Origin of the sequence: Halioglobus sp. HI00S01, from assembly GCF_001635445.1 — a bacterium.
Classification (GTDB): Bacteria; Pseudomonadota; Gammaproteobacteria; order Pseudomonadales; family Halieaceae; genus Halioglobus; species Halioglobus japonicus.
On the sequence record NZ_LWEE01000265.1, the window covers coordinates 173,014 to 230,684 of the forward strand.

Below are 57,671 nucleotides of genomic sequence, written 5' to 3' on the forward strand. Positions count from 1 at the left end.
ACCATATTCTACTGGGCATGGTGGATTGCCTACGCACCTTTCGTGGGTATCTTTGTGACGCGTATTTCCTACGGCCGCACAATTCGCGAAGTCATTGGTGGCATGCTCGCGTTCGGTAGTGCAGGGGCCTGGCTGTTCTTTATCGTATTCGGCAACTACGCCATGCATCTGGACCTGAACAATCTGGTGCCGGTCACCACATTGATGAGTGAGGAAAGCGCTGCAGTGGCCATTGTTGCGGTATTCAGCAGTCTGCCGCTGGGCACCCTGGCCCTGGCCGTTTTTGTTGTCGTGGCGGTGGTGTTTCTGGCCACTACTTATGACTCGGCGTCCTATACGTTGGCGTCCGTGTCCACCATGGAACTGCACGCGGGCGAAAACCCCGCGCGTGGCTTGCGGATGTTCTGGGCCTGCGCCCTGGGTGTGCTCCCCATAACACTGATGTTTGTCGATGGCGGGCTCAAGGTGATTCTCTCCACCACCATTGTAGTGTCGGTGCCGTTACTGGCAGTGGGATACATGATGGCGCGCTCCCTGATGGTGCAACTGCATCAGGATCATCCCGCTTAGCGGAGCATGAGCTGACCCTGGCTCACCAGGGCTTGTTGGCCATCGGGAAGTTGTGCGAGCACATCGGTGTTCGCAATCAGCGCCACGGGAATCGCCGGCAGATCGATCATGCTGGCCGCGAGCACGGCGGCAACGGCGGTGGGGTCGCTGTAGGCGAGCACAATGGCGGCGGGGCCCCTTCCGGCAGCGAGACATTCCAGCAGTGCGCCGGGAGCCGCAGTACTGCCGCGCGGCGCGGGTAGCACCAGAATGCGCGAACCCACACAGGCGCCACGCTGTGGGTGTTGGTTATCGACGATCATGCCTGACGCCGGTTCTAGCCCGCCCCAGAAGCTCAGTCCCTGTGAGAGCACCATGAGCCTGCCCTCAGCGCTGCCATCGACTAACATGTCCAATGCAATACCTAAAGCCATGGGCTGTCCCCCAGGCGTTGTAGGTGTCCGCTGCTGGCCGTGGCCAGGCAGTCATTCAGGTCACCCAGAACCGTGGCGATATTCAGGTTGCCTGAGCCGTAGTAAGCCCACTTGGCGGAATCGGTCAGAACTGTCCCTTGCGGGTTGGGAATCACACCGCGATAGTAACTGCAGGCATCGACCACCAGGGTTACGCCGCGCGTTGCCAGCTCACCGGCCAATAACTCACTGTGTAACTGATCGCGGTTGTAACGCGAGGTGGTAACAAATACAGGAATGGTCGCCCTGGTATCCGTTGCGATCATGCGCTTTGTCAGGGCGCGGAGCTGGTCCAGGGAATAGTGTGGTGTGCCCAGGCAAACCGCATTCACCGTTTGCGTGGGCGTACCCTGATAGGGCGCCGCTGTGGTGTGCAACTGTTCAGTCGTCAGCTGCACGCTGTGCAGGTGCGACACCGGGTATTGGTCCGCCTCGGGTGTAACGCCGGCAACGTGAAACAGGGAAATGGCCCCCGCGCTTGCGGCAGCGGCACCCAGCCCGCGCAGGTAGTCCTCGCTTGGCTTAATGCTTAGCCCCCGCAACAGCGGCACCTCGGTATCAAAGTGCTGGCCCAGCCATAAACCGATGAGTTCTCCCGCTAGCGGTGTACGCCAGGTTTCATTCGGGAGCGCACTGCAGTCGATAATGCAGGTAGGTTGACGCATGTCGTCCAGGTAGAGGCCGTACTCGGGTATGCGCCCGGTCAGTGCCGCGCAGAGATCGAGGTACTGCACGGTCTTGTTGGTGCGCGCACCCAGCACCGAATTGGCGAATACTACGGCGTTGGATTCCGCCCAGGCCAGTGTGTCGCCTAGCATTGGTCGACCCGGTAGTTGGTAGGGCGCACAGGTGAGTTGCGCATCGCAGCCCATGGCCCGATAAAGTTCAACCACACTCGCCGCTGCGTCGCGGTCACAGGGTGGGCTGGGCGAGTCGTGAGCGAGGCAGGCGGAGCTGGCATTGAGTGTTGTGGGGACTCTGACCCGGGCGCCGTCTTCAACGAGCCGCCGCAAGAATGTCAGGTCAGCCTCGCCGCTGTAGTAGGGGCCGACCAGGTGACAGTGGTTAACGTCGATAAGGCGCCTTGCCTGAAGCGCTTTGGCGGTTTGCACCACGAACTGCATGGCCCTTGCCGTTGCGCTTCCCCAGCGACCATCTAGGCAGTCGCGATCGTAACTGGAAAGCGCAATATCCTGTGTGCGTAGGGCGAGAGGCATGGCCGGATCGTTCCAAACAGATAATCTAGCCAGTCTAGCAGTGGGCGGCTGTTCTAAGCGTTATTACGCGTGCTTCTGTAGATGATGATTCCTCAGGTACGCAACAAACTGTGTCATGTATGTGGGGCCTAACCGGGTATGGCGATATCAAAGCACTGAGCCAGGTGACGCCTGAGGGTGACGTCGATCAACTGCTTGTTGGGCTGTTCATTGCCGGCGAGGGTAAGTGTGCTCTCCAGGTGGCGGAAAACCGCTGCGGTGAGCATGGCATCGGTATCTGGATCATTGGAACCCATGGCGTTGTGGATGCTGGCGAGTATATTCAGTTGCGCCTGCCACTCTTGATGGAGCATGGCGCGCAACGCCGGGTAGCGCACAGATTCATGGTAGAACGCCAACTCCAGCAGCCGGTCCTGGCGACCGCGGGTCAGTTGGTCCAACACATAGTCCACGGCAATTTCGAAGATAAATGCGGCGGCACTGGCACGCTGCTTTGGCGGTACCGAACCTTCGCCAAAAGGCGCCAGCAGCTCGCTGGTCTCCTGGTAAAAAGGGTTACTCCCGATCTGGGTGCGCTGACTCCAGGTTTGGAAGGCGCTGATGATCAGGTCTTCGATACTGCTGAAATGGTACGTGGTACTGCCAAGGGATACGCCGGCACGTTTGGCAATGGCACGATTACGTACACTGCGCATGCCTTCCTCGACGATGATGTCCAGGGCTGCCTGGAGAATTTTGCCACGGGTTTCTTCGCGCTTCTGAGCATGGCTCCGGCGCAGGGGTCTGGTGAGGGTTTCTACCACTGGGTAACCTATCGAACTCGGTGTTATCGTTATATCTGTACCATCGTACAGTAAATGCGCCGCGCGCAATAGCCCCCCGAATTGCCGGGCCTGAATGCCTGCGTTGTGCCTCTAGTCTTTGAATTCCGGGCTGCGACCCTGCTTGCGTGCGCGGATAGCCTCCTCGAAGTTTTCGGTGGTCATCCGTACAAACAATTGGGCGTGGCTCTCGTGGTTCATGTGGGTATGCAGGCTGCCGGCGTCCATACCTGCCCACAGCATTTGCTTGCTGATTTCCACGCCCAGTCGGCTGAAACCACAGATGCGCTCGGCGATGGTATAGCATTCTTCAAGGAGTGCCTCGTGGTCTACCGTGCGTGAGACCAGGCCGATGGCTGCGGCCTCTGCGGCGTCTACATCGCGGCCAGTCAGCATGATGTCGAAGGCGCGGCTGGTGCCGATAGCGCGGGGCAGCAGGTAACTCAGGCCCAGCTCTGCGGAGGTCAGGCCATTGTTAATGCCCGCGGGGCGGAAGTAAGCATTATGCGACGCAATGCGGATATCAGTGGCCATGGCGAGGCAAAANCCACCGCCGATGGCCGCGCCGTTAATGGCGCCGATAACAGGCTGGTGCATATCCTGCAGAGTGCGCACCACGTCCTCGAGAATCTTCATGGCGCGCCTTGCGATGCCCGGTACCGTCAGGCCATTGAAAATATCCAGCCAACCCGGGTCTTCCAGATCTGCCCCGGCGCAGAATCCTTCACCGGCGCCGGTCACAATGACCACCCGAAAATCGTTGTTGAAGCTCGCCGCTTCAAGCGCCTCACGAAACGGTACCATGACATCAAATGCCATGGCGTTCATGCGCTCGGGCCGGTTGAGGGTGATCTGGCAGACCCCGTCGTGGGGGTACTCTACGTTGACGAAAGACATCCGGGCTTCCTGCTTGTTGTTATTGATAGCAGTCTAGCCCGGTCCCCCGGGGCATTACAGTTTCTCGACGGCCTCCAGCTCCAGGCTGTCAAAGATAGTGTTGCGCAGTTCAAGTACTCCATCACTGTCGCCGTCCACCGACTCCTGTGTGACCTTGAAATCTTCCTTCTTGTTCTCGGTTGAGAGCGATCCTAATATGGTGATACCCAGCGTACCCGGGCCCTCTTCCTCGAGTTGCGCACCGTCATCGTTGCTATCCACAATAACGACCCGGCGCAGGTAGGCGACGAGATCTCCCTCGTCAGCCTCACTCATTTTTATGCCTTCATCTGCGTTGCCGAAAGCTGCAACCCGTTGCACCTTAATGTCAAAGCCACCCGGGCCTTCTTCATCGAAGTCCAGGCCTTCGTCCATATTAAAGCTCAGTGCGCTGTTGCCAATCTGGCCCACAATAGAGCCTGGCCCCGCTTCATCAATGTCAAACCCGTCGTCGAGGTCCAGCACGAGTTCGCCATCATCGTCCTCAACACAAGTCGGGTCTTCGGGGTTTTCCAGGTCGGTAATCGCTGCGCAGTAATGACCGTTGGCCTTGAGAGTTAGCCACTGTGCCGCAATGCTGACATCGCCATCGTCGCCTTCATCCAGTTCGATGCCATCTGCGCCAACATTTTCGAAAATGGAATGGCGTGCCCGGAAGAAAATACTGCCGTCGCCGCGTTCGTCCACCCGGACACCGTCCGCGTCGAACTGGCCGGTACCGACCGAATCGACATGGACGCGAGACAGGGTGACACTGACCGACGCGGGCGAGCCATTGCCGCCGCCGCCACTGCCGGCACCACAGTCTGCGAGGTCGCAATCGAAGACGTGAACGCCATGGTCGCCTGTATGACTGACGCTGACATTATTCAGCGTCAGTTCCACCATACCCTGGCGGGTCACGGGAACACTCACAAGAATGCCGTTGCCGCCGCCCTGCATGATTTGCCAGCCGCCTGCAGGTTGGTCTTCAAAGCTGAGATTGGAAATTTTTAAGTTCGCTCCCTGGGTAATTTCCAGCAGCGTGTTGCCTGCACCACCGCCGGAAATCGTCTGGCCATTACCCACGATAGTGAGGGCATCGCTGTGTTCATAAACCAGTGTGTCGCTGATACCGATATCCCCCACGCCTTCGGCGATCGTAATGTGCGTTGCGCCATTGGCCAGGGCGGTGCGTAGTGAACCGGGGCCGCTGTCGGCTGCACTGGTTACTACAAAGGGCGCTGAGTGAGCCGAGGCAACAAGGGCAGCGTAGCCAATGGCGGTGGCGAGGGTTTGTTTGGCGAAGGTCATGCGGTCTTTCCTTTTGTTTCCTGATGTGAACAATTGATCAGGCCAGCCTAGAGCGCGAATTTTGCAGCGGCGTGTCTATTCAGTGACGATATTGCTACGAAAATGTGTCGGTGCAGTGACGGGGTAAATTTATTAGAATGGGCGCTAGCTGTTGTTGTCCTTCCTGTGAGAGTTAATCCCTGAAATGAGTGCCCGGACCGATGTCTGGCAGGCTAAGTTTGAACGCCTGCGCAGTAATAAATTGTTTGAACTCCTGGTTATTAGCGTCATCCTGATCTCGGCCCTGGTGATCGGAGTGAAGACCTATCCGCTACCACCGCTGGCGAACCAGGCCATCGTCATCATGGACTGGGGGATTACGCTGTTTTTCGCCGTCGAAATTGTCGTCCGTTTTCTGGGGGAGAGTGATCGGCGGCAATTTTTTCGTAGTGGCTGGAACGTATTTGATACGCTGATTGTGGCGGTCAGCCTGATACCCATTGAAGATTCCGAACTCGCCCTGATCGGCCGGCTGGTGAGGATTTTCCGGGTGTTGCGCATGGTATCGATTATTCCCGAACTGCGTACCCTGTTGAATTCACTGCTCAAGGCCCTGCCACAGCTGGGCTATGTCATGCTGATGATGTTTATTATTTTCTACATCTACGCGGCCTTGGGCAGCACATTCTTTGCCGCCATTAACCCCGAACTCTGGGGCGATATTTCCATCAGTATGCTCACCCTGTTCCGGATTATGACGTTTGAGGACTGGACTGATGTCATGTATGAAACCATGGCGATTTATCCGCTCAGTTGGTCGTTCTACCTGAGCTTCATTTTCCTCTCGGCCTTCGCTTTCCTGAATATGATCATCGGTATCGTGGTGAACGTACTGGAGGAAGAGCACCAGGCTCAGGCCCGGGAAGAGGCGCTGGCCGCCGGTGAACCTACCCTGGCTGAACTGCGCGACGAAATACAGGGCCTGCGGCGCCTGCTGGAGAGTCGCCAAAGTTAGGGTGCCTCTGAAATTGCCCTGTGCCGGAGGGGCGACCATAATAGTGGTATGAGAAGCTTTCTTGCTGCGATTCTGTCACTGGCAAGTGGTGTGAGTCTGGCTCAGGAGCTCACGCCTCGTGCCTACTGGCCCGCGCCCAAGGGCACACAGGTGTTGACCATGGGGGTGCTGCACCACTCGGGCGATACGGTCCCCGATCCCTCACTGCCCCTGACGGGGGTGGACTCCCGTATTACTACGGGCTATCTCGACTACCTGCGCACGATTTCCCTGTTTGGCCGCTCCGCGAACTTTATCGTCGAGCTACCTTATTCCGATGGCAATACCCGGGTTGAGCACGAGGAGATGGGCCTGCTGGAGCAGGATTACAAGGGCGTGGGCGATATCTCCGCCACGTTCTCGATAAATCTGCTGGGGGCGCCGACCAAGTCCCGGGAAGAGTTCGCCGCGATGCGCGAAGCCCCGTCACCCATTGTTGGCGCTAGCCTCAAGGTGGTGGCGCCAACCGGTAACTATGACAACGACCAGCTCGTTAACGTGGGCGCAAACCGCTGGGCGGCGCGCGCCGAGGTGGGTTATATGTTGCCGCTGCAGCGCCAGTGGCTGATTGAGGTCGCTGCCGGTGCCTGGATGTTTGGCGATAACGACGACTTTCTCGGCCTGCGCCGCGAGCAGGATGACGTGTATACGGTGCAGGCGCACCTTGTGCATCGCTTTTCGCCGGGATTCTGGGCGTCGCTGGATTTGAACGGTTATCGCGGCGGGCGCAGCAAAATCGACGGCCGGCGCCTGGATGATTTGAAGCGGGATTCCAAGTACGGCGCCACGGTGGTGTGGCCAATGGCCCGCGGTCAGGTCCTGAAATTCAGCTATGCCGCGGGCTCAGCCAATGACGCCGAAGAAGATTTCGACGTATTCTCCCTGAGCTATCAGCGCCTGTTTTAGCACAGGCGCTGAACCCGCACCGGTATTAGCTCATCCAGCGTCCCAGAGGCGTCTTCACCCACAGGAAATTCATGAGCTTTTTCATGCCTTCGGCACTGTCAGCGCTGTAGGGGTAGCCGTTTTGCATCTTGCCGCCGAAGCGGTCGATGACAATCGGCATTTCATGGGTGTAACCGCGCAGGCCTTTCTTGCCGTTGACCTGGCCCAGGCCAGAATTCTTCTTACCGCCAAAGGGGGCGGCGGGAATGCCGTAGCTGACGGCCATATCGTTCACCGAGCAGGCGCCGGTGTCGATGGCTGCGGCGAGGCGATAGCCCTTGTCTTTGTCCTGGGTCCAGACATTGCCGTTGAGGCCGAATTCGGAATCATTGGCCAGGCGCAGAGCTTCCTCTTCAGTGTCGACTTTCTGGATGCAGAGAATCGGACCAAAGGTCTCCAGCAGCATGATATCCATGCTGTTGTCGACCTCTGTGATCACCGTGGGTTCGTAGTATAGGCCGGGAAGATCCGGATTGCGCTTGCCGCCCATGAGAATGTTGGCGCCCTTGGCCCGGGCGTCTTCGACGTGGGCTTCGATGATAGCCATTTGCCGATCCCAGAACACAGCGCCGACGTCTTCATTCCAGCCATGCTCGCTGCCCTGACGCAGGCCTTTGCCTCTCTCCAGGACCTTTTGCAGGAACTCGTCGTAGACTTCTTTAACGACATAGATGCGCTCGGTACCGCAGCAGTAGTGGCCAGTGTTCATGCATGAGCCCACCCACGCACCGTCGGCGGCACGATCAAGGTCCGCGTCAGCGCAGACAATCATGGCGTCGTTACCGCCCAGTTCCAGGGATACGGGAATCAACTGTTCGGCGCAGGCCACGGCCACTTTCTTGCCGGTGGCGACGCTGCCGGTAAAGGAAACTTTGTCGACGCCACCGCGAACAATGGCAGCACCGGTTTCCCCATCGCCCAGCAGTACCTGCAATACGCCATCAGGCAGGCCTGCCTGGCGGAAGATATCCTCAGCAAGTTTTGCAGAATAGGGGGTGACTTCTGAGCCCTTGGCTACCACGGTATTACCCGCCAGGATCGCCTGCGCTGCCTGGTTCATTACCAGTACAAACGGTCCATTCCAGGGCGTGATCAGGCCCACGACACCCAGCGGTTTATAGACGATGCGGAGTTGTTTCATGATGCCTATCAGGCCGTGGGCCTTGCGCTTGCGGGGGGCAAGGAATTTCTCGGCGTTCTTGGCGTAGTAGCAGAGCTGGTCGGCCACGGAAAAAACTTCCATGCTCATCGCATCGGTGCGCGCCTTGCCGGTTTCGCTGACCACAGTGTCGATGACTTCGTCCTGGCGCTCCAGAAGAATCTGCAGCGCCTTTTCGACGATAGCTGCGCGTGCCTTCATGCTGGTTGCTGCCCATGCCGGCTGTGCGGCGCGGGCCTTCTGGATGGCCGCGGCGACATCTTCACTATTGGCGCACACCAGTTCGCCGGTGGGCTCGAGGGTCACCGGGCTGCGCAATTGCAGGTGGCGGCGTGAGTCGTTGGATTCAATCGGTTCGTACAGAGACATGTCAGGGCCTGCTACGGATACTTGGGTTTGTTATAAACTAATGATCGTTAGTCTCGCCGTCAATGTCCTGCACCGCCCCCTCAGCTGATGAAAACGATCATATACTGCGGCGCATGACCGATTGTGGAATAATGCGCGGTTTCCACCTCGGGGCACTATTCTGGTCATGTCGGGCTCACCCGTACTGTTATTGTTGGCTTACTGCGTAGCCATTGCCTGCTTCTCCCTGGCGGGGGGGCAGTTGCCGAATTGGGTAAAGATGACCCACACGCGTACCCAGCTGATGATGAGCCTGGTGTCAGGGTTGATGCTGGGTGTGGCGTTCTATCACCTGTTGCCACACAGCATCGCGTTGGAGCAGGGCAGTGTCGATCGCTCGGTCTGGTGGTTAATGCTCGGATTGATTGGCATGTTGCTGATGTTGCGCATGTTTCACTTCCACCAGCACGATTTCAGCCTGGAGGAGGGCGTTCATTATGAGCATGGCCATGGGCACAGTCATGGCCATGTTAATGGCCAGGAGGGCGTGCACAGCCTCAGCTGGGTGGGGATTGCCCTGGGCCTGGGCGTGCACACACTCATTGACGGCGTGGCGCTGGGTGCGGTCATGGTGGGTGAGTCTCACTCGCATACCACTGTACTGGCCGGTTTCGGCGTATTCCTGGCGATTTTGCTGCACAAACCACTTGATGCGATGTCGATTACCTCGGTGATGGAAGCGGGCGGCTGGAGCCCACGCGCCCGGCTGGCAACCAACCTGGCGTTTGCGCTGTTGTGCCCTCTGGGGGCGCTGGCATTTTACTTTGGCATCGATTCGCTCACTGGCAGCCCCGAGGTACTGGTAGGTGCGGCGCTGGCGTTCTCAGCCGGCGCGTTTATCTGTATTGCCCTTAGCGACTTGCTGCCCGAGGTCCACTTTCACAGCCACGACCGTGGCAAATTGACCGCGGCATTTATGCTCGGTATCGTCCTTGCGTATGGCATCGGGGCAATCGAACCCAGCTCCATGCATCATTGATTCGGAGGGGATAACACAGTGGCCCAGGTAAAGCGCATCATCTACCCTCCCGTGTGGCTTGCCATCGGGGTGATCGTGCAGTTTGTCTGCAATGAGTACTTCCCCTTGGCGCGCTTCACCTCCACGGCGGGGCAAATGGTCGGCGGGGTGATTCTAGTTGCCGGACTGGCGCTGCTGGTGTTGGCTGGCGGGCTGTTCAAACAGGCGGATACCGACCTGATTCCTTTCAAGAATGTGTCTGCACTGGTCACTACCGGTGTGTACCGCTTCACTCGCAACCCCATGTACCTGGGAATGACGCTGGTGTTATTGGGTTGTGCGGTAACGGTGGGGGCAGCGGCGGCGTTTATCGTGCCGCCGGTGTTTATGGCGATTATCCAGCTGCGTTTTATCCTCCCGGAAGAGCAAATGCTGCGGGAGCTGTTCCCCGAAGAGTTTCCTGCCTTCTGTAAGCGGGTGCGCCGCTGGATCTAGTTCAGCGCTGCTGCTGGGCTGACAGGTCGCGGGCCTCTTCCAGGCCCCCGGCATTGATCACATTGCTGTAACCGCGCCGCTCCAGGCTTTCCTTGGCTACTTGTGCCCGGCCACCGGCGCCGCAGTACAGGTAAATCTCGCTGTCTTTATTCACGTCCAGGCCATGTATGCCAGATTCAACCTGGTCAAAGGGGATATGGTGCGCGCCGTCGACGTGACCTGCGTTAAATTCGGCCGGTGACCTTACGTCAATCCATACCGGCTCAGAGGCCCAGGTGACGGAGGTGTAAAGCCAGATGAGAACCGCTAGAAATTGACGCATGTTGTTGTCCCGTAAATGAATTGGCAGGTGTCATAGCCAGCCCGCGAGTTGATCCTCGATCAGGTGCGCCAGCGCGGCGACATGGTCCTGGCCGCTGTTCAGGCAGGGTATAAACCCGTAGCTGGTACCGCCGTTGTCTATGAAAACTTCGCGATTTTCATCGCCCATCTCTTCGATGGTTTCCAGGCAGTCTGCGGAGAACCCGGGGCAGATGACCTGCACGCTGTCGACGCCCTGGCTGGGCAGGTCGGCCAGTGTCTCATCGGCGTAGGGGCGCAGCCACTCCTCACGCCCGAAGCGCGATTGAAAGACCGTCATGTAGCTGTCCTCGGTGAGGCCCAGCAAATCGACGACCAGTTGCGTGGTGCGATGGCATTGCTGTTCGTAGGGGTCGCCCTCGTCGCAGTAGCGCTGGGGTACACCGTGGTAGGAGAACACCAACTTTTTCGGCACACCGTGTTCCGCCTGGTAGCGCTTGATGCTGAGGGCCAGGGCGGCGATATAGTCTTCGTTGTCGTGGTAACCGGAGATAAACCGCAGGTTCGGCATGGAGCGCCGGGACTCCAGGCAATCGTTAAGAGCGTCGGAGGTGGAGCCCACGGTCGCGCCACTGTACTGGGGAAAGAGCGGCAGGACCAGCAGTTTCTCAACGCCGGCGTCGAGCATTTTTTCGACCACGCTGGCCATGGAGGGATTGCCGTAGCGCATGGCGAAATCTACCACCACATCGTCGCCGTGACGTTCACTCATGATATGGCTCAGGGCATTAGTTTGCGCCTGGGTATGTATCATCAGCGGCGAACCTTGTTCGGTCCATACAGTGGCGTAGGCGGCTGCCGACTTGGCTGGACGGGTATTGAGAATAATGCCCCTGAGAATGGGCACCCATTGCCAGCGGGACAGGTCAACCACCCGGGGGTCGGACAGAAATTCTTTCAGATAGCGCTTCACCGCTGCCTTGTCGGGGGCATCGGGAGTGCCGAGGTTGGTCAGGAGAACGCCAATCCGTGGGCGTTGTGCATCATTCACTGCAGTACGGCTCTTTTCCATGGGGCGCCAATATACGTGGGGATACGTTGAGCGCCAAGGGGTGGATTGATTTTTTTGGTAAAGAAAAACGTCGCAGATCGGGCGTGAAACCGCGGCCGCGACAGTGGGGTGAGTTGGGATGACTCATTTAGATCATAAGCGTGTCCAGAATCATCCCGAGCAGGAACAGCGAGGTAAAGCGCCGCGTGTGGCGAAATGCGTTCGCTGAAAACCACAGGGGCCAGATGCCCTCGGGGTAACTGGCGGGTGCTTCTGTGGGTTTTGGTGCAGAAAATACCCCAAATAGCCGGGGCAGTTGGGGCAGGCAGGCAAACACCAGTAGCATTGGCCAGGCGAAGGTGCCTGTAGCGACCAGGCCAATGCACAGCAGGTACTGGCCCACCATCATCGCCAGGGTTGCATAGCGAGCTGCGGCCTCGCCGATCAGAACCGGCAGTGTACTCACGCCCTTGGCCTTGTCGGCGTCGAGCTTGTCGGTGTGTTTGCCGAGCAGCACCGTCGTCGGCCCTAACGCAAAGACCAGGCTGAGCCAGGTGACGTCCCAGCTCCACTGGCCAGCCGACACATAGAAGCTGCCGCCGACCATGAGCGGCCCCCACACCAGCAGCATGGCGGACTCGCCCAGCCCGTAGTATTTGAGCGGCCATGTATAGAACACCACGAAGAAGGCGCCGGCGAGCATCAGATCGAACGTCAGGCCGCTGCGCTCGTAGACCAGCCAGCCGCCAAGGGCCAGCGCGATACCGGCGGTGACGCCCACGTAGCGCCAGAACTCCGATTCATCCATGAGGCCGTCTTCCAGTACGTGCACGCCGTACTGGTTGCGGTAGGAATTGTTCTTGTCGATGCCCCGCTGTGAATCGGTGTAGTCATTGAGCAGGTTATTGGTGGCGTGGGCAAACAGCAGCCCCAGCACGCTGGCCAGCCATAAATCCCACTGGAACACACCGGCGCGCCAAGCCATCAGGCCCCCCAGGGCCGCAGCGGTAAAGGTCATGAACAACACCGAAGCCCGACAGGCAATCAGCCACTTGGCCAACGGGTCCAGGGCCTGCCACTCCTGTTCGGAAAGTTTTGGCATGCGGTCGAGGGCACGGCCCCACATTTTCACGTCGATCATCGGCGCAGGTCACAGGTGTTGGAGTGGTTTTAAAGCGTACCTTATTTCGTGATCGCTGCGCACTTGCACCATCGTGATACGGGTCAATGGCGATGCACAAAAGCTGCGCTATGCTAATCCCATGCAAAATGTGGGGCCTATTGCTAATGAGATTTAGTCTCGCTATAGGTGTAGGGAGCAGACCATCGTGAAGTGAAAAAGGATTGCCCTTATACTCGCGGGACTTGGGTTGGGTGTGGCGACATGCCCACGCGGGCGTGTCCTGTATCGACCGTCACGCGGTGGTTGAGGACGCCCTCCACGCGGCCCGCCATGTCGATGTTGATCACACGCCTGTTTATGTTTACCCCCTGGTGTCACCCAAGGTGTGTGGCCGCTGCCATGTTGCGGCGAAAGAGCAGTTTGCTCCGTGTGGCCACTACCGCGCCTATCGCCAGATTATTGCCAAGGACAGCCTCCGCGCGCTCGTGAATGTGCACGAGGGGACCGGCTGGATGCAGTGCCACGGTACCGAGATCAGCTCGACGAAAACAAGCGCCCGACACCGGAAGCCTGGCCCAGCATCTGTGGCTCCATGAAGGCCGCCGCGGACTACGCCCATTGGCACGGCTTCTTCGAGCTGCAGCAAGATCTCTACAAACTGCAACTCATCCACGCCAAACGCCTAGAAACCGGCCAGATCGAACCCGACGCCCTCTCCGCCAAAAAACACTAACCCTGGGGTCAGGTCTCAGAATTCTGAAACAAGCGTTTCAGAATTTTGAGACCTGACCCCAGGGGGTTAGCATGAAATTGGGGGGATGTCGCGCTTCTCAAAGGACGAAACTGTCCGTAGTATCCGCGGTCGATAATAATGATTTGTGATGTTGCCGGTGATCCCGGTATTGAAAATGAGGTAGCCGTGGCAAAGAAAGACAAGCCCACGTTTTCCGCTGGCGCATTGCGCCGCAGTTTGAGTGTTTCCATGGCCGGCGTGCGCGCCGGTGGTGCCCTTGCGGTGGATGGTGCGGTATCGCGCCTGATGGGCAAGAGTGAGGATGATCCCCAATCGGACTTTGCCCGGTCCGAGGCGCAGCGTTTTGCTGCAGAACTTGGACGGCTAAAGGGCACCTACGTCAAAATTGGACAAATGCTGGCCCTGTTTGGCGAACACTTCCTGCCCCCGGTGCTGGTCGATGCACTGCGCGATCTGTCTGATCAGACGCAGCCTTTGCACTGGGATGCGCTGGAGTCGTTTGTGCGCGGCTCGCTCGGGACGCGTTTTGATGAACTGGACATCGACCCGGAGGCCATCGCCGCCGCTTCGCTGGCGCAGGTGCATCTGGCGCAGGTACGGGCGACGGGCGAGTGGATTTGCATCAAGGTTCAGTACCCCGGGTTGGCGAGTATGATCGACAGCGATTTCGACGCTGTGATCAAGATGCTGGTGCTGGCCCGCTGGGTGAAATCCGGGCGCGATCTCGATCACTGGATGAAGTCGCTGCGCTCACACCTGCACAACGAAATTGATTACCACCGCGAAGCCCGGCTCACCGAAGAGATGGGGCAGCGTGTTGCGGGGCTATCGGCCTCGGGGGTGAGCTACAAAGTGCCGCAACTACATCGTAACTACTGTACGGGCGTTGTTCTGGCGATGGAGTTCATCGAGGGGTACTCGGTGGTCGATACTTCCATTCAGGGGCTCTCGCAGCAACGCCGTAATGACATGGGCAAAGCGATGCTGGAGCTATTCTTCTATGAGCTGTATGACTGGGGCACGCTGCAGACCGACCCCAATTTTGGCAACTATCTGTTGCAGCTCGACGACCGGCGCAAAAGCGAGGGCAACGACCAGCTGGCCCTGCTCGATTTCGGTTCTGTGCTCGATTGCGGCGACGAATTTCTCTTTCATCTGCGCCACACGATAGCCGCGAGCCAGCGCCAGGATGAGCCTGCGATCATAGAGGGTCTCATCGGTCTGGGTTGCCTGCAGCCCGATGCCAGCGATGAGGCACGGCACATGTTTGCAGACTTCTGCGTACATTTGCTGGAGCCACTGCGCCCGGTGGCGGAGTTGCCGGCTGAGTATCTCAATGCGGATGGCGAGTACTGCTGGGGAAGATCGCGGTTGATGCGGCGCGCCGGCAAACAGGCGGCGGTGTCGGCGGCCAGTCGGCACTTCACCACGCCCTCTCGGGACTTTGCATTGATCGCCCGCAAGCTGACCGGCGTATTTAACTTTATCGCCGTACTGGATGCCCAGTTTAATGCCTGTGACATGATTGAATCCCATATTGCCGCCTGGCAGGAGCGTGAATCGCGTGGCCGGACGTAAACCAGATGATGACCAGAAAGCGATTCCCACCAGCCGGGTAGGGCGCTTTGCGCGTGTCGCTAAAATGGCCGGCGGCGTGGCCGGTGGCATGATTGCCGAGGGTACGCGCCAGTTGAAGGCCGGCAAGCGGCCGCGGGCACGTGACATGCTGCTCACCCCAGGCAATGCCCGGCGGGTGGCAGACCAGCTTGCGACCATGCGCGGCGCCGCCATGAAAGTGGGCCAGATTCTGTCGATGGATACCGGCGATTTTCTGCCCCGGGAACTGGCAGACATTCTCGCTCGGCTGCGCTCTGACGCTCGCTACATGCCGCCAAACCAGCTCAATGCGGTCATGACCGAAGCCTATGGCGAAGAGTGGGAAGCGATGTTCTACGGCTTTGAGCACAAGCCCCTGGCCGCTGCTTCGATTGGTCAGGTCCATCGCACCGTATCGCCTGATGGGCGTGAAATCGTGCTCAAGGTGCAGTATCCGGGTATTGCAAACAGCATTGACGCGGATGTCGACAATATTGCGTCGCTGTTGAATATCTCCGGCCTGTTACCGGCAGAGCTGGAGATTCAGCCGCTGCTTGAAGACGCCAAAGCCCAGCTGCACGACGAGGCCGACTACCACAAGGAAGCTGAATTCCTCGCTGCATTCGGTGAGCTGCTGGCGGACGATGAGCGATTTGTGGTCCCGGAGGTGATTCCCGATATTACCCGCAAGACGGTACTCGCCATGACCTATGTGGAAGGCGAGCCAATAGAAACCATTGCCACCTTGCCCCAGGCAGATCGCGATGCGGTGATGGCGGCGCTGGTGGAGCTCATGTTCCGGGAGTTGTTCGAGTTACGCATGGTTCAGACCGACCCCAACTTCGCCAACTACCAGTACAACCGCCGCAGCGGCAAGATTGTGTTGCTGGATTTTGGTGCCACCCGCCGGTTTAAGGCCGGTTTCGTCAATAACTACCGCAGCCTGGCCAAGGCGGCCATCGCCGGAAACGAAAAGCGGCTGCTGGCCGCGGCTGAAAAAGTAGGATACGCCGTTGGCGATGAGGACAGCGAGTATCGCGAGATGATTCTGGCGCTGTTTCTGGTGGCTCTGGAGCCGCTGCAGCACGAAGGTCCCTATGATTTTGCCGCCTCAGACATGGCGGCACGCATGTCACAACTGGGTGAGGACGTCACCCGCTTCAAGGATTTCTGGAAGGCACCGCCCACCGATGCTGTTTACTTTCACCGCAAGCTGGGGGGGATGTTTATGCTGGCGAGCCGCCTTAAGGCGCGGGTGGATGTACAGCAACTGTTGCGGCAGTTTCTGTAGGGGCGCCCTCAGGCGCCCACAGTCTCCGCGTATAATTCGTCGAAGGATTCCTGCAGGCAATCCGTGTAAAAGCCCGGGTCCGGCAGCATGTCGCGACAACCGGTGAACGACAGCGTGATCGACCCCTTTTTGTTCTGTACCGAACTGTAAACAATGTGGAATAGCCCCACGTTGGGCAGCAGTGGTCCCAGGCTGATGGAGTCCACCAATTCCGCACCACACATATACAACTGGAAGGGGGCGCCGGGAACATTGGTGATCACGGTATTGAACATGGTGCCGGCCTCGGCCAGGCCCGTGGCTGCGGCGGTACGGATCGCCAGCGACAATACGTTGCCTGGCAGCACGTCGGCTACGTCGACTGCAAAGCGTGGTCCCAGTGCTTCAGCATAGGACTTGGCGGAGGTTGAAGCCTTGTGGATGGCGGCCAGTCGCTCGGCACCATTTTCTATGTTGGTATGCATGCTGACGTGCATAAAACCCACCATGTTGCCGCCGGCAGCGCGCTCCTCGACGGAGCGCACGTCGATAGGGCAGCCTGTGATCAGGCTGTCATTGGGGAGCTCGCCTTTCGAGTCGAGGTAGCGGCGCATGCCGCCACCGACAATGGCGAGCATGGTGTCATTAATGGTCGCCCCGGGGCTGGTGTTTTTAATCGCGCGCACATCCTCAAAATCAAAGCGTTTTGCGCCCACCACCCGGTGGCGTGAAATCTTGCCCTGGAAGCGCGTGTTCTGGCGCTCGTTCATTTCCTCAAAGTCGCCCGCTTTGCGGCCGGCACGGATACGGGTGAATGCGGGGACGCTGTCTTTAACGAACTGCCATGCCTGGGCCGGTTTTTTCCAGGCATCGACATAGGCTCGGCCGAGCATGCGGGCCTTGGAAGGGCGCTCGATGATCCACGGCGGTGCTTCACCGGGATCGCTGGTTTCAGGTGTCATGTCGTGCACAATGTTCATGAACTGGGCACCGGTGGCGCCATCCATTGCGCAGTGATGCACCTTCATCAACAGCGCGAAGCAGCCTGGAGGGTAGCCCTCTACATTGTTCAGCCCCTCAATGACATACAGTTCCCACATGGGCTTGTCGCGGCGGAGGGGTACGGCATGAATGCGGGAGGCCAGAATGCACAGCTGGCGCCAGTCGCCGGGCTTGGGCAGGGCGATATGGCGAACGTGGTACTCCATGTCGAAGTCAGGGTCTTCCACCCAATAGGGGCGGCCGACACCACCGGGAACAAACGCGAGTTTGCGGCGAAAAATGGGCGATTGATGCTTGCGGCGTTCTAGCATGTCCAGGATCTGCTTAAAGCGTACCTTGCCATTGGGCGCGGTGGACTGATCATAAATGCTGACGCCGCCAATATGCTGGGGCATGCCGTCTATTTCGGCATGCAGGAACATGGCGTCCTGACCGGAGAGTTGCTGCATGGACTTTCCAGGCTCCTGTTGTCGAATCCTCAGCATTGCGGGTTTTCCAGCCAACGTCAAACGTGTGGGCCCGGCGCAGTACCCTGTCTAGTCGACGACAATTTCATCGAGGTGAACGGGGCGGGTAATCAGCTGGCGCTGTTCGGGGCCGTAGTGCTGATCGAGGTTTTCCAGGCGCAGGCGCAGGTATCTTGCTGACGTAGTGTCTGCTTCGAGTATGACGGCGCCGTTGTTCAGTGCGTCACCTTCACATTGGCCTAGCGGCTGCCACTGCTGGCTGTCATCGGATGAATATGCCTCGATCCTGCTAGGAAAAAACAGTTCGCGATGGGCGCCTGCTTCAAAGTTCAGACTCATCCGGGTCACTGGCTGGGAGCTGCCCAGGTCGATGACCAGATCGTTGTCGACATCTGTGAACTGCGTCCACTCGAAGCCGTGGAAGATGCGCTCGTTACCCAGCTTGCCGTCGGTCAGGCGTGCGAGTTCGGGTGCCTCGTGCAGTTCGCCTGACGCTAGCCGAAAGAGTGGGCAGTGGAGAGCACGGTGGATGCTCAGGTGCTGGCGTTCGTCGCCGTAGCACCGGCCGGTGACAGAATCAACGCTCATGCAGCGCACTACGCAGCTCTGTTGAATGACCAGCGGCGCCCGATAAATTGGCGACTCAGTGGTGGGCGGGCTGCCATCGGTGGTGTAGTGAATCACCGTACCTGGCATGTCACAGGCCATGGTCACGCTGAGCCCGCCGTTCGTCGCAGGGGTGAACTCAAGGCGCGGTTTCCAGGCGCTGTCCGCCACGGTGTGGCCCTGTTGGCGCAGGGTGTCCATGAGTGCGGGCAGGCGCTGGCAAAAGCTTGTCCAATCGCGGCCGGGTCCTGTCCAGGTGACTTCGGACAGGGCTGTCATGCGCGGCAGGCAGGCATACTCCACGGTCGCGGTATCGCGTAGGTACTCCGTCCATACATTGGCCTGCGCCCCGAGGATGCGTGGGCGCAGAGCCTCACTTACCCCGTCCGGCAATGGGTCGTAGTCGAATACCTGCTTGAGGCTGGCAAGCCCGTGAATGGCCTGTGGCTCGTCCAGTGACGTGGATTGGTAGAAATCAAAGTAGGTGCATTCCACGGGCGTCATGATGGTTTCATGGCCCGCTTCGAGGGCTTGTTGGCAGGCGTCAAACCCGGTCCAGCACATAATGGTGGTGCTGGTGTCGACGTTGCCTTCCATGACCTCGTTCCAGGCGATGGCGCGTCGGCCCAGTGAGGCCAGAATGTCCTCTACCCGGGAGACAAAGTAGCCGTGTAGACGGTCGACCGAGGTCATTCCCTGATCGCGCATCAGCTGCTGGCAGCGCGGGCACTGCTGCCACTTATCTTTGATGACTTCGTCGCCGCCAATATGGACATACTCGAAGGGAAACAGCTCGGCGAGTTCTGCAAACAAGTCAGCGAGAAATGCAAAGGTTTCTTCGCTGGGGCACAACACATCCGGAAAGATGCCGTAGTGCGCCTCTACCTGATAGTCGCCGTCGTCACAGGCCAGTTGGGGGTATGCCGCCAGTAAAGCTGCCGCGTGGCCGGGGATATCGATCTCCGGCAGCACTTCAATATGACGAGCCGCGGCATAGGCGACGACTTCCTTGACCTCTTCCTGGGTGTAGTAGCCACCGTGAAGCTTATCCTCGTATCGACGCTCCCGGTTCGCGGTATGCCCGATGACGCTGCGATCGCGCCAGGCGCCCACCTGGGTAAGGCGAGGAAAACGCCGGCTTTCAAGGCGCCAGCCCTGGTCGTCACACAAATGCCAATGGAATCGGTTCATTTTGTGCAGCGCCAGCAGGTCGATGTAGCGTTTGATAAAGGCCACATCGAAGAAGTGGCGGCTGCAGTCCAGGTGCATGCCGCGCCAAGCGTATGTCGGTGCATCATCGATACGCAGGCAGGGAATTTTATGGCTGTCGGCAGTGGCAACCAGTTGCAATAGAGACTGACAGCCATAGAACGCCCCAGCGGGAGTGCCAGCTTCGAGGGTGACGCCTGCGTGAGCCACGCTCAGTCGGTAGCCTTCGGGCGTTTCGATATCGGGTGCCAGGCTCAGGGTCAGGGGGGTGCCTGACTCGGCTGTGCTCAGGGTGGCTTGCAGTAGTTCTGCACTGGCGGCGAGCTGCGAGCTGTCACAGTTCACGGTGACCGCTGAGAGGTCACAGCTGCCTTCATCCCGTTGTAGTGATTGTGGAAACGGAAGAATGGCTGGTTGCATTGCTCGCGGTCTCGCTTGAGGTTCGGGGTTTAGCCCATAGTTTGCAGGTGGCAGTTGCGGGCGTAAAGCAGGGCGCCTGCGTCAGGCTCCTGTTGCGGCGGTTTGGCGTGGTTGATCACCGCAGCGTTCAGCCATGGCTGATACTTGTCGGCCAGACCGCCCAACATGCAGAAACTGGTAGCGCCTTCTGCCAGCATTTTTTCGGCCATGGCTGACAGATAAGCGGCACCCCGGCGCACGATTTGCTCGGCGACTGCGTCGCCCTGTTCTGCCGCCTCAAAGACAAGCGGGGCTAGAGTGGCGTACTCGCGCGATGTGGCTCCCGCCATTTTGTCGGTAATGCCCAGGCCCTGCACATGCAGCTGTTGTTCGAGCATGGGGAGCAATGCTGTTGAAGGACCAATGCTGTCGAGGGTGAGGAGGGCGTCTCTGATGGCTTCCAGGCCCAACCAGGCGCCACTGGCGATATCGCCGATCGGGAAGCCGTGGCCGCCGTAGCTGCGGGTGGTGGAATCCATCGACATATAGCCAACAGAGCCGGTTCCAGCGACGATGACTGCGCCGTTTTCGCCGCCGTGGGCGGCCAGACAGGCGATGTGGATGTCGGTGGTAAGGTGCATCTCGCCGAAGGGGTGATCCCAGGCCTGCATCAGCTTCATAACGGGGGGCACATTGACCCCTGCCAGGCCAACGCCTGCAATAGTCTCGCCCATCTGGTTGGCTGAAAGTCCTGCGCTTTCGAGGGCCAGTTGGGTGGCCTCGATGATAGACGACTTTGCCTGTTCAAGGTTCTGGAAGGGATTGGCGGGGCCAGCGATACCGCAGCCCTGTGTTCCCGGGGTGCTCACGCGGGCCTTGCACTTGCTGCCGCCACCGTCGATGCCCAGGTAAATGGGTTGGGAGGGAGTGTTATTGCACGTCATTTATGTCCCCATCGAAAAATAAAAAAAGCCGGTGCACAGCAAAGTGCACCGGCCAAGCTAAGCCTGGTCTTGTCACCCGGCTCGCTGTTGGGCGTCACCGCAACGCCCGACACACAACTGTTATGTGCTCTCGCACACTTGACTGGAGGGAACTCTAGATATTTGAGACAACGTTGTCAACATAAGACTCGAAAGAAACTCGAATTTCGATATTTCGTTTTGTTTCTAATAAGTAGCAATCTCAATATATATAGTTATTTAAGGGGTTTAAGCGATTTATATGTTGTCTGGTGCTTTTCAAAAAATAGTTGACAACGTTGTCCTGTCGGCACTAGAGTCTGACTTCGCCGTCGTGGCAGGCTCATCGCCAGGCCGGTTTGAGAGACGATAATTCGATTAATTGGGGAAGCTAAATGTCCAGTAAACTGAGAGAAGCTATCCGCGCCGTAAACCGCAGCACCGTCGCCGCAGCCTCTGTGGGGGCGATTGCCCTGGCCGGTGTGAATGGTGTCGCGCTGGCGCAAGATGAAGAACAGGTGATAGAGGAAGTCATTGTAACTGGCTACCGCGGCAGCCTGCTCAAGAGCATTAATATGAAGCGCGACAGCGATGCCGTTGTCGACGCGATTACCGCCGAGGACATTGGTAAGTTCCCCGACAAAAACGTGGCTGAATCACTGCAGCGCGTCCCCGGTGTTACCATCCAGCGCCAGTTCGGCGAAGGTTCTGCCGTATCTATCCGCGGTGTGGGTAACGAGCTGACCCTGACCACTCTGAACGGTCAGAATGTTGCTTCTACCGGCTGGTTCGTATTCCAGCCCGCCAAGCGTAGCTTCAACTACGAGCTGTTGCCCTCTGAGCTGGTCGGCAACATTGAAGTTTACAAGACCTCCCAGGCGGACCTGCCTGAAGGCGGCGTAGGTGGTACCGTTACCATTAACACCCGCACGCCTCTGGAGCTGGATTCCCTCACGGTTTTCGCTTCTGCTGAAGGACAGTATCAGGAAGATTCTGAAGAAACCGATCCCATGATTTCTGGCCTGGTGAGCTGGAAGAATGACAGCGAAACCTTTGGTGCGCTGATCTCGGCTGTATCCCAAGAGCGTTCCCTGCAGCGTCAGGGCAACGAGGCGTTCTGGGAGTGGGGCGCCGGCCCTGTGGCCTTTGAGCAGGAGCGTAAGCGCACCGCGTTTACCGGCTCTTTGCAGTACAGCCCCAATGAAAACTTTGATGTCGTTGTGAACTACATCGACATGGAAATGGAAGCGGATAACACCAACTACGCACTGTGGCTGACCCAGGGCAACACGTCCTGGAGTGGTGTCGATACGCCGCCTGAATGCCTGATGGGTGGCACACCGGTCTGTGGCCCTCTGAATGTGGCGTTCTACCAGGCGCGTCCGCGTGAAGCGACCATGGAAAGTGATGTTATCGATCTGGATTTCACTTACAGCGGCGACAACTACGTCCTGGAATTCCAGGTGGGTGAGACCACATCATCAGGTGGTACTGACTTTGAAATGGTTGTCGACGACGGCACCGGTGGTACCCCGATTCCCGGTGGCACTTACGATTTCCGCGGCGGTGAGCAGACCTGGGATACGGCTGGCTTCGATATCACCAGCTACACACCCGATACGCTGGCAATGGGCACGGGTTCCGCCTTCAATGCGACACCCAAGACCGACGAAGAACAGTACGCCCAGTTCGATGCTGAGTTTGATATGAGCAATCTCGGCCCGATCTACGCAGTGAAGGCCGGTGTACGTTACTCCGACCACAACACCACCAGCCGTCGCTATGAGTTCCAGCAGGATCCCAGCTTCAACCCGGTAATTGCGACCTCTGAAGTGGCCGATGGCACTATTGATGTGGGCGCCGGCAGCTATGAAATCCTTAATGTTGACGCCGATGCGCTCAAGAGCTGGGCCAAGAGCAGCATCACTGGCCGTACCGAAGATCTCGGTGCCTACAGTGAAATCGACGAAGAGAACACGGCCCTGTACGCCATGGCCAAGTTTGAAGGTGAATCCTTCCGCGGTAACTTTGGTGTGCGCTATGTGTCGACCGATGCTACCTCCACCTACTACCTGGACGGTGTGAAGCAGGAAGCAGACGCAGATTACGCTGAGTGGCTGCCCAGCTTGAACCTTGCCGTGGATCTCAGCGATGAGCTGATCTTCCGTGTTGCAGCGGCTCGTGTCATGGCCCGTCCTCAGTACGTTGACATGTACGTTAACCCGGATAACACCGGTACTAACGACGACCTGCCCAACAACCAATTCTGGATTATCGGTAACGTCGGCCTGGATCCGTACATCGCCAATCAGTTCGACGCGGGCGTCGAGTGGTACTTTAACGACTCCTCACTGCTGTCGTTCACTTACTTCACCAAGGACGTGAAAAACTTCGTGACCTTTGTCGAGTACCCCGCCAGCGCCGGTGAAATTCCGTTCCCGCTGCCTCCTGAGGAAGCGGCGTTCGGTTGGACCGTGCAGGAAAAAGTCAACGGCAAGTCTGCCCAGATCGAAGGTTTTGAACTGCAGTACCAGCAGGATTTCGGTAACGGCTTTGGCCTGACAGCCAACTACACCTACACCGATGCAGAGGCTGACGACGGTACCTTTACTGACGGCAACACCGTCCTGAGCGACAGCTCGAAGGATTCCTACAACGTGTCAGGTTACTTCGAGAACGACCTGCTCCAGGCGCGTCTGGCTTACAACTGGCGTAGCGAGTACATGATTCGTGACGTCGGCGCCTACGCCAACCGTCTGCACGATGACTACGGTTCTCTGGACTTCTCGTCTGCATGGTTTGTCACCGACAATATCACTGTGAACTTTGACGTGATCAACATCACTGAAGAAGATGCAGAGCAGTTTGGTAACAACCAATCCTACTCTCCGAACAGCGGTTTCACCGAAGGCTTCCCTCTGTATGCCTACGAAATGCCGCGTCGCTTCGTACTGGGAGTCTCTGCGCGCTTCTAAGCGCGCAGGTCTCTGCTAAGCAATCAGGGGAAGTTCAGCTTCCCCTTTTTGTTTATACTGCCAGGCCCCTGAAATACCCATTGGAGCTATCTATGGCTAATCCTGTACCTCTGGATCCCGCGATCCACTCCAGCACACGTGTGCGTCCCTCTCCAGAACTGTCTATTGCAGCAAATCAGCAGGTGCTGCCTGTTGTCGTGCACGAGTTTGCCCAGTTGTCTGTGGAATTCCCCCTGGTGTTTTTGAAGCACGCCGAAACCGGCCAGTTTCAGGCTGTGGCACTGCTGGGCCTCGCTGAGGGTGAGAATCTCATGCTGCAAGATGGCAAGTGGCTGGGTGCGACATTGCCCGGTGCTCTGCAAATGTCGCCGTTCAAGCTGCTGATGCTCGACCCCAATGGCGAGCGGGTCACTGTGGGCATCGACCCCGAGTCACCCATGGTCAGTGAAACCGAGGGCGAGAAACTGTTTGACGAAGCTGGCGAGCTGACTGAGTTCATGCAGAATCGGCGCAAGGGACTCGAAGAGTACTACCAGAACGGCCAGGTCACTCGGGCCTTTGTCAGCCTGTTGGTGGAGAAGGATCTGCTGGTGTCGCAGACGCTCAACATGGATATCGACGGCGAAAAAATCAAAGTCGATGGCATTTACCTGGTCAGCGAAGCAAAGCTGCGCGAATTGTCGGATGAAGACATTCTCGATCTGAACCGTCGCGGTTTCCTGCAGGCCATTCATGCACACCTGATCTCCCTGCGGCAGGCCAATCGTCTGGCCCGGATCCGCGTCGACCGCAAGAGCGGTGGTCCGACCATCCTCGGACTATAGCTACGTGGACAACGGGCGGATAAACAGTGTTCTGGTCGTCGGCGGTGGTACCGCCGGCTGGCTGGCCGCCTGTCACCTGGCGCGCAAACTGCATCCGTCCGATCCTCAGGGTGTGCGCGTCACGCTGGTAGAGTCGCCCGATATTCCGACGATTGGAGTGGGTGAGGGCACGGTGCCCGCCATGCGCAATAGCCTGCAGTATCTGGGCATTAGCGAGACGGAGTTTATTCGCCACTGTGAAGCCACCTTCAAGCAAAGTATTCGCTTTGATGGCTGGATGGCTGCCCCGGACCACAGTTACCACCATGTGTTTGACTATCCGCGTCGCGACCCTGTCGATGTCACGCCTTATTGGTTACTAGGCGGCGAGGAGCAATCCTACGCCCAGTGGGTCGGCATTCAGGCGGGGATTTGCGACGCGGGGCTAGGCCCCAAGCAGATGACCCAGCCCGAGTATGCTGGCGTAGCCAACTATGCCTACCATCTGGATGCCGGGAAATTTGCCGAGCTATTAACTCGCCATGCCACCGAAAAGCTTGGTGTGGAGCACCTTAAGGCTAATGTTCGTGAGGTAAAGCTGGCGGCCAATGGCGATATTGAGGCGCTGGATACTGATCGTCTCGGCGAGTTGCGCGCCGACCTTTTTATTGACTGCACCGGCTTTAATTCCATGCTGTTGGGCAAGGCGCTGGGCGTTGAGTTTATTGATCGCAGTGATGTCCTGTTGGCCGATCACGCTCTGGCGGTGCAGGTGCCATACCCTGAGCCTGACAGCCCCATCCCCAGCCAGACCATTGCTACGGCGCGTAGCGCCGGTTGGATCTGGGATATCGGTCTGGTCACCCGGCGCGGGACTGGATACGTCTATTCCTCCAATCACATCGACCACGATGCGGCGGAACTGGAGTTGCGGGACTACCTGCGTCAGAGCCTGGGTGACTGGGTCGACGATCTTGCTTGCCGACGCATTCCCATGCAGGTGGGTTACCGCGAGCGCTTCTGGTTCCGCAATTGCGCCGCCATTGGCCTTTCCCAGGGATTTGTCGAACCACTGGAAGCCACCGGCCTGCTGATGTTTGATGCCACGGCGCGCATGCTGGCGGAACAGTTTCCTGCATCGCGCGACCTGATGCCATTGCTCAGCGAGCGTTTTAATCGCCGGGTACAGTTTGCCTGGGAACGCGTGATCGACTTTATCAAACTGCACTACTGCATCTCCGACCGGGACGACACTGCCTTCTGGCGGGACAACCGCGACCCGGCGGGTATTCCCGAGAGTCTGCAGGAAAATCTCGCCCTGTGGCGCCATCAGGTGCCCAGCGAGTACGACTTCTCCAGCAAACTGGAAATTTTCAATCTCGAAAACTATCTCTATGTGCTCTACGGCATGAACTACGGTACTGCGATTGAGCCGCTGGCCTATCGCTACCGCGATTCGGCGTTGGCGGCGAAAGCTGTGCAGCGCACTCAGGCAGTTGTGGAGGAGGCCAGGGCTAACCTGCTACCCCATCGTGAGCTCATCGAGAAAATCCACCGCTACGGACTCCAGCCTGTGTAGCGCCGGACAGGAAATACCCTATGAATAATAATGACAGCCGGACAATTACTGTTGTAGGCGGCGGATCCTCCGGGTGGATGACCGCGCTTTATCTAAACACCCTGTTCAACAAGGAACAGCTCAACTACCAGATCCGGGTGATTGAGAGCCCCGACATTGGCATCATCGGCGTGGGTGAGGCGACGGTACACAGCGTGCGGTTCTTTTTTGCCGCAATGGGGCTGGACGAAAACGAACTGCTTAGGGAAACCAACGGGTCTCTCAAGCTGGGTATTCTATTCCGTAACTGGATGAAGCCGGTCGACGGTAAGACCCACGAATATTTCCACCCCTTTGAACAGCAGCGTCTGGGGCGGGGCATGGATATCTCCAGCATGTGGCATATGTCCGGGCGCGGCACCCGCGAGCGCTATGACGAGGCGGTCAGTTTGAGCTCCGAGCTAGTCGCCCATCGCCATGTCCCAAAAACCGCCAACTCCCAGGCCTATCAGGGTGTTGTGCCCTACGGTTATCACATTGATGCCACCCTGCTGGCCCGTTTTCTCAGGCGTAAAGCCGTGGCTGAGGGCGTAGAGCATATCGAGGCGACCGTCACATCAGCGACCACCGAAGGCGAGATGATTCAATCGGTAGAGACTGATAAGGGCAGCTTCACCGCAGACTTTTTCATCGACTGCACGGGCTTTCGCGGCCTGCTGATTGATCAACTCAAGCAGGACAACTGGGAGTCATTTGCCGATGCACTGCCCTGCAACAAGGCGGTGGCTATTCAGCGTGAACTGCCCGACGACCTCGGCGCCAAGCCCTACACCACGGCAACCGCACTCAGCAATGGCTGGGCCTGGCAGATCGATTTACAGAATCGCCAGGGCACCGGCTATGTTTATGACGGTAATCGACTCAGCAAGGAAGAAGCTGAGCAGGAGTTGCGTGATTTCCTGGGGCCGGACGCGGCGGTGCTCAAGTGTGCGCACCTGAATATGAAGGTCGGTTGCCGCAAGGAATTTTGGGTGGGCAACTGTGTGGCCATCGGACTATCCGCCGGTTTCATCGAGCCACTGGAATCGACGGGGCTGCATTTGATCAACCTCGGCGCCGGCCTGCTGGCGACGCACCAGCCGAATCGCGAGGTCGATCAATCCATACGAGATTCTTACAGTCGCCTGATGCGCGGTTTCTATCAGGACCTCAAGCAGTTTATCGTGCTGCACTACTGCCTGACTGACCGCAACGACACCGATTTTTGGCGTGCTGCTCCGGCTACTGTGGAGCACACCCCCTGGCTGCAGTCGCAATTGCAGATCTGGAAACACAAAATCTGTGAGTTCCACGACCTTGCCGGAAGTTTCTCGACTACCTTCAATGACGAAAATTATCGCTATATTCTCTATGGGATGCAGCACAACCCGGCGCTGACCCAGTCGGTTGATGCTGCGGCCAGTGAGCAGTTATTTGCTCAGGCAAAGGCCAACGCCGAGCGCGCTCGTCAACTTACTAGCGCCCAGGGTGACTACCTGAGCCAACTCAATCTTTGATTCTATGCTGCGAATTTTACTCTTAAGCCTGGGGCTGGTCACAGCCCTTATCGTCGGTCCTGCTCGAGCCGCGGTGATTCCCGCACCGGTATCCATACAGCACGGTAATGGATTTACGGTGCTGCCCCTGCCATTGCAGCTACTTGGCGTGGATGCCGCTCTGGTATCTGAGCAGCAGTTGTTACAGCAATACCTGAACAGTGCCGACATTGCGTTTGGTGGCGCAGCCGGTCCCGGTATTGGTCTTTCCATAGACCAGGCGCTAACGGCCTCGGCATATCGGCTGGAGGTGGGTGGTACCGGTGTGTCTATCGTCGGGGGCGACCAGGCCGGGGTATTACACGGCCTACAAACCTTGCGCCAGCTGTTGGCCCAGGCGGATATCTCAGAGCAGGGCGTGCAACTGGCGCAGCTGGTGATTACGGATCAGCCGCGGTTCGGCTACCGCGGCATGCACCTGGATGTGAGTCGGCATTTCTTTGACGTGGATTTTATCAAGCGCTATATCGATCTCTTGGCACTGCACAAAATGAATGTCTTTCACTGGCATCTCACCGACGATCAGGGCTGGCGCCTCGAGAGCAAGGCGTTTCCCCGCCTGACGGATGTCGGTGCCTGGCGCAGTGGCACTGTGGTGGGGCACACCCACGACGCAGGCGCGATGAGTGACGGCCGTCGCTACGGGGGTTACTACAGCTGGGATGAGGTGCGTGAGGTTGTTGCGTACGCGGCCCAGCGCCACATTATGGTTGTCCCGGAGATCGATGTGCCGGGGCACGCTTCGGCGATGATTGCCGCCTACCCGGAGCTGGGGTGTGGTGAATCGCAGGCGAAGGTTCAGACTCACTTCGGTGTGTTCCCTGAGATCTTGTGTCCCAGTGATGCAACCTTCACCTTCCTGGAAACGCTGCTGACAGAAGTGGCTGAACTGTTCCCCGGGCCCTATATCCATATTGGTGGCGATGAGGTGCGCAAGGATCGCTGGGAAGACTGTGACCTGTGCGATGCGCTAATGAAGGCGCATGCGCTGGAGGATCACGGCGAGCTCCAGGCCTGGTTTGTGAATCGCACCGAAACCATCGTCAACGCCCTGGGCAAGCGCATTATTGGTTGGGATGAAATTCTCGACGGTGAAGTCAGGCCATCGGCAACGGTGATGTCCTGGCGCGGTCAGGAAGGTGGTATTCGCGCTGCGCGGGCAGGCCACGACGTGATCATGACACCGCTGCAGCATGTGTATTTCGACTTCTATCAGGGGTCGTCGGTCGATGAGCCCATGGCTATTCACGGTTTGACCCGGCTGCCAGATGTCTATGCATTTCAGCCCGTTCCGGCTGAACTCAGCGCCAAAGAGCGAGGCCACATTCTCGGTGCGCAGGCAAATTTGTGGACGGAATACGTGCCCACCGAAGCCGATGCTGAGCGTATGGTGTTGCCGCGCATGTCAGCACTCGCTGAGGTGCTCTGGACCCCTGTAGAGAAGCGCAATTTCGAAGCATTCGCCCAGCGTCTGCCGGCACTGGAAGCCCAGCTCAGGGCATTGGGATACGAGTTGGCGGACAGCCACTACAAGCCGCATATCAAGGCCAGTGAAAATGACGATGGTAGCTTTACCGTGACGCTGGAGTCGCTGGCCCAAGATATGCGCTACCGCATCGACGGTGGTGCAGAGCAGCGTTACAGCGCGCCTTTTACCGTCGCCAAATCCGGCGCGGTAAATGCATGGACAACACAACATGACGGCTCACCGCTCGGGGATGCTCGACTGACTCTGGTTGATCACGCGGCACGGGGAGCAACGATTCACGGCGCTATGCACGCCGCGGCGCTGGTGGATGGACGCTTGGCAACCGACCGAATTTTCCGTTATCCCGAGTGGGCGTCTTTCGGCCCCGAGGGTATGGATGTCGTGATTGATTTGCTGCATCCGGCTGCTGTTTCCAGTGTGAGTATTGGCTGGCAGGCGGGTGTTCACCGCAAATTATTCCGGCCAACTGCGGTCAGCGTGTTGCTGAAAAACTCGAAGGGTGAGTGGCAGTTGGCGGCCGAGCTTGACCGCGAGGCCATTGCGGCGCTGGATGGCCACCGCATTGAACTGAACTTTCCGACCGCGACGGTTGGTGAGCTGCGTATTGTTGCCGCGAGCGATCAGTTGCACTGGTCCGAAGAGCAATCAAAAGACGTGCCGTCGACGCTTAAGCTCGACGAGCTCGTCATACGATAATAACGAGAGGTAGATCTCAGTGCAGGATGCTGTATTGACTGGATTGGACTGGGCGATGATTGTTGCCCTGTTGCTGTTTTCCCTGGCCGTGGGCTTGTTGGTAAAAGACAAGGCCTCCGAGGGCGGCATGGAGGGCTTCTTTGTCGCCGGCAGGAAAATGCGCTGGTGGTTTCTGGGAACGTCGATTGTGGCAACGACCTTTGCCTCCGATACCCCGCTAGCGATTACGGGCTGGATAGCTCAATACGGTATTGCCGGCAACTGGTTCTGGTGGAGTGAAGTCATTGCCGCCGTGGCCATGACGGTGTTCTTCGCTCGTAAGTGGCGCAACAGTGGCGTGGTCACCGATGTAGAGATTGCCGAGCTGCGTTACGGTGGTGCCCAGGCGACGGTGCTGCGTACGGTCAAGGCATCGGTGTTTTCCACTTTTGTGAACTGCATTATTCTCGGCTGGGTGTTTGCAGGCATGGCCAAGATTTCCGAACCGTTCATGCATTGGGAAGCGCTGCTCGGGCCGGGTATTTATAGCTTTATCGAGGCCTGGTATCCGGAATCGTTGATGTTCCAGACCCTGGATAATTCCATCACGATCGTGCTGTTGCTGATGGTGACGCTGTTTTACTCCACGCTCGGCGGACTGCGAGCGGTCATGATTACTGACCTTGTGCAATTTATCCTGGCCATGAGTATGTCGATTCTAGTGGCCTATCTGGCGGTACAGCACGTGGGCGGTCTGGAGTCCATGTGGGGACAGTTGGACACGCTGTATCCAGCGGACGCTGACAGCGAGTTTTTGTCGGCGGAGAGAGTGGCCTCGTTTGCACCGGCCTTTGGTGAAGGTGTCACGGGATCACTGGGCATTCCCTTTACCGCGTTTGTACTAACGCTGGGAGTGATGTGGTGGACCAGCGGTAAGGTCGATGGCTCGGGATATATTGCCCAGCGTCTGTATAGCGCCGAGGATGGCGGGCAGGCCGAGAAGGGCGCGCTTTGGTATGCCTTCGCCAACTTCATGATGCGTTCCTGGCCCTGGGCAATTGCCGGTGTGGCTGCGCTGGTGATTTACCCCCGGGCAGAAGTGACTCAGGTGGCGCAGGATTTCACCAACTGCTTGCAGGACGCCAGTTACTGCACCGCGCAGATAGCGACCTGCATGGACAATCGCTATGCCTGTGAGATCTCTGAGTACGCGCTGTTGTACAAGGATGTCGATGCCAGCGGTAACACTGTCTTTCTAGAGGATCGCGAGCGGGGCTATCCGGCCATGATTCGCGATGTGATGCCGGTGGGGCTGCTGGGCCTGGCGCTGGCCTCACTGATGGCGGCATTTATGTCCACGGTATCGACGCACATTAACTGGGGTGCGTCCTATATTGCCAACGATTTTTATAAGCGCTTCTTTGACCCCAATGCCTCCGACCGGCGCATGACCTGGGTGGGGCGCCTGTCCACACTGGGTATTGCTTTGGTGAGCGCCTGGGTGGCAACGTTCATCGACAATATCGGCTCTATGTGGGAGCTGTATGGCGGCATGATGGCAGGGCTTGGCTTGCCGCACCTAATGCGCTGGTTCTGGTGGCGAGCCAATGCCTGGACTGAGATTTCCGGCATGGTCATTGGATTGAGTCTGGCGACGATTAACTTTGCGGTGGGCCAGACCTCGGGTTACGGCGAGGGGCAGATGTCGATATTCCCCGCGTTCATGGCAAGTCATGCGGTGCATGTGATCGCCTGGATTTCCCTCGCGGCAGGTATTGGCTCGTTGATCACCACCTTTTTGACGCGGCCCGTGGATGAGTCGATACTTGAAGAGTTCGCCCGCCGCGTGCGGCCAATGGGTTTCTGGAACGGCCACAACCACGGCTATTCTTCAGAGCGCGGCCTGCTGGCGTCAGTGGTTTACTGGTGTACCGGGACGGTGTCCATTTACGCCGGCATGTTCGGTATTGGCTACCTGCTTAAACTGAACTACGCACTTGGTTTTGGTCTGCTGGCGCTGTCTATTGTCGCGCTGGTGATAACGGTGCATGGGATCAATGCCGTCGACCGCGGCGCCGGGGACCAGGCGTGAGCGCAGCGGCAGGGCAGCGCTCGCTGGCCCTGGATGTCTTTCGCGGTCTCGCCATTGCCGGCATGATTCTGGTGAACACGCCGGGTTCCTGGGCTCATATTTATGCCCCCCTGCGTCACGCCGACTGGCACGGTTGTACGCCCACTGATCTGGTTTTTCCGTTCTTTTTATTTGCCACCGGCGCGGCGATGTTTTTTTCGTTTGCGCGGAGCCAGTACCAGCCGCAGCCTGATGTGTTGCGCGGCATTGCCCGGCGTAGCGCGCTGCTAATCCTGATCGGTATTCTGCTGAACGCTTATCCCTTTATGACGCCGCTTTCGGAGTGGCGTATTCCCGGCGTGTTGCAGCGCATTGGCCTGGCGTATGCGCTAGGCGCTCTATTCATTCTGTACTGTCCCGGGCGCTGGCGTTACCTACTTTCGGCGGCCTTGTTATTGGGTTACTGGTGGCTGTTACAGACCTTTGGGGGAGATTCTCCCTATTCGTTAGAACACAACCTGGTTCGCGATGTGGACCTGGCGGTCTTTGGGGCCAGTCATCTGTGGTCGGGCTTTGGTATTGCCTTCGACCCCGAGGGGCTGCTGAGCACGTTGCCCTCGGTGGTTAGCGTGGTGGCTGGCTTCGAGGCGGCGCGCCTGGTGGGCAGGGCGCCTGTGGGCGTGGGGGTAGTTACCCGTTTGTTGGTGATTGGTGCTGCCATGATAGGTGCCGGCATGCTCTGGAATGCATGGTTTCCGATTAACAAGGCCCTGTGGACCAGTAGCTATGTACTGTTCACGTCGGGGATAGGCTGGGTCACTCTGGCGCTGCTGATGTTGGTGCTGGATGTGTGGGGGTTCAGAAAGCTCGGCCGCCCGTTGGAGATTTACGGCACGAATCCGTTGTTCATCTATATTGTGTCGATTGTCCTGGCTCGCACGCTCTGGCTGATTGAGCTTGAGCGCGACAATGGCGACACCGTCAGCCTCTATACATGGCTGTGGGAGCAGTTGCTGCCGATGGCATCGCCCGTGAATGCATCACTGACTTTTGCGCTGGTGAACGTGGCCTTGCTGTGGTGGTTGTCGCTGGTGCTCTACCGGCGCGGCATTATCATCAAGCTTTAATGCGCGCCAGCAGCGCCTGATTGTGGCGCTCAATATGCTTAAAAAATTCGGGGTTGCTGAGAGCGCTCGCGGCTGCCTCGTCGACGATCACGACGGTGGCCGGGTGCATTTGCAGCGCTGATGCCGGGCACCACGCAGAGACCGGTCCTTCCACCATAGCCTTAATGGCTTCTGCCTTGCTCTCACCGGTGGCCAGCAATACCACCAGACGCGCTTCCATGATGGTGCCAATACCCATGGTAATCGACAGCTGCGGCTGGGTTTCATCTTCACTGAAAAAGCGCGCGTTGTCGGCAATGGTTTCTTCGGTGAGTGTTTTTACCCGTGTACGTGACGCCAGGCACGACGTAGGCTCATTGAAACCAATGTGGCCATTGCGCCCGATCCCCAGCAATTGAATGTCGATGCCGCCGGCCGCGGCAATCGCCCCTTCGTACTCCCGGCAGGCGGTTAACGGGTTGTCGGCGTTGCCCGGTGGCACGTGGGTGTTGCTGCGATCGATATCGATGTGTTTAAAGAACTCTTCATCCATGAAGTAGCGATAGCTCTGCGGGTGCTCCGGAGGCAGGTCCATGTACTCATCAAGGTTGAAACTGCGGACCTCGCTGAAGGAGATATCGCCCTGTTGATTGCTCTCAATCAGTTCCCGGTAAAGCTTTAGCGGCGTGGAGCCGGTGGCGAGACCGAATACCGAGGCGGGTTTTGCCTGCAGCTGTTCGCGGAAAATGTCTGCGCCGTAGCTGGCAACGGCATCGGCGTCGTCGAGAATGACTACTTTCATGAATTCGGTCCATGGATATGTGAGAGGTGGTTGCCGGCAACCCAGGTGTCGTACACCTTAAGCTCGGCGTCGAAGTGGACAATGTCGGCGCGGTAGCCACTGTGCAGGCTGCCCAGTTGATCGCCGAGATCCAGGAACTCGGCGGGGTAGCGCGAGGCCATGCGCAGGCACTCTTCTTCGGCAATGCCAACGCTGTCGCGGGAGTAGCGTACTGCGTCATTCAAGCCAATGGCGCTGCCGGCCAACGCGCCCTCGGCATTAACCAGTTTGCCCTCGTGTACCTCGATCTTTTCGCCATAGAGCGTGAAACTGGTTTCGTCGCTACCCACGTTAGACATAGAGTCGCTGACCAGCATGAGCTTGCCACGGGGCAGGCAGCGCTGGGCGATGCGGATGCTGGTCGGATGTACGTGATGGCCGTCGGCAATAATTCCCACCCAGCTGTGTGCGCTGTCCAGCGCCGCGCCTACGGTGCCGGGGCTGCGCGATGTCAGCGGGCTCATGGCGTTATACAGGTGAGTGAAACCGCGCAGGCCTGCTTCCAGAGCGTCGTTGACCTGCTCGTAGGCGGCATCGGTGTGGCCCGCACACACAAGAATGCCGGCGTCGCTAAGTACGCGAATCTGATCTGCGGTTGCGTGTTCCGGTGCCAGCGTCAGCATGGCCTTGATCGCGGTAAGTGAACTGAGCCAGGCGATATCCTCATCGTCCAGGGCTCTGATCATGTCCGGGTTGTGGGTGCCGCGCTTGGCCATATCGAAGAAAGGGCCTTCGATATGGATTCCCAGGATTGAGGCACAGCCTGCGGCCCTGGCTTCGGCAACAGCTTGCGCCGCAGCGCGATGAACCGCGGCGGTGTCGCTGATAATCGTGGGCATGATTGCCGTTGTGCCGGCGCTGCGGTGTCCAACGGCCATTTGGGTGACCGTGTCAGCGTTCGGTGCATTGTTGAACAGCACGCCGCCGCCGCCATTAACCTGTACATCGATAAACCCGGGTGCCAGCGTGCCCGGGCAGGAGATCACTGCTGCGTCCGCGGGAATGTCCTCGGTCGCCACCAGACCGACGATGTGATCGCCGTTAATTGCCAGCGCGCTGTGGTAGTGGAAGGCGTCGCCATCAAAGATGCGAGCGGCTTTTAAATAGTGCATGAGTGTTATCTTGGGCAGGTAGAATCGCGGACAATCAGCTGCGGTTGGAAACCCTGATCAGCGACCTGGTTGTCGGTGCCTTGCCGCGATGCGCGAACCAAGTCAATCAACAATCGTGTGGCGGTTTCGGCGATCTCGGGATTGGGCTGATGTGCGGTCGTCAGCTTCGGCCAGCTCTGGCGGGAGAATGGACTGTCCTCAAAACCGATGATCGACAATTGCTGGGGCACCGGTACCTGCTGGATTCTCGCCGCGAATAATGCACCCGCGGCGATCTCATCGTTACACGCGAAAATAGCGGTTGGTGGCGGGTCGAGGGTGAGAAGTGAACGGGTGCGATCGGTACCGGAATCGAAGTTGTATTCGCCCGGCAGAACCAGGCCATCTTCGGGGCTGACATTGTTGGCTTCCAAAGCCGCTTTGTAGCCCTGCATACGAGTGACACTCGACAAGTGTTCTTCTTCGCCCCCCAGGAATGCGATGCGCCGGTGGCCCAGTCCAATCAGGTACTGGGTAATCTTGTACGCGGCCCGGTAGTCATCGATGAATACCTTGGGGCCGTACTGGTCGGGGTCACGGTCACCAGAGATGATCCGCGTAAATTTAACGCCACGCTCTGCCAGAATGCTGACTACCTCCTCGGATTCGGAGAAGGGAGGGGTGAGAATCAGGCCGGCAATATGGCTGTTGCTTGCTACTTTCAGCAGCTCGTCGACCAGCCCCTCGCCGGTGGCGTCGACGGGGTGAATCAACAGTTCAAAGCCATTGCTCTGGCACTCTTTGAGAATGCCGTGCTGCATTTCAATCACGTAGTGACTGTTGGGGTTGTCGTATATAAAGGCGATAAAGCTGGCGCTACCACGCAGCTGTCGGGCTGACAGGTTGGGCTGATAGTCGAGCTCTTCGATCGCTTTCCAGACCTTCTGCTGCATCGCTTCACCCACACTGGGTTCACGATTGATGACGCGGGAAACGGTCTTGAACGACACGCCAGCCAGTTTGGCTACGTCCTTAATGGTTGCTTTGGCTTTCATGGGTTTAGTCTATCGTGTCGGCGCGTCTGAGACAACGTTGTCATTACGCGCGTTATGGTGTTTCTGAGCTCAGGGTGGCCAACAGCGTGGAGGTTGTGTCGACAGCAGAAAAAGGCCGCCGCCCGCGCTAGCAGGCGGCGGCAGGCTCAGGCTGCAGAGCGTCCTCTGCTTTCTCCCGATGGATACGCATGACCAGCGGAATGAGTACCAGTCCCATGAGCGGCGCAAAGAGTACAGCCAGGCCAACCAGCGTGGCGGTCACACCATAGCTGTCCAGGACGACGCCGAGCACAGGACCGGTAACAATGAAGATACTTCTTACCCCCAGGCTGACCAGCGAGTTCACCGTGGCGCGAAAATCGCCAGGAACGCGGCTGTTCAAGGCCTCATAAAAAACCGTCATCGACAGGCCGCGGGAGATCTGCACAGCGAAACCGCAGATGACTCCCCACCAGCCGACACCTAACGCCATACCGACCAGCCCGAGCAAGGGTAGGGCGGCGATGAGTATCAGCAGTTTGCGATACCCCAGGTACTTTTCCAGGGCTTCCGCGTAACGCGCCGCGAGGCTAACAGTCAGAGCGAACGCTGCCCAGATGTAACCAAACCAGGCCAGCGGTACGCCCTGTACCTCCCAGTACTTCTGGTAAATCCAGAATACATACACTGCCAGCAGGCCGAACACGGCGATAGCGAATGCTGTCCATAACACCACAGGCTTGCCGAACAGTAAGAGTTCAACAATGTGCCTGGCATTCGCGCCGTGGCTATCGCCACGCGAGGCATCACCTGGTCGCGGCGCTTCGACGACCAGTAACCCGAGCAGGAAGGGCGCAAAGCCGGTAAACGCCTGTACGGTTACCACCCAGTCCATAGACCAGAGCAACAGCAGGCTTGCGGCAATACCCGCTGCGCCTGACGCAGCAGCTTCCACCGAAATCAGGCGACTGAGCGCCTTGCTTGCCCCGGGGCCGCGTTTACCAATCTTGCGCAGATAGACTTCGGTGTCATACAGCAGTGCGAGGTCGGCGCCGGAGATCAGGCTAAAGCCCACGCCGAGAATTGCTTCGTAAATCAGGAAGTCGACGAAGCTGTCAGCCCACAGTAGTGACAGAAAGCCAATCGCATTCAAGCCAGAGCCGAGCAAGATGGCGTTGCGCCGCCCCCACAGGTCGGCGATATAACCTGACGGCACTTCACACAGGGCAATGGTCAATGCGAACAGGGCCTGCGTTTGCAGGACCTCGCTCATGCTCAGACCATGCCCCTGTAGCAGTGGCACAAAGACGGGTACAACCACCAGGAAACCCTGGAAGAACCCCATCAGGTATATAGCTTTGATATTGTTTTCGAGTGACCTTTTCACGGTTCCTATCCCTACTGCGGGAGAACCCTGAAAGCGGAGGTGATTTTCTACTGGGAAATAAAAAAGGCCTCCGGAATCTGGGTTCTCGGAGGCCTTTTTTTAAATCTTGATTATTTCAAGCGCTTCCTCAAACCATCCTGTGCGTCCACAGACACACGGGCGCGACGGCATGCATGCCGTTTCGCTTATCCGAATATGTCTGAAATAGAATGGTCATCTTGTTCGCTCAAATAAAAATTTACCTGCACGCGGCAGGTACGGGGCTATACTGCGCTTCTAGTGAGTTGTGGTCAACGGATAGTTGACCTGCTGTGAAAAAGTTCACACAGTGGTAACAAAATAAATCGGGAAAAGGATTCACCTGAATGAGTGAACTCATTACCAGAGCCAGCTCCATTAACCGGGCTCTGGATCAGATCGGGGATAAATGGTGTCTTCTCATCATCCAGGAAGTGTTGTGGGGCATTAATACGTTCAATGAGATGATGGAAGCCATGGGCGTCTCCCGGGGAGTTCTGTCCAATCGCCTGAAGTGGTTGCAGGATATTGATTGTCTGCGCCGGGAAACCGATGCTGCCGGTCGTCATCCCACCTACCATCTCACCAGCAAGACAATAGATTTGTATGACTGCGCGCTCATGGCCATTCGTTGGGAGCGCAATTGGTTTGACAATCCCCAGCTCGACAACGTGCAGTTGCGCCATCGCAGCTGCGGACAAACGTTCCAGCCGCAGTTACGTTGCGGCCATTGTTCTGACCAGGTGATTCTGGGGGAAGTTCGCTTTCAGCCCGGCCCCGGTGCGACGCGCGATGTGCGCGAAAAGAAAGTGCGACGCCGGTCTTCTATCGCAGCGTCGCAGATTCCCAGTCGCCGCGCTTTGTATCGTAATCTGATCAACCTGGTGGGCGATCGCTGGACGGCCAACGTCATTGCGCTCTCGTTTCATGGCATTACCCGCTTCGAGGAATTCCACACGGAATTGCCGGTGGCCACCAATATTCTGGCTGATCGCCTAAAGCTTCTGGTAGAGGAAGGGGTATTCGTGCAGGTGGTGTACCAGGAGCGACCCCTGCGCCAGGAATATCAACTTACCGATAAAGGGCGCGATATGTTCCCGTGGTTTTTGGCACTGCTGCAATGGGGCGACAAGTGGTGCGATCCACAGGGTAAGGGTGCTCCTATGCTGGTGACTCACACCGGTTGCAATGAACCGGTAGAGGCCGAGGTTTGCTGTAGTGAGTGCGGTAAGCATTTACTTGCCCACGATGTTGAGTTCACGCTGAATGGCAAGGTGATGTGAGCCTGGCCCTATGTAATGGAGGCAGTTTAATGGAGAGAACGTTATTTGCAGCATTGGTGTGGTCGGCGTTGAGCACCCAACTGGTCCAGGCGGAGGCGCTCTCGGACGCGGCTAATGCCATGTGCGAGAAGGTGAAGCAATGCACGATCGCCCACATGGGGGAAGCCGATATGACGTCGGAAATGCGCCAAATGATCGAGCCTATGGTCAATAGTATGTGCGACGCCATGCGCGCAGGTATCAAAGAAGTGCCGACCAATCACGAGCTTTACCAACCGGCGGTGGCTTGTATGCGCAGCATGGCCGAGCTCAGCTGCAGCGACTTCCAGGATGAGCAGAAGGTTCACACAGACGCGTGCGAGGCCTATCGTCAGCAAGCTGATCAGGTTATGGCTGAGTCCTAGCGGTGAGCGGATTTTCGCTGGCTGAGCTGGAGGCAGCGGCGGCGCTTGTTTACCCGCATATGCAGGCCAGTCCCCTATTGCGCTGGCCTTTGCTGGAGCAGCGCCTGGATTTTGAAGCCTGGGTGAAGCACGAGAATCACAACCCGACCGGTGCCTTCAAGGTGCGTGGAGGCCTGGTGTATCTCCAGCGGCTCAAGCAGCGTTTACCGGACTGCCCCGGGGTGGTCACGGCCACCCGAGGCAATCACGGCCAGAGCATTGCGCTCGCGGCGCGAATGGTGGGTATGCGGGCAGTGATTGTGGTTCCAGAGGGCAACAGCGAAACCAAGAATCGCGCCATGCAGGCACTTGGCTGCGAACTGGTGGTGCATGGGCGCGACTTTGATGTATCGGTGGAGCATTCACAGCATCTTGAGCGGGCTGAGGGTTTGCATCGAATACCTTTGTTTCATGAGGATCTTGTCTGCGGTGTGGCGAGTTACGCGCTGGAGATGTTTCGTGCCGGACCCGTGCTCGACCGGGTATATGTGCCCATTGGTCTGGGTTCGGGCGTGTGTGGTGTATTGAGCGTGCGTGATGCGCTGGGACTGGATACGGAAGTTGTCGGGGTGGTGTCGTCAGAGGCCACATGTTATCAGCAGTCGCTGGCTGAGGGTGAGTGTGTGGCGACAGCCACTGCCGATACGCTGGCCGATGGCATGGCGGTGCGAGTGCCCAATCCGGACGCACTGGCCATGATGCGCTCGGGTGTCTCGCGCATTGTCGATGTCAACGATGATCAGGTGCTTGCTGCGATGGCACATTATTTTGAGGACACCCACAATATTGCTGAGGGGGCGGGTGCTGCGGCGCTGGCTGCAGCCATCAGCGAGCAGGCCGATAACCGCGGATGCCGGGTCGGCCTGGTGCTGACGGGCGGCAATGTCGACGCCTCATTGTTTGCCCGGGTCTTGTCTGCCTGATTAGAGCTGATGGCGATTAATGCCTCCATCATGGAGGTGAAAGTGAAAACGCGATTGATTGTTCTGGCGGGACTCTTCTTGTTGCTACTTGCCGGCAGTATCCGCGCGGAAGTGGTGGCGGTTGGCGACTGTGGCTTTCATATTCGTGTGCAGACCGAGTTGCCGGTGGATAAGGCCGCAGCCTGGGAGCAAGTTGTGCACCCAGCCCGTTGGTGGAGCGAAAGCCATTCCTGCTTTGGCTCGCGCGAGAACTTTATGCTAGACCCTGTGGCAGGTGGCTGTTTCTGTGAATCCCTCGGTGACAAATCTGTGCTGCATTTGACCGTATCCACTGTGGTGCCCGGCGAAAAGCTGATTATGCTTGGCGGGCTGGGCCCCTTGCAGGCGCTGGGTTTGAGCGGCCCGGCTGTCTTCACCTTCGAGGATGTGAGTGACGGGCGCACACGCATCGTTCACGACTACCGTGTGAGCGGCTTTACCGAGCTCAATCTCGAGGAGCTCGCGCCTGTTGTGGCGGGTGTGCAGCAAGAGCAATTGGATTCTCTGGCGGCCAGTCTGGCACGCTAATCCCGCCTCTACCCTGATTCATCGACCCTGTGTACGGCTTGACATTGCCTATAATTTCATGGGTTACTCTTACATGCGTAATATGTAAGGACGGAGTGAGTATGGAAGCTACGGGTCTGGAATTCTGGCATCTCTGGCTAATCGCTGGCGCAGTGCTGCTTACTGCTGAAATCTTTATGCCTGGGTTTGTGCTGGCCGGGCTAGGGTTTGCCGCCGTGGTGGCCAGCGCCATCCAGTACCTGACCGGAAGCACCGGGTGGGCGCTCGCGGGTTTCTCTGTCGGCGCGCTGGTGTTTTTCTTCGGTATCCGGCCGTTTGCACTGAGCACCTTTATGGATGACAAGCCGTCACCCTTTGGTGTGAATGCCATGCTGGGCAAGCGCGTCGTTATAAGTGACAGCCCTGATGTGGGTGGCAATCTACAAACCCTGTTTCGTGACACCCACTGGAATGTCGAGTCTGAAGACGACTTGATGGAAGGCGATGAGGCTGAAATTGTCGCCGTGAAGTCCACCGTGCTGGTGGTCAAGCGTATTAGCCGTTAATGGAGGAACAGTTATGACGGAAGCTGTAATGATAGTGATCGCCGCGATCGGCATCTTTGTAATCACCCTGCTGGTGAAAGGTATTCGCATTGTTCCGGAACAATCAGCGGTTATGATTGAGCGACTCGGCAAGTTCCGCACCCAGTTGAATCCCGGGCTGAATATTATTATTCCCGTGGTCGACAAGCCGCGCTCAGTGCCCTGGCGCAGTACCGTGAAAGACGGTGGCCAGAAGTTCTATGTAGTCTCCAATATCAGCAATCTCGATCTGCGCGAGCAGGTGTATGACTTCCCCAGTCAGTCGGTGATTACCCGGGACAACGTGGGTATCCAGGTGGACGCTGTGGTGTATTTCCAGATCACTAACCCGCAAAAGGCGGTGTACGAGATCTCCAACCTGCCGATGGCCCTGGAGACCTTAACCCAGACCACCTTGCGTAATGTGATTGGTGAAATGGATCTCGATGACACCCTGACCTCGCGTGAAACCATTAACGCCAGCCTGGTTGAGACCATTGACAGTGCGGCGCAGGCCTGGGGCGTGAAGGTGAATCGTGTCGAAGTACAGGACATTATGCCGCCGCAGGATGTACAGGCAGCAATGGAGCAACAGATGAAGGCCGAGCGGGAGCGTCGCGCCCGGGTAACTGAGGCGGAGGGCTTTAAGCGCGCTGAGGTGCTGCGTGCTGAAGGCGATCGCGACGCCCGAATAGCGCTGGCTGACGGTGAGCGGGAAGCCGCCATTCGCGAGGCCGAGGGTAATGCCCAGGCGATTGAGCGCCTGGCGGAAGCCGAGAAAGCTAAGCTGCAGCGGGTTCAGGAAGCCCTGGCGACAGATACCGGCGATTACCTGATTGGCATGCGCTATATGGAAACTCTGGACCAGATGGCCGGCAATCAGAACGTGGTGTGGATGCCACATTCCGCGACCGACCTGGGTTCCTTTATTGGCGGGTATAAGTCGCTCCTGGGTGCAGCTGGCAAAGCACCTGAGGCCACATGAGCAAACGTACTCCGCACCCTGGTAGCCTGATTCCCGCGCTCATTCTCGAGCCCGCGGGAATCTCCCAGTCGATGCTTGCGCGTCAGCTGGGTTTCAATCAGCCCCAGCCAGTGAATGAGCTGGTGAAGGGCAAGCGTGGCATCACGCCCAAAATGGCGCTGCTGCTGGAGCGCGCCACCCGCGGCGAATACAATGCTGAGTTCTGGCTGCTGGCCCAATTGCGCTGGGAACTGGATCAGGCGCGCCGTGACATGCCACGTACCAGGCTCGCTATGGTTGAGTCGGTCGAGGCTGAAATGGCGTGTAATAGCGATTGCGATTCATTGCTTGAGTTAAGTGCGCAACTTCGCGCATGATTAGCTTTTAGCCAAAAGACCCAATAACGACTATGAACAAAGCCCTTCTGGCGGCGCTACTGGCGCTGCCTCTGCTCTCTGCTTGTGAAAATATGCCTGAAAACAATCACTCCGATGGCCCCCCCGTTGCTGAAAAGCGCCCCAGCGAGCGCAGCTACCACGGCCTCGTTCTTGAAGATGATTATTTCTGGCTGAAAGACCCGTCATACCCGGACACGGATGACGAGGACGTGCTGGACTACCTGCGCGCAGAAAACGCCTGGTTCGAACGCCAGATGGCACCGCGTCATGAGTTGGTGGAAACGCTCTTTGAGGAGATGAAAGGGCGTATGGAGGAAGATCTCGCGGAAGTCCCCTGGATTGAAGGGGGCTACGAGTATCGCTGGCGCTATAGCCCTGGCTCAGAGTACAAGCTGTGGGAGCGCCGTGCGTCGGGCAGCGACGAGTACGAGACCATTCTCGATGAAGCCAAAGAGGCAGAGGGTCACGAGTTTTTCTCCCTGGGTAATCTCAGTATCAGCCCGGATGGCAAGCGTCTTGCCTGGAGCGCCGACTTCAATGGATCGGAGCGCGAGCACCTGGTGGTAGACGATCTTGCCACCGGTGAGCGTTTCGCAGATGGCTCGGAGCGGGTGTCCTCAGGCGGCCTGGCATGGGCCGCCGATAGCGATTCCATCTACTACAGTGAGGTCGAAGAAGACGCCTGGTATACGCTGCGGGTCAAACAGCATGTTATCGGGACCTCGGCGGCGAAAGATCGGGAAATTTTCTACAACCCGGATCGCACTCTGTTCCTGAGCCTTTCTGAATCAAGGTCGCGCGAATATGTGCTGATCACCATGGATGATCGCACCACGACTTACACCTACCATTTTCCGACTGATGCCAGCGAGGCCAAACCCGAACTGGTGAGCCCGGCACGCGAGGGTGTGCGCTATGTGGCGGATCATGCGAATGGGCAGTTCTACATTCGCACTAATGATGAGCATGTCAACTTCCGCATCGTCACCGCCCCTGAAGACACGCCGGATGCACCTCACTGGCAGAGCCTGTTCCCGCCGTCAGACGACATCTATTACCGCGACATTACGGTGTTCGATGATTTTGTAGCAATTGAAGAAACCTCTGAGGGGCTGAGCCGGGTGCGTGTTCGTCTCAATAGTGGCGAGGAGCACTATGTCCGCTTTGACGAGGACGTTTACACCGCCTCCCTGGGGATCAATGCAGATCCCGCAGCGGAGTTTTTGCGCATCAGCTATGAATCGATGATTACGCCGGATACAGTGTACGATTACATTCCGGCGCAAAAGAAAATGACCCTGCGCCGCCAGCAACAGATTCCCAGCGGTTACAATAAGAGCCTTTACACCACGGGCCGCATCTGGGTGACTGCCCGGGATGGCGTCGAGGTGCCGGTGTCCATCGTGCATCGCAAAGATGTTGTGCTCGATGGCCAGGCGCCCATGCTGCTGTACGGCTACGGTGCCTATTCACACACGGTGAATCCGACGTTCTCCACGCTGCGTCCCAGCCTGTTGGATCGCGGGTTGATCTGGGGCATCGCACACATTCGCGGCGGTGCCGCCATGGGGTACCAGTGGTATCTCGATGGCAAGCTCGAAAAACGCACCAATACCTTCAACGACTTTGTCGATGTCAGTCGTTACTTGGTTGAAAACGACTATACCAACCCCGAGCGCCTGGCCATCATGGGAGGCAGCGCGGGTGGTGAACTCGTAGGCGCTGCCGTGGTCCAGGCCCCCGAGCTGTATCAGGCGGCGGTGCTGCAGGTGCCGTTTGTCGATGTGCTTAACACCATGCTGGACGAGACTCTGCCTTTGACTCCGCCGGAATGGTTGGAGTGGGGCAACCCGATTGAGTCCAAGGCGGCCTTTGAACTCATTCAGTCCTACAGTCCGTACGACAATATTGAGGCCATGGACTATCCGGCGATGATGGTAACCGGTGGTTTGAATGACCCCCGTGTAACCTACTGGGAACCCGCCAAGTGGACCGCTAAAATGCGCGGTCTCAAAACCGATGATAACGAGCTGATCATGAAGATTAATATGGGCGCGGGCCATCAGGGTAAAACTGGTCGCTATGCCTCTGTTTACGAGTGGGCACAAGAATTCGCTTTCGTGTTGACGCAACTGGGTGTTGAATCCGTCGATACTCAGGACTAACGCTGCAGGACCCATAGTGTGAAAATCCATAAACCTCTTTCCGTCGCCGTGGCTCTGCTTACGGTGGCGGCCTGTTCTGACAGTGACCCTCGGCCTGCTGTCAGTGCATCCAATCTCTCGGTAATTTCAACGGCTCTGCCTGAAGGCGCTCCGGGCGAAATGCCCAGCCTGATGTTTCGCGCGGTACTGGACGTACCCCAGCCGCGGGACGTCAGCATTAACTACTCAACCAAAGCTGAGTCGGCCACAGCCGGTGATGATTATCTCGACACAGCGGGTGAAGCGGTGATTCGTGCAGGCGAGCTTGAGGCCTTCATCAGTGTTGATCTATTAGGCGATGCCGAAGAGGAATCGGCCGAGACATTTACCCTCGAGCTCAGTGTGCAGGGCAATGCCAATCTCGTCGATGTTACTGCCACCGGCACGATTGCCAACGATGATACCGCTTGCGATACGCCCTACAGTTACACCGAGAATCCCTGGCGTGTCTTCGGCGCCGATCCGCTCAACTACGCCCACCGCGGTGGCGTTATCGACTTCCCCGAGAATACCTTGTTCGCTTATGGTGAAGTCGCTGTAGTCGGTGCCGACGTGCTGGAAATGGACGTGTATCAGACAGCCGATAATGAACTGGTTGTGCTGCATGACCTGACCGTGGATCGCACCACGAATGGCACCGGCCGGGTAGTGGATCTCACGCTGGCTGAGCTCAAAGCCCTGGATGCCGCTTACTGGTTTGTACCCGGGGAAGGCACGCCCCATGATCGGCCCGACGACGCTTACGTTTTCCGCGGTATCGCCACGGGCGATGCCCCGCCACCGCCAGGTTACAGCCGCGAAGATTTCCAGATACCTACTCTGGAAGAGGCCCTGCAGCGTTTTCCCCATAACCTCATCAATGTCGAGCTCAAGCCGGATCTCGACGGTGTGGGCGACTACGAGGGCCAGATGGCTTCACTGTTGCAGCGCTACGGCCGCGCCAGTGATGTGATAGCGGCGTCTTTCGTGGATGAGGCCGCGATGAACTTCAAGGCAGTGGCGCCCTGTGTACATACCTCGGTCCCCCTCGACCAGGGGTCTGCGCTGGTACTTGGGTCGCTGGGAGACGGGGTGATTCCACCCGTACCTGAGCACGTGGCGTTCCAGGTGCCGCCGGACACCAGTCAGATTACCGGGTCCGGTCAATTGCCGGATGACTTCTTTCTTGAGGTGGTCACCGAGGACTTTGTCGCGGACGCGCACGCCGCCAACCTGGCCGTGCAGGTGTGGACGATTAACACCTGCGAGGACATGCTGCGGATGATAGCCTTCGGGGTGGATGCCATTATGACGGACCGGCCGGTGCTGCTGGAAGAATTACTCAATACACCTGCGGACCAGCGCAGCTGTGAATAAGCCTGTATCCAGGCAGAGCAACGAGGCAAGTACATGAATCTTAAACCCCTGTTAATGGCAGCGGCACTCATGGGTGTGAATGCCGTGGCCGAAACCGAAGATCCCTTCCTCTGGCTGGAAGATATCCAAGGCGATAAGGCGCTGACCTGGGTGGAGCAGCAGAATGCGGTCTCGACCAAGCGCTTGATGGCGGAGCCGGCTTATCAGGCCTCTTATGATTCGACGCTGGCTATTCTCGACTCGGATGATCTTATCCAGCGCCCGATCCCGGTGGGCGATGACGTGTATAACTACCGTCAGAACGATGCCCATCCGCGCGGTATTTTGCGCCGCACCAGCGCCAAGAGTTATCGCGCCAATGAGCCCGAATGGGAAACTGTTCTGGACCTTGATGCGTTGAGTAAACGCGAGGGGCGCCCCTGGGTATTCAAGGGTATGAACTGCCTAGCGCCGGCCAATCAGCGCTGCCTGCTGACGCTGTCGCCCGGCGGCAGCGATGCCTCGCAGATCCGCGAGTTCGATCTGCAGGAAAAGACGTTTGTGAAGGATGGTTTGCACCTCCCTGAAGCCAAGAGCAACGTGTCGTGGATTGATGCGGACAGCTGGTTGATCGGTACGGATTGGGGCGAGGGCAGCCTGACAGTGTCAACGCTGCCGCGTCAGCTGAAGGTGCTTAAGCGCGGCCAGTCCCTGGATCAGGCCCAGTTGCTGTTTGAGGTGGGGCGTGAAGACGTCATTGCTTACGCCCGCGCTGCCGAGGTCAAGGGCAAGTCCTACTTTGTACTGACGCGTGCTGTCGATTTCTTTAATGGTGAGCAGGTGCTCTGGGACGGCGAGCAGTTATTTCCGCTGGCACTGCCCCAGGATATCCAGATTCAGGCCGCCTTTGGCGATGAATTACTCCTGAAGGTACCCAGTGATTGGTCCGTTGCCGGCCAGACGATTCCCGGTGGCGCGCTGGTGTCTGTGGACATTGAGCAACTTATTGCTGGCAAGCCCGTTCCCACCACGTTGTTTTCACCGTCCGAGCGGGTCTCACTCGACTGGGTTCAGGCGACCAACGGCGAGCTCTATTACGCCACACTCGACAATGTGACCAGTCGGCTATACCGGGCGAGTCGCACGGCCGACGGTTGGGACTCTGAGAACATCCAGCTCCCTGGCCTGGGGGTAGCGGCCAATCCCTTTACCTGCAGTTGCCCTTCAGAAACCCTCGCCCACGATCACGATGGTTTGTACTACCAGTATGAAGACTTTCTGACGCCCGACGCGTTGTACCACACCCGCGATGGCCGGGCGCCGGCGGCGGTGAAGCAGATGCAGCCGCTGTTCGATGCGCAGTCGCTCTCTGTGCAGCAGTTACACGCCACGTCTGCAGATGGCACCAAGATCCCCTATTTTCTGGTGGGGCCGCATAAAACACCCAGCGACGGTAAGGCACCGGTGCTGTTGATTGCCTACGGCGGTTTTGCCGAGAACTACACACCGTTTTACAGCGCGGTTACCGGCAAATCCTGGCTGGAGAACGGGGGTGTGCTCGCTGTAGCGAATATTCGCGGTGGCGGTGAGTTTGGTCCAGCCTGGCACCAGGCGGCGGTGCAGGAAAATCACATGAAGAACTTTGAAGACCTGATTGCGGTCGGAGAAGATCTTGTCGATCGCAAGATTACCTCGCCCCAGCACCTGGGCATTCGCGGTGGCTCGCAGGGCGGTCTGCTCGTTGGCGGCTCGCTGATGCTGCGCCCGGATCTGTTCGGCGCGGTGATCAGCCAGGTGCCGTTGCTGGATATGCAGCGATACACCAAGCTGCTCAATGGCGCGAGCTGGATCTCTGAATACGGTGACCCCGACAAGCCCGAGCAGTGGGCATACATCAAGACCTGGTCGCCGTATCACCTGATCAGCAAGGACAATAACTACGGCGAGCCATTCATTTGGACGACAACGCGTGACGATCGGGTGCATCCCGGCCACGCCCGTAAAATGGTCGCCAAGCTGCAGAGCTACGGCCATCCGGTACTGTACTTTGAGAATACAGAGGGTGGCCACGGGGCAGGATCGACCAATGAGCAGCGGGCCCGCGCCTCGGCGTTGGAGTACGCCTACCTGTGGAGTCGTCTAAAATAGCCAGCTAGGGCGTCCCCGGTCTGACGGGGGCATCAGGTTCACTCGCAGTAGCGACTGGAGGTCACTGTCGACATCTTCGCGAGGCTGTCAGGGTAGGGTATTGTTCTGCCCTGATAGCCCCAACTAATACTGGAATGCGCGCATGGACGTTTCTGCAAGTACGCTGGCGATGACCATACACACGGCCGTGGCGCCGGTGTTTCTGTTGGCCGGCATCGCTGGTTTTCTCAATGTTCTGTCGGCCCGCCTGGGGCGCATTGTCGACCGGGCCCGGGTGCTTGAGCAGCGGGTGACCGAGTTAGAAGAATCGGTGCGCCTGGATGTGGCCAATGCCGAGCTGCGCACCCTCTGGCGCCGGGTAAAAATCATTAACTGGTCAATTGGCTTGTGTACCGCATCTGCGTTAATGGTGTGTCTGTTGGTGGTCAGCTTGTTTGTTGGCGGTATGTGGACGTTCAACAGCGACGAGGTGATAGCCGTGTTCTTTGTGGTGGCCTTGCTATTACTGATTGTGGCGCTGGTGTTGTTCCTCAAAGAGGTGCAGCTGGCCACGCGGCTGCTGCAGGGCAGTGCTAACGCTTGAGCGTTAATAGGAATTCCAACGGCCGTCCTCCCAGAAAAGATTCAGTTCTTCGGCACAGCGCAGCTGCACGTCGGAAGTATTGCGCGTCACGCCGGCGTTGCCGGCAATCGTGCTCAGGCGTTCTTCGCGGGCAATACACTCCGTCATGGCCTTGCGGTTTATTTCCCACTGGGCCTCACGCAGATCGGGGCCGCCCCGGGCGATGTAGTTCTCGTAATACCAGTAGCCGACGCCGAAAATAGCGCCGAGGAGCAGGATTTCTCGCAGGCCCATAACTGTCCCCTTGGGTTCTTATTGGGCCCGAGTATAGGCGAACGACGGGTTCGGGTAAGTCTTCTTTTGGCGAATAGTCGAGATTTCAGGCAGCCGCCAATTGATCTTGAAACAGCGCCAGCAGGGCTTCAATATTGGCCATGCCGGGATAGTTGGGGCGGATGGCAATCGCGAGTTCGCGATGCGGCCCCGGCTCTTCCAGGGGTATGCTGGCCAGTCGTTTATCGCCACTCACCAGCTGCTCCAAGGCGATTTGCGGCACCAACGTAGAGCCGATATTGCCGATGACCAGTTGAATCAGTGTCGACAGGCTGGTGGCGCTGAACTTGTGCGGCGATATGCTCTCCAGCTGGCAGGCCGACAGTGCGTGGTCGGTGAGGCAGTGGCCATCCTTGAGCAACATCAGGTGAGTTTCCGCAAGGTCCTTGGCGCTGGCCACACGCAGCGATGCGGCTGCGTCTTCACTGTTGAGAATCCACAACAGATCTTCACGCCAGAACGGGAAGGTAAGCAGGCCCTCGCAGTCATAGGGCAGCGCGACTATGGCGGCATCCAGTGCGCCTCGGCGCAATTGATCCAGCACTTCGGCAGATTGATCTTCAATGATATCCAGTTGCAGGGCGGGATAGTGTTGGTGCAGCGCCGGCAGCACCTTGGGCAGCAGGTAGGGGCCAATAGTGGGAATCACGCCTATGGTCAGCGGTGTGCTCAGTGGCTCGCGCTGGGCATCGGCCAGCTTGGTCAGGTCCTCCATTTGCAATTTGATCTGGCGCGCGCGTTCGAGCACTTGCTGCCCCAGGGGCGTGACCAGTACTTTGCGATTATCGCGCTCAAACACCTGGAAACCGAGTTGTTTCTCCATTTCTGACATGGCCGTGCTCAGGGCCGACTGGGAAATATTGCAGTCCTCAGCCGCCTTTTTGAAGTGCAGGTGGCGCTCTACGGCAAGCGCGTAGTGAATCTGTTTCAGGGAGATCATGACCGGGTTTTGGCTCCACCTTCATCGATGCCAACATTAGATAGGATACACCATTCATTCAGCCATTTGATCGTTTGTATCAAAGTGATTGATTTTTCTGAACGTGGCGTTGTTCCAGTGCAATCGGGAAATGTGATTTTGATGTTCAATTTTTTCAATTAAGCATTTACGTGCCGAGGCTCTAGGCTGAATGGACGTTGGGTGCTTTTGAGCGCCCCGGAAAAATCAATTTCACGAGGGATAGATCATGTTTAAACCATCCAGACTTGCCGTTGCTGTGGCGGCGGCCACACTGACGCCACTGCTGCTCGCAGGTAGCGTTAACGCCACCCCTATCGGGGCCCCCACCAATAAATTCTGGTGGCCGGAGCAGTTGGACCTGAGTTCGCTGCGCGTTCACGACGTGAGATCCAATCCCTATGGGGCCGACTTCGATTACGTCGCTGAATTTTCCAAAGTCGACTATCAGGCGCTGAAGAATGACATCGAAACCACGCTGACCAACTCCCAGGACTGGTGGCCAGCGGATTGGGGCCATTATGGCGGCCTGATGATTCGCATGGCCTGGCACAGCGCGGGCACCTACCGTGTGCACGATGGGCGCGGCGGTGCCGATGGCGGCCAGCTACGTTTCGATCCCCTGAATAGCTGGCCGGACAACGGCAATCTGGACAAGGCTCGCCGCCTGCTGTGGCCGGTAAAGCAAAAGTATGGACGCTCGGTGTCCTGGGCAGACCTGATGATTCTCGCCGGTAATGTATCGCTGGAATCCATGGGCTTCCAAACCCTTGGATTTGCCGGTGGCAGGGCTGACGACTGGGAGGCGGACGAGGTCTACTGGGGTAAGGAAACCTCCATGCTGAGCAATGAAGAACGCTATGAAGGTGGCGAACTGGAGCGGCCTCTGGCGGCCGTACAAATGGGCCTGATTTACGTGAATCCGGAAGGGCCTAATGCCAATATGGATCCCCTCGCGGCCGCTCAGGACATGCGTGAGTCCTTTGGCCGCATGGCCATGAATGATGAGGAGATCGTCGCGTTGGTGGCCGGCGGTCACACCCTGGGTAAGGGTCACGGCGCCCACAAGCCCGCTGATTGCGTTGGTCCTGAGCCGGGCGCAGCGCCCATCGAGGAGCAAGGCTTTGGTTGGAAGAATAGCTGTGGCAAGGGCCACTCCGAAGACACGGTAACCAGTGGTCTGGAAGGCGCCTGGACCCAGACCCCTACAGCCTGGTCGATTCTCTATCTCGATAATCTGTTTCGGATGGATTGGGAACAGCACACCAGTCCCGCTGGCGCCCAGCAATGGCGCCCTGTGGACAAGCGGATGCACGAAATCGTGCCCGACGCGCATATCGCGAGCAGACGGAATCCGCCGGTGATGTTTACCACTGACATCGCGCTCAAGGAGGACCCCGGTTTTCGCGCAGTCGCAGAGCGATTCTGGAAGAACCCCGAGGAGTTTGATGCCGCCTTCGCCCGGGCCTGGTTCAAATTGACCCACCGGGATCTGGGGCCTCGCGCGCGCTATGTGGGGCCGGAAGTACCCGAGGAGACCTACATCTGGCAGGACCCGGTGCCCGAGGGCAACACCCTCAGCGACCGCGACGTGGCCAAGCTCAAAAAGGCCGTCCTGAAATCGGGCCTGACGGTACCGCAACTGGTGCGTACCGCCTGGGCATCTGCCTCTACGTATCGTGAGTCGGATATGCGCGGCGGCGCAAACGGTGGACGGATTGCACTTGCGCCGCAAAAAGACTGGGCGGTGAACAATCCTCAAGAACTGGCGCAGGTGCTGTCCAAGCTAGGCGCCATCCAGGCAGACCACGGCAAGGTATCGCTGGCTGATCTGATTGTTATTGGTGGCGCTGCTGGCATCGAACAGGCCGCGCGGGAAGCCGGTCACAAGATCGATGTGCCGGTCACGACCGGGCGTGGCGACGCCACCCAGGAAATGACCGATGTTGTCTCCTTTGCGGTGTTGGAGCCCAAGGCAGACGCCTTCCGCAATTACTACACGGGTGAAGCGTATATGCCACCGACAGAAATGCTGATCGACAAGGCGGATCTGCTGGGCCTGACGATTCCGGAGATGACAGCACTGCTCGGCGGTATGCGTGTTCTGGGCGCTAACGCAGATGGCGCCACCGCCGGTGTCCTGACCGACAACCCAGGCACGCTGAACAACGCGTTTTTCGTCAACCTGCTGACCATGGACAACGAGTGGTCTAAGTCCGGTGAGGCGACGTATATTGGAACAAATCGCGCCACCGGCAAGGCGGTTTACACCGCGACTTCGGTTGACCTAATCTTTGGGTCAAACTCGGAACTGCGCGCGGTAGCGGAAACCTACGCCTCAAACGATGGCGAGGCCCTATTCCTCAGCGACTTTGTGGCTGCCTGGAACAAGGTGATGGAAGCCGATCTTTATTGATTGGCTCTGCCAGCGACCGACGAGGTCTTGTCCAAGTTGCGTTCTCGGGGGGCTGTATGGCCCCCTTTTTTATGGTCGCATGGCAGCGAGCACTGGACGCTTAGGGAATGGCAACTGCGATCTTACCTCTCGCTCGACCCGATTCAGACAGGGCCATAGCCTCGCGTATCTCTCCAAGTTGGAAGCGATGCCCCACACTTGGGGTCAATTCGCCCCGCTCCATATAGCGGGCCAGGTCAACCAACGTTTCCTTGCGCATCTGGGCCAGCAACATAATCGACTCCTGTGCCATGAAGGGTTGGCTGATCAGAATGTTTACGGGGCCCAGCAGTGGCGCAATCCAGTTACCCTTGGAACCGCCGACCGTTATTAACTTGCCGTCGGGCTTGAGCACGCTGCTATTTGCCAGCGGTGAATGGTTGCCTACCATGTCCAGAATGATGTCATAGCGTCGGGGCATGTCAGTGTAGTTAATGCTTTTGTAATCGATCATGTGCACGGCGCCAAGTTCACGCACCAACTCGTGGTTGCGGGCACTGCTGACCCCGGTGACCTTGGCGCCAATAGCCGCTGCGATCTGCACCGCAAACGTGCCGACGCCGCCTGAGGCGCCATTAATGAGAATGCTGTCGCCGGCTTCAAGCTCGCCTTCGTCCACTAGCGCCTGCAGTGCTGTGACACCAGCAATGCCGACAACACCCGCTTGCTCCAGCGGAACGTTTGCGGGTACGTGGGCAATGGCACCCCCTTCGTTAATCACCAGATGGCTGCCGAAGGCGCCGGTTTTGCCGCCGAATACGCGATCGCCGGGTTTGAAGGCACTCACGGTTTCGCCCACTGCCTCGACAATGCCTGCAAAATCGACACCCAATCGGGTGACCTCCGGAGCGCCCAGCCCGATGCCGAGCCGCATTAAGTAGGGAGAGCCACGCATGTGGTGGTAGTCGAGTGGATTAATGCCGGCGTAGTGCACTTTCACCAGGACTTCCTCGGGGCCGGGCGCAGGCCTGTCGATGACGCTTTGGGTGAGCACTTCTGGCGGACCGTAGCAGTGGTAGCTGATGACCGTGGCTGTTTGTGCTGCTGAGGAGGGTGCCGCAGGTGCAGGGCAGTCATCCGTGTGGCTGACCACCAGCGCCAGCGCAATCAGGGCGATACCCAATAGCCCGGCAATCGCCAATATCAAATGTCTAAGTACACGCATGTATCGTCCCCTGAATTACCACGTTGCGCCCATACTAGGGTACTTACGATGTAAGTGTAGGCTAATGCGACGAACATCATCGTCGCTGCGACTACCTGCGCAAGAGAATTGTTCTCAGGCGATGGCTCATGGGTTCCCTGAACTGATCAAACAGGACAGCCGCGATAATCACAGCACCGGTAATGATGCGTTTGGAAGGCTCCGACACGCCCATTTGTGCCAGGCCCGTCTGGATCACGGCAATGATTAACACCCCAATAAATGTATTGACCACCGAGCCTCGACCGCCAGTGAGACTGGTGCCACCGATGACAACGGCGGCAATGGCTGAGAGCTCCAGGCCAATGCCCGCGTTGGGATCTGCGGTCTGTAGATAGCCGAGCTGGAACACACCGCCCAGGCCCGCGAGCAGACCGCACAGGGCGAACACCAATATTTTCCAGGGCACGGGATTGATACCGGTGAGGCGCACGGCCTCCTCGTTAGTGCCGATGGCGATCATATAGCGCCCGAAAACGGTCTTGCTAAGCACGAACTGAGCGACAACGACCACTACAACAGCGAAAATCAGCGCGGGTGATACACCTAAACCTTCCAGTGGAGAGCCAATAATTTCTACCGAAGAACCGAGATAGCGGGTTTCGGAATTGGTCACCAGGTAGGCGCCGCCGCGCGCAATTTCCAGCATACCCAGCGTGACAACGAATGAGGGTATCGCCCAGCGGGCGCTGATCAGACCATTCACCAGCCCCGCCATCAGGCCAGAGGCAAGAGCCGCCGCAATGGCCACGGGTAGGGGCATACCCATATCGGCAATCACTACGCCCATCACCGCCGAGCACAGTGCCATGACGGAGCCCACAGACAGGTCGATGCCGGCGATCAGCAACACGTAGGTCATTCCCACTGCTATCACGGTCAGTGTGGGAATCTGGTTAGCCAGCGTACGGAATGTGACACCGGTGAAAAAGTATTCACTGGCAAGGCTGAAAAACAGCACCAGTGCCAAGAGCACCGCAATCAGGCCCAGAGAATTCCACGGAAGTTTTATATTAAGCATGCCTTGCCTTGGAATAGTATTTGAAGCTCGCTTCGAGTAGTTGTTCTTCAGTGACCTCGCGGGCATTGAATTCGCAGGCGAGACGCCCGTTAGACATCACCAGAATGCGATCGGAAACCTTAATCAGCTCATCTGTTTCACTGCTGACGACGACTACCGCTTTACCCGCCGCTGCCAGGGTGCCAAGCAGCGACTGGATGCTGCTCTTGGCCCGGGCGTCGACGCCGCGAGTGGGTTCGTCGAACAACAGCACCGGCAGATCATTCAGCAGCCAGCGCGCAATCAGGACTTTCTGCTGGTTGCCGCCGCTAAGTTGGGCCACGGGCTGCCCAAACGCATCGCACTTGATCTGCAGTTTTTCGCGCATTTCGCTTGCCATGGCGTGCTCGTCGGCCGCGCTGACAACTCCGCCTGTGTGCGTGAGCTCGCGCAATTTTCCCAGACACATGTTGCTGGATATGGAATCCTGCAATAGCAGCCCCTGGCCTTTGCGGTCTTCCACAACCAGCCCGATACCTGCGTCGATGGCCTCGCGTGGCGAGCGCATGACTTGAGCGCGCTGAAAGTTGTCTTGTGCAAAACGCAGAGCGCCGCTGTCAGCACGATCCGCGCCGAAAATCGCGCGCAGCAGTTCTGTGCGCCCCGAACCAATCAGCCCACCAATGCCAAGGACCTCACCGGCGCGAATCTCGAAACTGATGTTCTGGATGGAACCGGTGAGTCCCAGTCGGTCGACCTTCATCAACACCTGCGGGGCAGCGGGTTGTTCGCTTCCAGTTTGGGCAGCTGCCGGCTCGGTTAAAGCACCGGCCATGAGTTCGACAATCGTGTCGGTGGTGGCTTCAGCAACCGGCAGGGTGGCTACGCGCTCGCCGTCGCGCAATACCGATACCCGGTCGGCAATACGGGCAATTTCATCCATGCGATGTGAGATATAAATAACGCTGACACCGCGCTCACGCATCGCCTCTAGGCGCTGAAACAGGGTGTCTATTTGCGGGTCAGTCAGGGAGGCGGTGGGCTCGTCGAGGATAAGCAGTTTCACGTCGTGGGAAATCGCCCTGGCGATCTCCACCAGCTGCTGGAGGCCGACACCCAGTTCAGCCACCGGCGCCTGCAGGTCTATATCATCCATGTCGAGGGCCGCCAGCATGGCTGCAGCGCGCTGTCTGAGGTCGGCGTGATCGATCAATCCGGCGCGCTTGCCCAGGCGGTTGAAGCAGAGATTTTCGGCGACGCTCAATGTAGGGAACAAACTCAGTTCCTGCATGACCATCTGGATGCCACTGCACTCGGCATCCCGCAGTGATTTCGGTGCATGGGGGTGGCCGCCAAACTCCATGCTGCCCGCGTTGGGATGATGGATACCGGCGACAAGATTACATAGCGTGCTCTTGCCCGCGCCGTTACTTCCCATTAGCGCATGTATTTCTCCGGGTTGAACGTCCAGATGAATGTCATGCAACACCGGAGAGGCGAAGGATTTGCTAATCCCCTTCAGGCGCAGCAGGGGCGTTATCACCATGCTAGCGGGTAATTAACTCGATCGGTGTTTTACGATCTTCAGGAATATCGCCGGAACCGAGTATCTGCAGAGCATACTCAATGCCGAATACGGCGAGCTGGTCGCCAAACTGATCTGCCGTCGCCAGCATTTCACCCGTTTGGACCAATTCGGCGGCGGCGGAGATGTTGTCAAAGCCCACCACGGCAATGGCGTCAGTTTTACCGGCCTGGCGAACCGCGGCGACGGCACCGAGAGCCATGCTGTCATTGGCGGCAAGAATGGCCTTGAGATCAGGGTTTTCGCTGAGAATGGCGCCTGTTACGCTGGCTGCTTTGGCCTGCTCCCAGTCGGCAGCCTGGGTGGCGACAATCGCCATGCCCGCGGCGTTCATGGCATCCTCAAAACCCAGTTGGCGCTGTCGGGCATTAAAGGCACCCGGTATACCACCGATGATGGCGACCTGGTCGCCGGCAGTGAGTTGGGCTGCCAGCGCGTCGCCGACAAGCCTGGCACCCTCGCGGTTGTCCGGACCCACGAAGGGTACCTTGATGCCCATATCTGCGAGGATGCTGTCGTCAAACTTGTTGTCGATGTTGACCACGACAATACCCTGGTCGATAGCGCGCTTGACCACCGGTAGCAGGCCCTTGGAATCCGCCGGGGCAATCACAATGATATCGACCTGGGTGGCCATCATTTGTTCCACCAGCGATACCTGTTGCGCGAGGTCACTTTCGTTCTTGATGCCATTGACCACCAGTTCGTAGCTATCGTTTTGCGCCTGGTGTTGTTCGGCCCCTGCGGCCATATTGATAAAAAATTCATTGGCCAGCGACTTCATGATCAGGGCCACACGCGGTTTGTCGGGCGTATCTTCGGGCGTCGATGCAGGTGCCGAGGATTGCTCGGCATTGCCGCAGCCAGTGAGGGTCAGCGCCAGCGAAAGGCAGGCGAGGAGAGAGGTGACTTTGCGCAACATACTGTTTGGCCCGGCGTCATTATTGTTAGCCGCAATAATAAATGAAACTGAGCCAGGTTGCGCGCTGAGTAGTAGTCGTATTTTGCCGTTCAACTTACCCGGGTAATCGTCAGGTCGATACTGCCGTGATTGTTTTCGTACAGTGACCAGACATC

General features: G+C 58.0%; 50 protein-coding genes (2 of these 50 only partly in view). 27 read left to right on the top strand and 23 right to left on the bottom strand.

Features of this window, described 5'->3' with window-relative positions:
• Positions 1 to 570: the final stretch of a BCCT family transporter gene (locus tag A3709_RS18205; RefSeq protein ID WP_066057866.1), read on the top strand. 948 nt of this gene lie to the left of the window's left edge; the window shows 570 of its 1,518 coding nt (coding positions 949-1,518); the start codon falls outside the window, past its left edge; the stop codon is at positions 568 to 570.
• Here A3709_RS18205 and A3709_RS18210 read toward each other — a convergent pair.
• The 5 genes from A3709_RS18210 to A3709_RS18230 all read right to left on the bottom strand — a co-directional run bounded on the left by A3709_RS18210 (position 567) and on the right by A3709_RS18230 (position 5,289).
• Positions 567 to 983: an aconitase X swivel domain-containing protein gene (locus A3709_RS18210; protein ID WP_066057869.1), complete on the bottom strand. Its 417-nt coding sequence runs from the start codon at positions 981 to 983 to the stop codon at positions 567 to 569. The two genes, A3709_RS18205 and A3709_RS18210, sit on opposite strands and share 4 nt — an antisense overlap.
• Positions 974 to 2,239: an aconitase X gene (locus A3709_RS18215; RefSeq protein ID WP_066057872.1), complete on the bottom strand. Its 1,266-nt coding sequence runs from the start codon at positions 2,237 to 2,239 to the stop codon at positions 974 to 976. Before A3709_RS18215 ends, A3709_RS18210 begins: the two co-directional genes overlap by 10 nt.
• A 128-nt stretch (positions 2,240 to 2,367) precedes the next feature.
• A complete protein-coding gene (locus tag A3709_RS18220; protein ID WP_066057875.1) occupies positions 2,368 to 3,042 on the bottom strand; it encodes a TetR/AcrR family transcriptional regulator in 675 nt (224 codons plus the stop codon).
• 111 nt (positions 3,043 to 3,153) lie between these two features.
• On the bottom strand, positions 3,154 to 3,957 hold the full coding sequence (locus A3709_RS18225; protein WP_066057878.1) for an enoyl-CoA hydratase: 804 nt from the start codon (positions 3,955 to 3,957) through the stop codon (positions 3,154 to 3,156).
• Positions 3,958 to 4,011: 54 nt separating this feature from the next.
• On the bottom strand, positions 4,012 to 5,289 hold the full coding sequence (locus tag A3709_RS18230; RefSeq protein ID WP_066057880.1) for a hypothetical protein: 1,278 nt from the start codon (positions 5,287 to 5,289) through the stop codon (positions 4,012 to 4,014).
• Positions 5,290 to 5,473: 184 nt separating this feature from the next.
• Between A3709_RS18230 and A3709_RS18235 the strand changes: the two genes are divergently transcribed.
• Complete coding sequence (locus tag A3709_RS18235; RefSeq protein ID WP_066057883.1) at positions 5,474 to 6,283, top strand: ion transporter; 810 nt, start codon at positions 5,474 to 5,476, stop codon at positions 6,281 to 6,283.
• Between the two features lie 48 nt (positions 6,284 to 6,331).
• The gene (locus tag A3709_RS18240) at positions 6,332 to 7,228 is read left to right on the top strand and encodes a transporter (protein ID WP_082850206.1); all 897 of its coding nucleotides are present in this window, start codon (positions 6,332 to 6,334) and stop codon (positions 7,226 to 7,228) included.
• A 25-nt stretch (positions 7,229 to 7,253) separates the two neighbouring features.
• Here A3709_RS18240 and A3709_RS18245 read toward each other — a convergent pair whose 3' ends face one another.
• Complete coding sequence (locus tag A3709_RS18245; RefSeq protein ID WP_066057886.1) at positions 7,254 to 8,795, bottom strand: aldehyde dehydrogenase family protein; 1,542 nt, start codon at positions 8,793 to 8,795, stop codon at positions 7,254 to 7,256.
• 166 nt (positions 8,796 to 8,961) lie between these two features.
• On the opposite strand from A3709_RS18245, the gene A3709_RS18250 reads away from it, so the two are divergent.
• Both A3709_RS18250 and A3709_RS18255 read left to right on the top strand, forming a co-directional pair.
• Positions 8,962 to 9,813 carry a ZIP family metal transporter gene (locus A3709_RS18250; RefSeq protein WP_066057889.1) on the top strand — a complete coding sequence of 284 codons (852 nt, stop codon included), beginning with the start codon at positions 8,962 to 8,964 and terminating at the stop codon, positions 9,811 to 9,813.
• An 18-nt stretch (positions 9,814 to 9,831) separates the two neighbouring features.
• Positions 9,832 to 10,287 carry an isoprenylcysteine carboxylmethyltransferase family protein gene (locus A3709_RS18255; RefSeq protein ID WP_066057891.1) on the top strand — a complete coding sequence of 152 codons (456 nt, stop codon included), beginning with the start codon at positions 9,832 to 9,834 and terminating at the stop codon, positions 10,285 to 10,287.
• 1 nt (position 10,288) lies between these two features.
• Here A3709_RS18255 and A3709_RS18260 read toward each other — a convergent pair whose 3' ends face one another.
• The 3 genes from A3709_RS18260 to A3709_RS18270 form a co-directional block, all read right to left on the bottom strand.
• A complete protein-coding gene (locus A3709_RS18260; RefSeq protein WP_066057893.1) occupies positions 10,289 to 10,609 on the bottom strand; it encodes a rhodanese-like domain-containing protein in 321 nt (106 codons plus the stop codon).
• 30 nt (positions 10,610 to 10,639) lie between these two features.
• Complete coding sequence (gene hemH / locus A3709_RS18265; RefSeq protein ID WP_231871240.1) at positions 10,640 to 11,638, bottom strand: ferrochelatase; 999 nt, start codon at positions 11,636 to 11,638, stop codon at positions 10,640 to 10,642.
• 148 nt (positions 11,639 to 11,786) lie between these two features.
• Positions 11,787 to 12,779, bottom strand: coding sequence for a prenyltransferase (locus A3709_RS18270; protein ID WP_066057902.1), 993 nt, complete (start codon positions 12,777 to 12,779; stop codon positions 11,787 to 11,789).
• A 499-nt stretch (positions 12,780 to 13,278) separates the two neighbouring features.
• Here A3709_RS18270 and A3709_RS23435 point away from each other — a divergent pair, with 499 nt between their 5' ends.
• The 3 genes from A3709_RS23435 (at position 13,279) to A3709_RS18285 (ending at position 16,402) form a co-directional block, all read left to right on the top strand.
• Positions 13,279 to 13,494 carry a hypothetical protein gene (locus tag A3709_RS23435; protein ID WP_156507846.1) on the top strand — a complete coding sequence of 72 codons (216 nt, stop codon included), beginning with the start codon at positions 13,279 to 13,281 and terminating at the stop codon, positions 13,492 to 13,494.
• Positions 13,495 to 13,632: 138 nt separating this feature from the next.
• Entirely contained in the window at positions 13,633 to 15,093 is a 1,461-nt protein-coding gene (locus tag A3709_RS18280) for an AarF/ABC1/UbiB kinase family protein (RefSeq protein WP_197484287.1), read from the top strand.
• Positions 15,080 to 16,402, top strand: a complete 1,323-nt coding sequence (locus A3709_RS18285) for an AarF/ABC1/UbiB kinase family protein (RefSeq protein ID WP_066057911.1) — start codon at positions 15,080 to 15,082, stop codon at positions 16,400 to 16,402. Before A3709_RS18280 ends, A3709_RS18285 begins: the two co-directional genes overlap by 14 nt.
• A gap of 8 nt (positions 16,403 to 16,410) precedes the next feature.
• On the opposite strand, the gene A3709_RS18290 is transcribed toward A3709_RS18285, so the two are convergent.
• From A3709_RS18290 to A3709_RS18300, 3 genes are read right to left on the bottom strand one after another with little or no spacing between them, the layout of a single operon-like run.
• Complete coding sequence (locus A3709_RS18290; RefSeq protein WP_231871241.1) at positions 16,411 to 17,868, bottom strand: wax ester/triacylglycerol synthase family O-acyltransferase; 1,458 nt, start codon at positions 17,866 to 17,868, stop codon at positions 16,411 to 16,413.
• Between the two features lie 51 nt (positions 17,869 to 17,919).
• Complete coding sequence (locus tag A3709_RS18295) at positions 17,920 to 20,085, bottom strand: family 20 glycosylhydrolase (protein WP_066057917.1); 2,166 nt, start codon at positions 20,083 to 20,085, stop codon at positions 17,920 to 17,922.
• Between the two features lie 29 nt (positions 20,086 to 20,114).
• Entirely contained in the window at positions 20,115 to 21,008 is an 894-nt protein-coding gene (locus A3709_RS18300) for a BadF/BadG/BcrA/BcrD ATPase family protein (RefSeq protein ID WP_066057921.1), read from the bottom strand.
• A 413-nt stretch (positions 21,009 to 21,421) separates the two neighbouring features.
• Here A3709_RS18300 and A3709_RS18305 point away from each other — a divergent pair, with 413 nt between their 5' ends.
• The 7 genes from A3709_RS18305 (at position 21,422) to A3709_RS18335 (ending at position 33,319) form a co-directional block, all read left to right on the top strand.
• On the top strand, positions 21,422 to 24,001 hold the full coding sequence (locus A3709_RS18305; RefSeq protein ID WP_082850207.1) for a TonB-dependent receptor: 2,580 nt from the start codon (positions 21,422 to 21,424) through the stop codon (positions 23,999 to 24,001).
• Positions 24,002 to 24,093: 92 nt separating this feature from the next.
• Positions 24,094 to 24,825 (top strand): SapC family protein, encoded by a 732-nt coding sequence (locus A3709_RS18310; protein WP_066057924.1) that lies wholly within the window; start codon positions 24,094 to 24,096, stop codon positions 24,823 to 24,825.
• Between the two features lie 4 nt (positions 24,826 to 24,829).
• Positions 24,830 to 26,383: a tryptophan halogenase family protein gene (locus tag A3709_RS18315; protein WP_066057927.1), complete on the top strand. Its 1,554-nt coding sequence runs from the start codon at positions 24,830 to 24,832 to the stop codon at positions 26,381 to 26,383.
• 20 nt (positions 26,384 to 26,403) lie between these two features.
• Positions 26,404 to 27,918: a tryptophan halogenase family protein gene (locus tag A3709_RS18320; RefSeq protein ID WP_066057929.1), complete on the top strand. Its 1,515-nt coding sequence runs from the start codon at positions 26,404 to 26,406 to the stop codon at positions 27,916 to 27,918.
• 4 nt (positions 27,919 to 27,922) lie between these two features.
• Entirely contained in the window at positions 27,923 to 30,142 is a 2,220-nt protein-coding gene (locus tag A3709_RS18325; protein WP_066057933.1) for a beta-N-acetylhexosaminidase, read from the top strand.
• Positions 30,143 to 30,176: 34 nt separating this feature from the next.
• Complete coding sequence (locus A3709_RS18330) at positions 30,177 to 32,213, top strand: sodium:solute symporter family protein (protein WP_156507847.1); 2,037 nt, start codon at positions 30,177 to 30,179, stop codon at positions 32,211 to 32,213.
• The gene (locus A3709_RS18335) at positions 32,210 to 33,319 is read left to right on the top strand and encodes an acyltransferase family protein (protein WP_231871242.1); all 1,110 of its coding nucleotides are present in this window, start codon (positions 32,210 to 32,212) and stop codon (positions 33,317 to 33,319) included. Before A3709_RS18330 ends, A3709_RS18335 begins: the two co-directional genes overlap by 4 nt.
• Here A3709_RS18335 and nagB read toward each other — a convergent pair.
• The 4 genes from nagB to A3709_RS18355 form a co-directional block, all read right to left on the bottom strand.
• Positions 33,309 to 34,100, bottom strand: coding sequence for a glucosamine-6-phosphate deaminase (nagB, locus tag A3709_RS18340; protein ID WP_066057939.1), 792 nt, complete (start codon positions 34,098 to 34,100; stop codon positions 33,309 to 33,311). The two genes, A3709_RS18335 and nagB, sit on opposite strands and share 11 nt — an antisense overlap.
• The gene (gene nagA, locus A3709_RS18345; RefSeq protein WP_066057942.1) at positions 34,097 to 35,251 is read right to left on the bottom strand and encodes an N-acetylglucosamine-6-phosphate deacetylase; all 1,155 of its coding nucleotides are present in this window, start codon (positions 35,249 to 35,251) and stop codon (positions 34,097 to 34,099) included. The genes nagB and nagA overlap by 4 nt, the downstream gene beginning before the upstream one ends.
• 5 nt (positions 35,252 to 35,256) lie before the next feature.
• Positions 35,257 to 36,285, bottom strand: coding sequence for a LacI family DNA-binding transcriptional regulator (locus A3709_RS18350; protein ID WP_066057947.1), 1,029 nt, complete (start codon positions 36,283 to 36,285; stop codon positions 35,257 to 35,259).
• A gap of 127 nt (positions 36,286 to 36,412) precedes the next feature.
• Positions 36,413 to 37,651 (bottom strand): MFS transporter, encoded by a 1,239-nt coding sequence (locus A3709_RS18355; RefSeq protein ID WP_066057950.1) that lies wholly within the window; start codon positions 37,649 to 37,651, stop codon positions 36,413 to 36,415.
• 365 nt (positions 37,652 to 38,016) lie between these two features.
• Between A3709_RS18355 and A3709_RS18360 the strand changes: the two genes are divergently transcribed.
• The 11 genes from A3709_RS18360 to A3709_RS18410 all read left to right on the top strand — a co-directional run bounded on the left by A3709_RS18360 (position 38,017) and on the right by A3709_RS18410 (position 49,080).
• On the top strand, positions 38,017 to 38,952 hold the full coding sequence (locus tag A3709_RS18360; RefSeq protein ID WP_066057953.1) for a helix-turn-helix domain-containing protein: 936 nt from the start codon (positions 38,017 to 38,019) through the stop codon (positions 38,950 to 38,952).
• A gap of 29 nt (positions 38,953 to 38,981) precedes the next feature.
• Entirely contained in the window at positions 38,982 to 39,356 is a 375-nt protein-coding gene (locus A3709_RS18365) for a hypothetical protein (RefSeq protein ID WP_066057957.1), read from the top strand.
• A gap of 2 nt (positions 39,357 to 39,358) precedes the next feature.
• Entirely contained in the window at positions 39,359 to 40,318 is a 960-nt protein-coding gene (locus A3709_RS18370; RefSeq protein ID WP_082850208.1) for a threonine dehydratase, read from the top strand.
• A gap of 9 nt (positions 40,319 to 40,327) precedes the next feature.
• Entirely contained in the window at positions 40,328 to 40,885 is a 558-nt protein-coding gene (locus tag A3709_RS18375) for a hypothetical protein (protein ID WP_082850209.1), read from the top strand.
• Between the two features lie 101 nt (positions 40,886 to 40,986).
• On the top strand, positions 40,987 to 41,430 hold the full coding sequence (locus tag A3709_RS18380) for an NfeD family protein (RefSeq protein WP_066057960.1): 444 nt from the start codon (positions 40,987 to 40,989) through the stop codon (positions 41,428 to 41,430).
• A gap of 13 nt (positions 41,431 to 41,443) precedes the next feature.
• Positions 41,444 to 42,433 (top strand): SPFH domain-containing protein, encoded by a 990-nt coding sequence (locus tag A3709_RS18385; protein WP_066057963.1) that lies wholly within the window; start codon positions 41,444 to 41,446, stop codon positions 42,431 to 42,433.
• Entirely contained in the window at positions 42,430 to 42,789 is a 360-nt protein-coding gene (locus A3709_RS18390) for a HigA family addiction module antitoxin (protein WP_066057965.1), read from the top strand. The genes A3709_RS18385 and A3709_RS18390 overlap by 4 nt, the downstream gene beginning before the upstream one ends.
• A 32-nt stretch (positions 42,790 to 42,821) precedes the next feature.
• Positions 42,822 to 44,975 (top strand): S9 family peptidase, encoded by a 2,154-nt coding sequence (locus tag A3709_RS18395; protein WP_197484288.1) that lies wholly within the window; start codon positions 42,822 to 42,824, stop codon positions 44,973 to 44,975.
• An 18-nt stretch (positions 44,976 to 44,993) separates the two neighbouring features.
• Positions 44,994 to 46,370 (top strand): glycerophosphodiester phosphodiesterase family protein, encoded by a 1,377-nt coding sequence (locus A3709_RS18400; protein ID WP_156507848.1) that lies wholly within the window; start codon positions 44,994 to 44,996, stop codon positions 46,368 to 46,370.
• A gap of 33 nt (positions 46,371 to 46,403) precedes the next feature.
• A complete protein-coding gene (locus A3709_RS18405; RefSeq protein WP_066057973.1) occupies positions 46,404 to 48,497 on the top strand; it encodes a prolyl oligopeptidase family protein in 2,094 nt (697 codons plus the stop codon).
• Between the two features lie 142 nt (positions 48,498 to 48,639).
• Entirely contained in the window at positions 48,640 to 49,080 is a 441-nt protein-coding gene (locus A3709_RS18410; RefSeq protein WP_066057976.1) for a DUF2721 domain-containing protein, read from the top strand.
• A gap of 3 nt (positions 49,081 to 49,083) precedes the next feature.
• Here the strand turns inward: A3709_RS18410 and A3709_RS18415 are convergent, their stop codons facing one another.
• Together A3709_RS18415 and A3709_RS18420 are read right to left on the bottom strand one after the other, a co-directional pair.
• Positions 49,084 to 49,353: a hypothetical protein gene (locus tag A3709_RS18415; protein WP_066057979.1), complete on the bottom strand. Its 270-nt coding sequence runs from the start codon at positions 49,351 to 49,353 to the stop codon at positions 49,084 to 49,086.
• Positions 49,354 to 49,438: 85 nt separating this feature from the next.
• Complete coding sequence (locus A3709_RS18420) at positions 49,439 to 50,332, bottom strand: hydrogen peroxide-inducible genes activator (protein WP_066057982.1); 894 nt, start codon at positions 50,330 to 50,332, stop codon at positions 49,439 to 49,441.
• Positions 50,333 to 50,579: 247 nt separating this feature from the next.
• Here A3709_RS18420 and katG point away from each other — a divergent pair, with 247 nt between their 5' ends.
• The gene (gene katG, locus A3709_RS18425) at positions 50,580 to 52,766 is read left to right on the top strand and encodes a catalase/peroxidase HPI (protein ID WP_066057984.1); all 2,187 of its coding nucleotides are present in this window, start codon (positions 50,580 to 50,582) and stop codon (positions 52,764 to 52,766) included.
• Positions 52,767 to 52,866: 100 nt separating this feature from the next.
• On the opposite strand, the gene A3709_RS18430 is transcribed toward katG, so the two are convergent.
• From A3709_RS18430 to A3709_RS18450, 5 genes are all read right to left on the bottom strand, one after another.
• Positions 52,867 to 53,970, bottom strand: coding sequence for an NAD(P)-dependent alcohol dehydrogenase (locus tag A3709_RS18430; protein ID WP_082850210.1), 1,104 nt, complete (start codon positions 53,968 to 53,970; stop codon positions 52,867 to 52,869).
• Between the two features lie 91 nt (positions 53,971 to 54,061).
• Positions 54,062 to 55,030, bottom strand: coding sequence for an ABC transporter permease (locus tag A3709_RS18435; RefSeq protein WP_066057989.1), 969 nt, complete (start codon positions 55,028 to 55,030; stop codon positions 54,062 to 54,064).
• Complete coding sequence (locus A3709_RS18440) at positions 55,023 to 56,555, bottom strand: sugar ABC transporter ATP-binding protein (protein ID WP_066057992.1); 1,533 nt, start codon at positions 56,553 to 56,555, stop codon at positions 55,023 to 55,025. The genes A3709_RS18435 and A3709_RS18440 overlap by 8 nt, the downstream gene beginning before the upstream one ends.
• A 1-nt stretch (position 56,556) precedes the next feature.
• Positions 56,557 to 57,516, bottom strand: a complete 960-nt coding sequence (locus A3709_RS18445; protein ID WP_156507849.1) for a sugar ABC transporter substrate-binding protein — start codon at positions 57,514 to 57,516, stop codon at positions 56,557 to 56,559.
• A gap of 89 nt (positions 57,517 to 57,605) precedes the next feature.
• Positions 57,606 to 57,671 carry the 3' end of a DUF2235 domain-containing protein gene (locus tag A3709_RS18450; RefSeq protein WP_066057995.1) on the bottom strand. Its footprint extends 1,476 nt past the window's final position, so 66 of the gene's 1,542 nt are visible here — the last part of the coding sequence; the start codon falls outside the window, past its right edge; the stop codon is at positions 57,606 to 57,608.

Coding starts and splice junctions, on each gene's coding strand:
- A3709_RS18210 (WP_066057869.1), bottom strand. CDS start 983: ATGGCTTTAGGTATTGCATTGGACATGTTAGTCGATGGCAGCGCTGAG.
- A3709_RS18215 (WP_066057872.1), bottom strand. CDS start 2,239: ATGCCTCTCGCCCTACGCACACAGGATATTGCGCTTTCCAGTTACGAT.
- A3709_RS18230 (WP_066057880.1), bottom strand. CDS start 5,289: ATGACCTTCGCCAAACAAACCCTCGCCACCGCCATTGGCTACGCTGCC.
- A3709_RS18235 (WP_066057883.1), top strand. CDS start 5,474: ATGAGTGCCCGGACCGATGTCTGGCAGGCTAAGTTTGAACGCCTGCGC.
- A3709_RS18240 (WP_082850206.1), top strand. CDS start 6,332: ATGAGAAGCTTTCTTGCTGCGATTCTGTCACTGGCAAGTGGTGTGAGT.
- A3709_RS18245 (WP_066057886.1), bottom strand. CDS start 8,795: ATGTCTCTGTACGAACCGATTGAATCCAACGACTCACGCCGCCACCTG.
- A3709_RS18250 (WP_066057889.1), top strand. CDS start 8,962: ATGTCGGGCTCACCCGTACTGTTATTGTTGGCTTACTGCGTAGCCATT.
- A3709_RS18260 (WP_066057893.1), bottom strand. CDS start 10,609: ATGCGTCAATTTCTAGCGGTTCTCATCTGGCTTTACACCTCCGTCACC.
- A3709_RS18270 (WP_066057902.1), bottom strand. CDS start 12,779: ATGATCGACGTGAAAATGTGGGGCCGTGCCCTCGACCGCATGCCAAAA.
- A3709_RS18280 (WP_197484287.1), top strand. CDS start 13,633: ATGATTTGTGATGTTGCCGGTGATCCCGGTATTGAAAATGAGGTAGCC.
- A3709_RS18290 (WP_231871241.1), bottom strand. CDS start 17,868: ATGCTGAGGATTCGACAACAGGAGCCTGGAAAGTCCATGCAGCAACTC.
- A3709_RS18295 (WP_066057917.1), bottom strand. CDS start 20,085: ATGCAACCAGCCATTCTTCCGTTTCCACAATCACTACAACGGGATGAA.
- A3709_RS18300 (WP_066057921.1), bottom strand. CDS start 21,008: ATGACGTGCAATAACACTCCCTCCCAACCCATTTACCTGGGCATCGAC.
- A3709_RS18305 (WP_082850207.1), top strand. CDS start 21,422: ATGTCCAGTAAACTGAGAGAAGCTATCCGCGCCGTAAACCGCAGCACC.
- A3709_RS18310 (WP_066057924.1), top strand. CDS start 24,094: ATGGCTAATCCTGTACCTCTGGATCCCGCGATCCACTCCAGCACACGT.
- A3709_RS18320 (WP_066057929.1), top strand. CDS start 26,404: ATGAATAATAATGACAGCCGGACAATTACTGTTGTAGGCGGCGGATCC.
- A3709_RS18325 (WP_066057933.1), top strand. CDS start 27,923: ATGCTGCGAATTTTACTCTTAAGCCTGGGGCTGGTCACAGCCCTTATC.
- nagB (WP_066057939.1), bottom strand. CDS start 34,100: ATGAAAGTAGTCATTCTCGACGACGCCGATGCCGTTGCCAGCTACGGC.
- nagA (WP_066057942.1), bottom strand. CDS start 35,251: ATGCACTATTTAAAAGCCGCTCGCATCTTTGATGGCGACGCCTTCCAC.
- A3709_RS18350 (WP_066057947.1), bottom strand. CDS start 36,285: ATGAAAGCCAAAGCAACCATTAAGGACGTAGCCAAACTGGCTGGCGTG.
- A3709_RS18360 (WP_066057953.1), top strand. CDS start 38,017: ATGAGTGAACTCATTACCAGAGCCAGCTCCATTAACCGGGCTCTGGAT.
- A3709_RS18365 (WP_066057957.1), top strand. CDS start 38,982: ATGGAGAGAACGTTATTTGCAGCATTGGTGTGGTCGGCGTTGAGCACC.
- A3709_RS18375 (WP_082850209.1), top strand. CDS start 40,328: ATGGCGATTAATGCCTCCATCATGGAGGTGAAAGTGAAAACGCGATTG.
- A3709_RS18380 (WP_066057960.1), top strand. CDS start 40,987: ATGGAAGCTACGGGTCTGGAATTCTGGCATCTCTGGCTAATCGCTGGC.
- A3709_RS18385 (WP_066057963.1), top strand. CDS start 41,444: ATGACGGAAGCTGTAATGATAGTGATCGCCGCGATCGGCATCTTTGTA.
- A3709_RS18390 (WP_066057965.1), top strand. CDS start 42,430: ATGAGCAAACGTACTCCGCACCCTGGTAGCCTGATTCCCGCGCTCATT.
- A3709_RS18395 (WP_197484288.1), top strand. CDS start 42,822: ATGAACAAAGCCCTTCTGGCGGCGCTACTGGCGCTGCCTCTGCTCTCT.
- A3709_RS18405 (WP_066057973.1), top strand. CDS start 46,404: ATGAATCTTAAACCCCTGTTAATGGCAGCGGCACTCATGGGTGTGAAT.
- A3709_RS18410 (WP_066057976.1), top strand. CDS start 48,640: ATGGACGTTTCTGCAAGTACGCTGGCGATGACCATACACACGGCCGTG.
- A3709_RS18415 (WP_066057979.1), bottom strand. CDS start 49,353: ATGGGCCTGCGAGAAATCCTGCTCCTCGGCGCTATTTTCGGCGTCGGC.
- A3709_RS18420 (WP_066057982.1), bottom strand. CDS start 50,332: ATGATCTCCCTGAAACAGATTCACTACGCGCTTGCCGTAGAGCGCCAC.
- katG (WP_066057984.1), top strand. CDS start 50,580: ATGTTTAAACCATCCAGACTTGCCGTTGCTGTGGCGGCGGCCACACTG.
- A3709_RS18430 (WP_082850210.1), bottom strand. CDS start 53,970: ATGCGTGTACTTAGACATTTGATATTGGCGATTGCCGGGCTATTGGGT.
- A3709_RS18435 (WP_066057989.1), bottom strand. CDS start 55,030: ATGCTTAATATAAAACTTCCGTGGAATTCTCTGGGCCTGATTGCGGTG.
- A3709_RS18440 (WP_066057992.1), bottom strand. CDS start 56,555: ATGGTGATAACGCCCCTGCTGCGCCTGAAGGGGATTAGCAAATCCTTC.
- A3709_RS18445 (WP_156507849.1), bottom strand. CDS start 57,516: ATGTTGCGCAAAGTCACCTCTCTCCTCGCCTGCCTTTCGCTGGCGCTG.